Genomic DNA, 57,671 nt, shown 5'->3' with positions numbered 1-57,671 from the left:
CGGTTGATCATGGCGCGCTCGGCCGCGCGGGCATTGTCGACGACGTTGCCCGAAAAGGTCGCGACAGCGGTGTACGAGTTCGTCACAGGCCCGCTTCTGGACAGTCCGCGTCGGGTGGGCAAACCGCTCGATCCCCCGCTGGCGCTGGCCTACAGTGCCCGCCGGGGCACGTACCGGGTGCTGTATCTGATCAACGATAAAAACCGCACGGTGGAAGTCACCGCGATCTCGCACCGCGCCGACGCTTATCGCACCTGAGACATTAACCCTGAATGCACCGATGGACTGATTCGCTGAAGTCGGAATGCGTTGTGCGGTAACGGGTGGGGTGTGGACGTGGTTGGTCACCCGATCTCGGCTATCGGGTTGTTCCACTGAGCCTTTCGTGTTGCGGGCGGGCAGGGACGCTCTGGTTGGGTCAGGATATGGGCATTTCGCCCGAGAACATGCTGTCGAACAATGTGACCCATGCCCTCTCCCACGGCCACTTCTCAGGGAGGTGCAGGGTGAGCCTGCGTGCGGAGCAGGCGATGCGAGTCGGGACCGAGATCAGGGTTCCCCCGATTGTGCCGGTCGTTGCCTTGGCCAGCGACTTCTCGCCGGTCAGTGTCGTTGCGGCGCGGGTGAGATTGAACGCCATCACCGCGCACACCAGCCAGGCAGCGTTGGCGCAGAAATGTCCCGACGGCATGTGGGCGAGGGCGGAGTTCTCAGATCGGCGTGGACTTGATCGATGATCGCATGCCGGCGTTGGACCTGGTCGGCTGCGACGGTGTCGAGGTCGTCCAGGTCGGTGGTGGCGGATGAAGGCGTGGAACCGCCACACATCGAACAATTCCCCCTGACCTTGATCTTTTTCGGTCGCAGGTCCAGGATCCGTCGCACGACGAGCCTGCCGGAACGTGGTGCGCTTTCTTCTGGGATGCGAACGCGGTGAACGGTATCTCGGCGACTTCTGCCACCGAGAGCCACTGCTGGGTGTTGGTATCGTAGACGGCGTTGGTGTAGCGGATCGGTCTCCAGGCATCGGCCGGGATCGAGCTGATCGCGGTTTTGATCACCGAATTGAGTCTGGTGGTGATCGAGACATCTGCGCCGCCGCGCAGCGCAGCACCGATCGTCGGATATCCGAAGAAGGCGGAATCAGCGCACCAGAGACTTCGACAGCACCGGGCCGGTATCGAGAACGGTTGTCGCCGCACGCAGGTGGTCGACGGTGGTGAGGGTGGCCCGGCATCGCGGAGCAGGTGCAGGCACAGGTCGATGCCAGCCGCCACACCTGCACTGGTCATCATCTGCCCCTCGTCGACGAACAGCACGTCGGGATCGACGTCGATCAAGGGGTATCGGTCTACCAGCTCGGCGGCGCTGCTCCAGTGCGCGGTGGCCCGACGTCCATCGAGCAGACCCATGGCGGCAAGCGCGGACGCTCCACCGAGCAGATGGCGTCGAACACGTTCAGCGACTCGTGCCAGGGCAGCTCTGCTTCGCTGAACCGGGCGACGAGCACGTCGCCCACACCCTGCTCCCGAAACCCGCATCCTCGTCATCGAGCGCGCGGGGAGCGTTTGAGGAGTCCACCGCATCCATCGACGATTCGGCACGCATGGGTTTTGTCCTCCGTCGGCACTGGGGGCCGATGGCAACGGGCTACATGGGTTGCGCCGCGATCCACCAGTTCAGGCTGCCGTCGAAAACCCTTCCGGTGCCGCCAGCCTGGATCGGGTCTCCCGGCCAGTAGCCGGGACTACTGCACGGGTGTGCGCCGGGGGCCAGCCCCGACGGGCTTCGACCCATCAGGTGACTCGTGCGGGTGGGCGCACTCCGCGGATGACCAATGCGAGAGCCGCGACGGCGAGTGCAGCGGAGAGGACGGGTAGTTCGGCCGCGCTGAGTGGTCCGAGTGCTGCCGCCCCGGCCGCTGATCCGATGGCGATGCCGAGGGAGAACCCCACGACGTAGACGGCTGACGCGGTGTCGCCGTGATCGGGAGCGATACGAAGCACGGTGTCCTGCAGCACTGCCGGAGCCGCACTGAACGAGGCCGCCCACAACAACACTAGAACGACGGCGACCACCGCAGCGCCTCCCATGAGTGCCGGGCCGAGGCCCGCCAGCGATACCGCGAACACAACGAACAGGACGACACCGGTGCCGCGGTTGAACCGGTCGATGTAGCGTCCAACCAGGCGCACCCCTACCAGGCCGGCGACGCCATAAGCGGCAAGCAGCACCGCATAGCGACTGCCGGTGATACCAACTGGTTCGACCAGCAACGCGAAGTACGTGTAGCTGACGTAGTGCGCGATGGCGACCATCGCCGTGATGCCGCAGATGGCCCCGAGCCGTCGCCACGGCAAGGCTTGCGCGGACGAACGCGATGCGACGCTCCCAGAGGGGCGACCCGGCAGCCGCGGCAGAACCCTACGGATGAGGACCGCGACAACACCCGCAGAAATCGCCAGCACCGCCGCTGCGGCGCGCCATCCGAAAGCCTGACTCAGGGCCGCCGACACCGGGCTGCCGATGACCAGACCCGCCGCGGAGCCGACAAATACTGCGGCAGTCGCCCGGCCCTTCGCACCGTCCGGTGCCAGTGATGCAGCGGCGACCGGCACGACCGCCCACACGTAACCGTGGGCGACGGCCGCGACGACCCTGCTCAGCATGGCGGCCTCGAACGTGGGCGCTGCCGCCAACGCCACCTGCGACACCGCAAGCAGGATCATCGAACCCACCAACACGGTCCGTCGGTCCCTGCCAGACAGCCAGACCACCACCGGGATCGCAGCCAGTCCAGCCGCTATGGCGTACCCGGACAAAAGCAGGCCTGCGGTCGACTGGCGAAGGTCGAGCCCCGCGGCGATCTCGGGCAACGCGCCGACCGGAAACATCTCGGCCGTCAGGTAGACGAACAGTGCCAGACCCAGTACCAGCAGGCGTCCGCGCAGCTTCCGGTCCCACCCGGTGGCGACACTCACAGTTCGTGGCGGGCCAGGAACGAAGCCACGTCCTCGATCCAGCGGACGGTCTCGTCGGGGGTGAAGATGTGTCCGGCGTTGGGGTACTCGAGTACCTCGGCACCGGCGATGCCCGCGCCGAGCGCCCGGGTGGTGCTGGGCAGGACGATGCGGTCCTGACCCGCCACGACCACCAACGTCGGCACGCTCACCTGCGACAGCAGGTGTTCGACGTCGACCGACGCGGCGAGGACCGCCTGCTCGGCTCCACCCTCCGGGTAGTTCTCGAGTGCTTGCGCCAGTGCCACGGCTCGTAGCTCAGGTGTCAGGGCTGTCAGCACGTCTGGGGATGCTGCGTTGATCATCAGGTTCGCGAGACCGTCCCACTCCTCCAACTCCGCAAGCCGGCGCCATAGCGCCAAGAACCCGTCGGACTGTGCGTCGGACTTCGCGAGCCCGACGGTCAGAACCAGACCGGTCACCCGTTCAGGGTGGCGAACTGCAGCCGTCACGGCGACGGCGGTGCCGAGAGACAGCCCCAGCACCGGGAATCTCTCGTGCCCGGCGCGGACCATTGCCTCGACCACAGCGTCGGCCAGCTCCTCGAGGTTCAGCGGTGCCGTGGCCATCGGGCTGCCACCGGAGCCCGGATAGTTCATCCCGATCAGCGTTCGGTCGGACTTCGATGCCTCCATCAGTGGGGCGAAGTTGAGGTTGACTCCCCCGCCGGCACCATGGGCCAGAGCCAGGGGTGGGCCGTCGCCCTCGCGGACGACATGAGCGGCATCGAGCAGGGCAGAAACATCGGGTGAAGGAATCATTCTTCGACGCTAGGCATTGACGTTGGTGTGAAGGTCAAGCCCTAGCCCGAGAAAAGGTCGATCTGATGCTCATCGGAGAACTCGCCAGGCGGTGCGGTGTGTCGACGCGGTCCCTGCGTTATTACGAGGAACAAGCCCTCCTACGGTCCAACCGCGACACCAACGGATACCGGCATTACGACGAGTCCGCCGAGCTGATCGTTTACCAAATCCGCGGCCTGCTCGACGCGGGGTTCGGCACCGACGCCATCGCGATGATCCTTCCGTGCGCCACCGGCCCCACACCACACATCGAGATGTGTCCCCAGGTCGCCGCCGAGATGCGCCGCACCCTGACCAACATCGAACACGACCTCGGCAACCTGCAACAACGACGAGACTCGGTACGCACCCTGCTAGGGGCCTGACCTCGCCGGTTTCCTCTGACCCGCCACGTCGCCGCCCTCGAAGAACCCGCCGCGCTGATCGATAACCTCAGCGAAACAGCGATCCAGTGCCTCGTGGTGGGCCTATGCTCATAGCTGGGGCCATCTCCCCATTCCCGAGGCTGGCGGGGTCGGTCCCCCGCCGCGGCATACTCCCGCCGGACCCCCGACAAGGTGGCAGCGACCAGTTCATGCGCGGACGGCGACAGAGGCCCGGACCTGCGGTGCTGATAGTTGATCGCCGCGAGTCAGGTACCGAAGGTAGCGACGGCGTAGGCCCGCTCCCTCGATTCGGTGCGGGTGTCGGCTGCGTCGACGAGGTACGCGGCGACGGTGACCGGGTGCGCCGGCACCGTCACGTGACCATTCGTCTCGCACCAACTGGTGAAGCGTCTCAACGCGGCTGCGTAGGTCTTTCGCGTTCCTTCAGACCGGGAGGACTGCACGGCGCTCGCGGTCCGCTTCGCGACGGCGGCCGGGATTTCCGGCTCGACAGCCACCGACCCGGCAGTCTCAGCGATGCCCACGGCAGTGCTCACCGCGGGTGTTCGGCTGGGTCGGAAGTCCATACGGCAGCCTAGCGCAGGTCGCCGACACTTTCGCAGCCCAAAACTGTGCTGAACTGGCGTTTCACCAAAGATGGTGCGGAACATTTCAATTCACGTCCCTGCGTCCTACACGACTGTTTGAGAGTTTCAGAGGTTAATAACTCTGCAGCAACAGATTCGCGAACTTACGCGTATCTGACGAAACTCGTTCAGGCGTGATCGAACCAGAATTCATTGCGACACTAGGGCCCTTCAGGGCGCGCAACCGAACGCTCGACGCGACGGGCGAGACGCCGCCTATGCGAGAGCTGGTAGGCGATCACGTTCCTCGACCGCATACTTTTGGTTAAACGCGGCGGTCGTTTTATCGACGCCGCAATGTTTAGCGGTCGTCATCTGCAGGTCGAACCATTCGGCGAGATGGGCACTAACCATTGACGAATCAACACCTAGCTCGGTGGCGACATCATTGTAGGACCATTCAGGATGCTGAAGGTACACAAGCACTGTCGCCCAGATGACCGGGTCCAGTCCCCCGCTTTGCTGCTCTGTGGACGTGGTTGCCGCGGTGTCGGACACACCCGAACTCGGCTGTAGTTGCTGAACGTCGGACTCAACCACCGCCGCCTCCCACTTTCGCGGCGCACGCAGAATGACCGCAAGCACCTCGGTCATTCCGAGTAGGAAGACCGGTGCCACAGTGGCGATTCCGGCTGCAATGATAGCTGGTACCGCATTGGGGGTTAACGTTGCGTGATACCCATTGCCGAGAATCGATGCACCGGCCGCGACTACGAGGACAGTCAGCACGAATCTGCGGCCTCGAACTGTTCCTGCGTCCGAGTGATGGGACAAAGCGAGCGCGATCACCGTCGTGGCGACGATTGCACCGTCGAGAACGACGGGCAGTACCCATCCTCGCCTTGGCTCGGTTCCGGCCATGATCGCCAGCTCTCGAAGCGCGGCGAAGGACAACCAGAACGAGGATGCGGCGATTCCCACAGTGAGAGCAATGCCGGTCATTAGCGCGGCGAATAGTACCTGCGGATGGACCGTCAGCGCAGGCGGTGAGCCGACTGCACCGCTCTGATCGCTGCGAATGTCCATTTAAGACTCTTTCTGTGGTCGACTTTGAGCCTCTGAGGGACGCATCGGATCAACCCTGTCACTCGAGTTGCGGCGTTCGCGGCGAGCCGGTCCAGATGTTGTCGCCGAGGAACCTCCGTGCCTAGCTATAAGTACACTCCGGCTCAATCCAGACAGCTCAGCTGACGCGCAGGTATAGACGTAACGCCTGTTCGACAAGGGCACTTCTACTACCGGCACCCCAGTCGGTAGCTAGCTGGTCCAGGACCGCGACGTCAGAGTTGATGACACCGCCGAGCGGAACCCGAGATTGGGGCGCATTGTGTCGCCGGCGTGTGGGCCTTCCTGCCTCCGCCCTCTTGAATAGTCCCCCGCTCACGCGCGGAACAGCACTCGTCCAATGCTCCTTCAATTCGCCTGCATGCTCCTCGACGGCGTCGAGCACGACCTGCCCGTATGAGCGTGCCTTCGTCGGATCTACGCTCCGCTCTTCGAGCGTGAGCGACCTCAGGGCACGGTAGATTTCGTGCGGCAGTGCCACTTCGGGTGGCGCTACACGGTTTATGCTCGTCGCCAAGTCCCGTTTTGCGCCTTTACGTCGCGCGTCTGCACGACGCGACGAGCTCGGACTGTCGCCAATCTGGCTTGGTGCAGAGACGGTTTGGGCGGATTCTTTGACTGTCTCAGGGTCATCTTCGGTTGCGGTGACTGGCGAACGAGGCTGCTCTGCATGGGGCGCCCTGTCCGCGTCGGTCTCCTGAGCGGCCTCCATTACAGCACTGTCCCTGTCAGGACTACTGTCCTCAATACCTGCTGGAGCGTGAATAGGCGGCGATGTCCGTCCACTATCGGCACGAGGCACAGTATTTCCGCCCGCAGCTGCAGCATCTCGAACTAGGTTGAGCGGCGGGAGCAGGTCGTCCAGATCGTTGAGTGCGTTCGGATCGAATGCGGCACGGCGCTTCTTGGTGCTCACGCGACACCGCCTGCGACTCGATCACGTTCGGCGTTGGCGACGCGGTTGAGAATTTCGCGAGTCAAGGCCTGGTAGTCCGATGCAAGCCCGGATGCGTCCCTGGACCATAGTCGGTCGCTGGGCTTGCCTTTCTGACGCAATCTTTGCAGACGGCTCTTTTGATCCGATTCTGCGACTTCGACGAGTTCTAACGGGGTGAGATGGCGCGTCCGAAGATCGACCGCTGCGGCACGGTCAGATCGAATGAACGTCTCGAACGGGTCGGCGCCGCTGCCTTCAAGAAGATCATGCACTTGATCAAACACCTCACGATTTCGCGCTGTGGCACGAGGATTTGTGTCAAAGAGGACTACACCGAGTAGCTGGATCAGAGATCCCGCTTGCCGCGCTCGCAGATAGCGCATCGCTAGGAGTTCGACACCAGACAAGCTGGCATCGTCATCTTTGGTAGGTACGACGAGGTATCGAGCGGTCCCCAGCAGCGCCTCTAAGAGTGGGGCGTCGCCAGGGCCGGAGTCAAACAGGACCAGGTCGTAGTGCTCGACATCGTTCAAGTCATCCAGCGTTTGAGTCAGGTTGCGTCGCAGATCGATCCCTGTCTGCGACGCTGTGGCCGCCACGGACGCAACAACCGCGAGCGCCGGTCCGCCCGGAATTACATCGAGGTTTGGACGAACATCCCGAACAGGCGTCAGCGCGTGCGCGAATTGCAACGCCATACTGAGGCCGCGCCCGCCGTCGCCTTCGACCCCGAGATCGGACGAGGTGACGTTAGCTTGCTGGTCCGCATCCACGACGAGTACTCGCCGTCCTGCGGCGGCGACCATCCCCGCCACAGCTGACACGATCGAGCTCTTACCAACGCCGCCCTTCTGATTGGCGACCAGCACTGTCCGAGAAGTTCCGGTTGTCGTCACCCGTATGAAAGTACCGGATACGTGCCAGGAGTATGTCCCGCGACACGCACGTTGATGCAACCTTTCAAACCGTCTTTCTCAAGGCTGCGCTACCCGCTATGCGACCGGCTACCAACATTGCCTCACCACCAGCCGCTTACCGGCTCACAATTACGGCTGTTCGAAGACCTCTGTGCACTGCCTCTTAAATCGCGTTTGCTACAGCCTATGAAACAGCGATATGCAAAGCCTCCTGGACGGCAGAGTGTGTTGCGTAACATATTGCGTTGTGCCAGGCGACTAGAGCAGCTGGGCTAAGTGCTTGATAGGCCGCCTTATGTCTGGCTTTATACCTGGCCATAACAAGCACTTTCCGATGAGCGTAAACCAGACCCTTCTAGTAACTTGATAACCGACCTGGCATATAACAAGTCGATCGGCCACAGCGATGCACATATGTCGTTACTTTTAGAGGGGCTTATGCAGGCACGCAGTCACGTCCAGTCCAAATGCTGCCACTTCGGGCGGCTTGCAGTGCGGGGACATATCTTTTGCATCGTGCATTTGCAAGACCGATAACAAAGTCTGCTACCTGCCCATGCTTAAGCCCATACGCATGGGTGTACGTATGGGCTTAAGCATGGGCAGTCGCAAGTACACGCATCTTTCCGCTGTTCAGAGGCTCTTCTTTGAAGTCTAGCTAAAGCAGAAAAGCATCGAGCCAGGGGAGCCGCTTCGCCTTCGCAGGCAAACTCAAATCTCAGGCAACGGGGCGAGGAGGCATGTCGGGGACCACCGGAATATTCACACCGCAGTCACTTATCGCAACACTGGTAATCATCGGCAGCGGTGCGGCACGACTGCGCCACTGATAGTCGATTCGGACTGCATGTCGGCGCGCTACATCAACACATTCGCCGATACAATCAAAACTTGAGGAACCTGTTTGAAGCGGATTTAGCATCCACGCCAGGACTTAAGCTAAGCCCTGCCGAAGCTAGATAGCGCCTGCAAACCCCCGTTGCTGGGTTGCCGCCGCGCGGACAGTCCTCAGCGCTGATCGACTGCTGGTTTGCACGGTCGAAGCTGCTCAAGACTCATTGCTCTTTCTGTGCGCGCGTCGTGCTGCTCTCAACACCAGTTGCGCCCATTTCCGCTCCCGGATAAAGCTATTACCGCGGGATCGGCCGTGGAGTATCTCCTTTTTGAAGGCCTATAGAAAGTGACGATTCGTCCCGGCTCCGTTCTCGATCGAGCTGCAGACGGGATGAGGATGCATGAGCTCGCCGCGTGGGGGGCCTGGCATATCGGAATCTGCTACCTCCAGGTATGCCTTCACACGCCTCGCGATAGTGCCCGATGTCCGGCTTTACGTATGGCCTGCTGTATGGCCATACGTATGGGCTTATTTGATCGAGACACCCCGGTTATTGAGGCTTGCTCACGAACCATCGATTGACAATCCCGGGTTATTTCTAACCAAAACCAGCGTTCGGCTCGCAGGCAATTCACTGAGGCTATATTCGTCACTGTGACAGTTCAGCTGCCCGAGGGGGAAACGACCTGATCTCCAAGAATCTTGCGGTTGCCCCAATTGGGGCGGCCTACCCAGCCCGCGATGGTATGGGGGGAGCACCTTTTGGGCGCTGATGAGGCCGATCTACGTCAACCACGCCGACTCCGGAAAACGAAACACCAGAAACAGACTAAGCGGGCCCCATCATTGCAACAATGATCTTGCCGCAGAACCGAACGAACCGTCACATCGGACGGACAGCGCTAGGCGTCGTCTGATAGGAACTCGCCGATGACTCGACAGAGAAGACCCGATTCGCGACTCCTGACGGGTTGAATCCAGAAGCGCTCTTAAAGCCGACTGAGCAGCGTCATGTCGCCGGCCGCGTCGATGTCGTGCGGCCAGTTTAGGATGCCGTGAGCACGAACAAGCTTCGATGTAGCTCGTAAATTGCCTGTTCTCGGCTGGTTCAGGCTGGGTCGTCGAGGCCTGGGCCCTCAGTTCAGGACGCTGACATTTTGGTGGGAACTGTGAAGTGACACCGAACTTGTCCAAAAGGACAGGTAGTTGTCCACCGCGATGAGCGTGAAATGCCGGTCCGGTGTGCCAACTAGCCTGTCCAATGATCGAGATTTGTCGGTTTTCGCGCACGTTGTGCCATTGAAGTTGTCCAACGCGCAGGACTGGCCGATCAGGTGTGCCTTCGCGTGCTGTATTGGCCAGCGGTCGTCAATGACGAGTCGCGCGACCTTCAGACGGTGGCGCGCGGTGAGGGCAGCATTCGGATGTGACATGTCTGAGCTCCTGGACAAGGCGAAGGGCCGGCCATCGTGCGTGGCCGGCCCTTCGAGAACGAATGTAGGGGGTAAGGGTCGTGAAGCTCAGTCCACCGGGGAGACCCGGATGAGGTTGCCGTCGGGGTCCGTGATCACGAACGTGCGGCCGAAGACAGCGTCGTGCGGCTCCTCCACGACATGGACTCCCTTCGAGACCCAACTCGTGAAGACCTCGTCCACTGCGGACGCTGCTCCCGGCACCATCAGCCCGACTTCGCTCGTGCGAGGAGTGCTCGGGACCGCGTGTTCGCGGCCCCCCGTCCACAACGCGAACAGGACGCCGGGGGCTACCTCGAAAGCCACGTAGTGGGGACTGGTGAAGGTCGGTTCGATCTCGAACAGGTCGCTGTAGAAGGCCGTAGCGGCCTCGGAGTCGCGGACGTAGATCAGGAACAGGTTGGGGGCGGGCATAGAGCGCTCCTCAGATGTTGGATTCTCGGTACCGCTCCAGTTGATCGCTTAATCGCGACAGAACCTGTCACCTTTCTCTGAGAATATTGGTCAGCATGAAGGCTTCGAGGCTGTTGCACCTCTTGCTGCTCCTGCAGACACGTCAGCGCATCACCACCACCGAGCTCGCCGAGCGTCTGGAGGTGTCCCGGCGGACTGTGCTGCGGGATGTCGAGGCGCTCTCGGCAGCGGGTGTGCCTGTTTATGCCGAACGTGGGCGCAGCGGTGGGATCGTTCTGCTCCCCGGTGCGCGGCTCAACGCATCCCATCTGGAACCACCAGAGCTGGAGGTCCTCTCCGTGGCTGGTTTGGACAGCACCCAACTCGAGCGCTTGGGTCTGTCGGCAGTGCAGGAGTCGGCCGCGCGCAAGATCGCCGCCCGCCAGGCCGCAGCAGCTGAGTCGCCGAGCCTGCTGCGACTGGCGGACCTAGTGCTGGTGGACAGCAACGCGTGGCTTGCTGACTCAAAACCAGCGGTGGACGTATCGGATCTCGCCTCGGCCCTACGACACCGACGCCGGCTGCGAATCCAGTACCGGCACAGCGCTGAGAAACAGGCCTCGGCGCGGGTGGTCGACCCCTACGGGGTTGTGGCGAAATCAGGCCGCTGGTATCTCGTTGCCGACGACCAGGGGACCGGTCGGCTGTTCGCTCTGGAACGACTCTCGGCCTACGAACAACTCGACGCGCCAGCTGTTCTCAGACCGGATGAGACCCTCCGCACCAGGTGGGCTGCGTTGAAGGAACGCACCGAGAAGCCAGGCCGCGTGAGTGTGACCGTCCGTCTGCGAGAAAATGGCCTCGACCTGGCACGGCGCATCCTCGGCACCCGCATCCACGATGTCTCCGACCCGGAAAACGGCTGGTGCACCATCGTCGTCCGCTACCCCGAAATCGAGTCAGTGCGCCAGCTCCTCCAGTTCGGCAACCACATCGAGATACTCACCCCAGAGGCAGCACGCACACGCATCAGCCAGCTTGCCAAGGACCTGGCTGAAAGACACTCGACCCCAGCCTCGTGACTGCTGAGCGGACGTCCCAACGAGCGCAGTCGATCTCTCGGTCAAGGGGGCTCCGGTCGCGTGGGGCGGCGGCGCGACTCCGCACTTGAACTGCTTGACCAGCGGAGCAGGCGTTGGACAAACCCTGGGCACGATTGGACAGAAAGGCTGTCAATTGGACAACCAGCGTGTCACTTCACAGGAACTCTCAAGATGGAGACCCTAAACGGTGTCAATCGCATCTGTATCCAGTCACCCACGAATTTGTGGATGTTACGCACGTAAATTGCATTTTCCGCAGCGTTGGTCGCGTTTTGCCAGTTCAGCACAGTTTTACTCTGCAGACGTGTCGGTGACCTGCGCTAGGCTGCTGATATGGACTTCCGACCAGACCGTGCACCTGCGGTGAGCACTGTCGCGGGCACCCCCGTGGGCGGCAGATCGTTGGCGGTCGAGCCGGAGATCCCGCCCGCCGTCGCGAAGCGGATCGCGGCCGCCGTGCAATCCTCCCGCTCCGACGGAACGCGCAAGACCTACGCGGCCGCGTGGCGACGCTTCACCAACTGGTGCGAGACGAATGGTCACGTGACGTTGCCTGCGCACCCGATCACTGTCGCCGCGTACCTCGTCGACGCCGCCGACACCCGACACGAAACAGGAGAGCGGGCTTACGCCGTCGCCACCTTCGGCACCTGGATCGCAGCGATCAACCACCATCACCGCACCACCGGGCATCTATCTCCGTCGGCGCACGAACTCGTTGCCGCAACCTTGTCTGGGATCCGGCGGGAGTACGCCGCCGCGGGGGACCGACTGCGCCAACCGCGGGATCCGCTGCTGGTCGAGGACATCAAACTTCTAGTCGAGACGGCACGGCAGCGGTGCCGGGGCTAGGCCGACGAGGTCCTCGAACGCCGCGACTCCGCGATCCTGCTCCTCGGATTCGCCGGGGCCTTCCGCCGCAGCGAGTTATCGGAGCTCGCGTGTGGGGACGTCACCGTGCATCGCCACGACGGCCTCCACATTCGGCTGCGGAAATCGAAGACCGACCAAGAGGGCAGGGGAGCGGTGAAAGCTCTGCCGTGCACCGACTCTCACGACACCTGCCCACCCTGCGCGTACGTCCGTTGGGTCCAGGTCGTCGCGGCCTTCGACGCAGGTGGCCGTCCGTCCGTGATCCGCCTACTCCGGAAGCGAGAACCGTTCGACGCTCACGTGTGTCGTGGGGGAGTGCCACGCAGCGCCGCTCGCGCGCCGCTGTTCCGGGCCATCGCCAAGAACGGCAACCTGGGAGCGACCGCGTTGTCCGGGGCAGCGATCCACCAGACCATCCGACGCCGCGCCGAACAAGCAGGCTACGACCCTGCCGCTCTCACCAAGCTCGGTGGGCACTCGCTCCGCGCCGGATTCGTCACCCAAGGCACCCGCAACGGCGCCGACGGATCCGCCATCGCCCGCCAGACCGGTCACGCCAGCCTCGACTCCGTCGAGGTGTACCGCCGCGAGCACGCGCCTCTTGTAGGGAATGCCGTCACCGATATCGGGTTGTAGGGACCGAATTGAGCGGAATTGCGTTGCCCGATGGCGCTGGTACGAAGCGAGGACGGTCTCGTATACGGCGACAATTATTACAGTCTTATAAAAAACCGAGGCCGGGTTCTCAATGACGCCGGTAACGATTCGACCAGACCAGATGGTTCAATAATCTCGCACGGTGCACATGGGAGCAGTGCCTTCGCTCCAGAACCTGAGGGGAGGCGGCCATGCGCCTGACCAGAATTAAAATCTCGAATTACAGTCGGATCCAGGACCTCAACCTCGAGGTGCGAAGGCATGCGGTCATAGTCGGCGCAAACGATGTGGGGAAGTCGTCGATATTGCGCATGTTGAACCTCCTGCTGGGAACTAGTACTGCAGCGATCTACCAGGCCCTCAAGCTAAGCGATCTGCGAGACGTTGAACAGCCACTAGTGGTCAATGCCTGGTGGTCGGAGTTCACAGACAAAAACCGTCGTCCCTTCCCCTCGGAGATCAGCATCGCTGACGATCAGGTCAGCGAGTACCTCTGGGTCCAGATGATCGTCGAGCCAGACCTTGAAGACGACCAGACGGTGACGATTCGGCGGTGGTTTCCGGAAAGCGGGCATGGGAGGGGGCCAAGCCGCGAACAGCTCGAGGTGTTTGGTTGGCGTTACCTCAAGGCGACGCGTGGGGCGTCGCTGATGGAGGGTGCCCACAGCCCAGTCCGGACGCTCCTCGCGGCCGCCGACCTCGGAACGAACGAAGAAGCTTTGAAGGGCCTGTTAGAACAGTTCAATGAGAAGATTGCTGGCAACGAGTCCGTCGCCGATCTACTCGGACGCGTAGCTGACCATCTCAGTCGTTCGATGCCACGCGCACTCGCCAAAGAAGACTTCTCGGTTCGGACGGTGACCGACCCGTCCAGTGACGTATTGCAGGATGTCACGATGTTCCTCAACCGAGGCGGCACCCATGTTCCGTTGGTGGAGCAGTCCGACGGCGTCCGCCAGCTCATGTCGATGACGCTTTTTGACCTCGCCGAGGGAACGGCCAACATCCTCGCAATAGACGAGCCAGAGATCCATCTGCACCCGACAAGCCAGCGGACAGCAGCGGACCTACTGAGCGGCGGCGGAAATCAGAAGATCATCGTTACCCACTCGCCATACATCCTGCACCGCTTCGAGCCCGCAGAGGTCATCGCAGTCGACCGGGATGGCAAGTGCCACCAGGTGGGAAAGGCGGAGCTGTCGAAGGTTGACAAGGTGAGAGCGCACTGGTGGTCGCCGCGGCTTCTGGAGGCGCTGACGGCTCGCTTCGTAGTAGTCGTCGAGGGTGCTGCCGATCGAGTAATTGTTGAATCGGTGGCCCAGCATTTGGGCGTCGACTTCGATCGCCTTGGTGCGGTGGTTATCGAACTGGATGGCGCCGAAAAGTTCAAAAACGTTTTTCCACTCCTCGGACCCGACGGTTTCGGGCCCACGCTGCTAGGACTAGTCGACGAAGCCGAGAGCGGCTCCTGGGTGGGCGCTTTCGGCGGCAGGCCCCGCGACGTCATCGACAAAAAGGTATTCGTCTCGGCAGCCGATCTTGAGGACGAGTACACCGCCGCGCTCGGCGGCCCAGCCGCGGCGAACGCACTCATCGATGGAAAGTTCTGTCACCACCAAGCACTACTGCAGTCCACCGGCGTCGAGACAATCGAGAAAATCGAGGCCACAGCAGTAGCGAAATTTTGCAGAAGCAGAGGCAAAGTGGACGCTGCAACCTGCATCGCTGAAGCCATGACACCGAACACAGCGAAAAAAATCGGCAGCGTGGCGCGTCTCGTGGGTGTTCTACGCGAACTGAGCAGCCAGTGAGTGGGTTTTCGCTCAGTAAGGAACAGCTCGATGCGGCCACGTCATCCAAAAACCATTTACTAATCATTGCCCCGCCGGGTTGCGGAAAGACAGAGGTTCTGGCTCACCGTGCCGCTCACCAGATCGGCCACCTTGAGCGAAATCAGCGAGTGTTAGCACTGACCTTCACCAAGCGGGCTCGTTCGAACCTCGAAGAGCGGCTTCGGTCAGTTCTCGGCCATACGAAGGCACGCCGCCAGATCGTGGTTCACAATTTGCACGGTTTCGCGACGCAGGTTGTCCTCGGACATGGCAGGACGATCGGCCTCGACATGAACGAATTGGTATTTCCGAAAACGAGTACCATGCGGCGGGCCATGGAAGCAGCGGGTCGCGGGTCCGCTATGTATGAGGCCGAGCGAGTCCTGAGCGAAATCAAACGGGCACCGCTCTCGGACGCCGAGGTGTTGACAGCCATTCGGCAGCGAGGTCCCACGCAGGCACTCGAACTTGCGGAGAGAGTCGAAAGATCGCGGCAGGAGACTAACCAGCTGCACTACGACGACCTACTTCGACACGCGCAGCGCCTGCTCCGCATTCCCGCAATCGCGCGGCTTTATCAGGCGCACTTCAACGCCGTTTTGATCGACGAGTTTCAAGACCTTTCAATGCAACAACTAGATCTCGCCCTACTGAGCTGCACGTCAAGACGTACTTTTGCCGGAGATCCTCTCCAGGGCATCTACTCGTGGGCAGGGGCCGCGCCGGCCGAGGTTGAGGCGGAAGTTCAAAGAACTTGCGGTCAGCCATTTAGGTTGCGCGAATCTTACCGTTCTTCGCCGAAAGTGCTCGATGTGGTCAACGCCGTGAGCGAGCAGGTCAATCCAGGTTCCAGTCTGGTGTCCGCGCAACCGCAGCTGTGGCCAGGCGGCGGATACTCCGCGGCTCTCGTGCTCCCGGACGGCGCGGCAGAGGCGGAAGTACTGCGGCGCGTCGCAAGATCGATTTTGGAACGGGCCCCCGAGGCATCCATCGGAATCATTACCCGGGCGGGATGGCGCCGCAAGAACATTGACGCGGTATTCGCCGAGGAGACAGCATTCCCTGTCCGTCGTTGGGACCTTGCGATCGATGACCCCGAAATAGTGGCGCTGATCCAGTCCACCGTTGCGACCCTGCCGCACGGGTCAAGCATCGGTGACGCCCGACTGGCGGTGCTCAAGTCCCTGGACCCTGCCGACGTCGACGCACGTGAGCTGGTCGATGACGCTTTCGACACTCTGGAACAGGGCGAGGCCGCTTCGGCGAAGGTCGCCGTAAGATCAATCAAAGCGTCCGATCCCAAACAATCGGTAGGTCCCGGCGTCCACCTGCTCAACGCGCACACTGGTAAAGGCCAGCAGTTCGATTGGGTGTTCGTAGTCGGCTTGGAGGAAGGGCATCTGCCAGGCAGGCGAAACAGTGCGGGAGACGCGCTAGCAGAGGAGCAGCGTGTCCTGCTAGTCATGCTCTCCAGGGCTCGTCACGGCCTAGTCGTCACAGGGACACGAATGACCGACGGTGCCTACGGGCCGTACCAAGCCACGCCGAGCAGGTGGTGGTCCGGGCTCGGGGTACAGCACTCTTCCACTGCATCGGATATTGAAGCTCACCTCGACGCAGATCTGGCAGCCGCGGCTCCGAAGACGTAGCGGCTGCCGATTATTAAAAGCACTGGCGAGCCGGCTTCCCTCCGCTCTTAAAGTGGCGAGTCTTGCGCATCGATCAACGGAATCCCGACAAAGTTCCGGATGAAGAGAGTTCCGTCGGCGCGCGTCGCCATCGGCAAGCCTCGCCTTGCGGTCAGATGTAGGTTGACCATCCTTGTTGCATGGCATCGAGGAGTGAGCTTCGTCGGCCGGGGTTTGGGGTCCATGCCGACGGCGAACCTGGGATGTTCATCCACCGCGGCAGCTCCTCGGCGCGCGGTCCAGGCCATCTGAGACTGAGCTCGCCTACTCGTTTGGCGCCAATATGCTCTGCAATGTCTCTTCCGAGTAGGAAAGCCGCGCCTAGGGATTCGTCCATTTCGAACTTGTCAAGGACCTCGTGTCCATCGTTGTACAAGCGTTCGGTGACCTTACTGGAATTGGTGTACCAGAAAAGCACCGTGGCGATGTCGCCAGCATCCTTGTATTCGTATCGCATGCTTCTATCGAGCCAGGCGGCGAGCTTGAGCGCGCAATACCCTGGGACTGCGGGGATCTTGATTGGTCCGACGGAGGGCAGGGGGAGTGTGTGAGCCCCATCGAAAACCTCCCGGAAAGCCCAAACACTGAGGTCTCGGTCAGGCGGGTCGGGTACCACCCCAATCGGGTCCTCGATGCCGCCGAACGGAACAAGGTCCGTAGGGACACCATCCACTTCATACCTGATTCCCGTGTCACCAAGCTTGGGGAGACCATCAACGATTTCTGCGTACGTTCCCCAGCCCGCAATCGCGAACGCAATGTCCAGGTCTTCCGTGGCTCGCAGCAAGAACTGATGGCCCAAGGAATCGTGAAGCAGGTTTCGGCTATGGGCACCGAGAAGCATCAGATCGGCCGGGCGCAAGTGATCGGTTTGGGCTAGCAGCTGTGCACTGACGCGGTCGACTATCTCAAGCAGCTGGGGGTCACACTTTTCCGGGTTGAACATGCTGGTCTCTCCATGTTGCAGCTACTTGGGCCAGCCTCGGGTCGTTGGCTGCGAGCAAGTCAGCGTAGACGAGCGGCCAAGGCGCGTTGGAAGGCCCCCCAGCTCCTCGGTGTTTATCCTTTTGACCATTCTCCGGATCTCGCCAAAACTGTTGCAGAACAGTGACATTAGGCGGTCTTTCAGGGTCGTTTCGCCATCTGTTGTCGAACGCCATTTTGCGGTCGTAGTGGTCCAAGTACACGGTCAGGGTGGCTGGGCGGTAAATCCCGACGCCACCTGCGGACTCACTACTGAGGTACGCCTCTTGAGGCGGCCGAAGGTCGATGACCGTCGGGTCGTCTGAGTGGAAGGTGGCGATTACGAGCTTTCTCCGCAGACCTCGCGAGTACTCCGCTGCCCATGGCTCGAGTAGATCTAGCGTCTGGTGATGGCGTAGGGGAGAACCTCTGTAAATCAATCCCGCATCATCAAGCAGCGCGAGGACGTTGTGAGCCTGGCCCAACGACACGCCTGCAACTGTTGCCACGTCTTGAACTCTTGCCATTGCAAGATGTGGCCACGACAGGAGTGCGAAGATTACCTGCGAGCGACGGGGACTGAAAAGGTTCTTTGGCGCAACTCGAAGTTGGGACTCGCTAGCGGGACGAAGAGCAACGCCTCGCTCTCTATCTCGAACGCTAGCTCGTCTACCCCGGATGTCGATGTAGACGTCGCCGAATTCGAGGTAGGTGTTGCCTAGACCGTCCACGTACTGGATTCGTAGGTCGCGTAATGAAGTTGCGCTCCGTTCAGTGATCCTCTCACCGATGGCCAGCACAGGCGTCTGTTCGTCGTACAGTCGTAGGTTAGAAAGTCCCGAGTAAGTCAACGACGGAGCGTAGACGACTCGATACCTCTGTAGGTTTTCGTTTCGGACCAGCATGACGATAGCGTCAAACCCCTGGTCGGGGGCGTCGGTCCAGCTGAGGCTGTTAATCGAGATCCCAACATCGGACAGGCTGTACAGGGTTTCCTCGAGCCAGTTTCGTTCTAGTGAGTTCACTTCGGCTGCCAATCGTAAATTTTCAGCTTCTTATGCTTTTCATTCTAAATGAAAAGCTGATAGAACTGAAAGTTCAGCGAAAACTTATCCGAGGTACTCGAAGAAGCAACGCAAAATCGTCCAAGAGCTGCGGTCCCGCTTGCCGTCGAACTTCGACGAATATAGGCGTGACGTCATGGGTGGCAGCGCTAGCAGTGTCGGCACGGCCACTAGCGCTGTCGCGGCATCCGGTGTTCCGGTCAGATGTCGGTCGTCCACCGTAGGCTTCTGCCAGCACGAAGGCACGTTCGAATGCACCATTCTTGGCCCGGCTCTAAGCCACCGTCCACCGTTCCAAAGACGCCACGCAGGAGCCTCCCGATGAAGATCAAGACCCTCTACGTCCGGTTCTACAAGTCGTTCAACTACGACTACCTCCGCAAAAGCCATCCGAAGGCCGTACCGGACGAGTGGGACCGACTGCCAGAGTCTGGGTTGTTCTACCCGTTCGTGCGCGTCCCCATGGAGCCAGGGATCACTACGGTGGTCGGCGCGAACGAGTCCGGGAAGAGCCAGCTGCTCGGCGCCATCAAGTGTCTGCTGACCGGCGAGGACATCGAGCGCCGCGACTTCTGCCGCTACTCACAGTTCTTCACCGTCGGAGGCGAGATGAAGAAACCAGAGTTCGGCGGCGAATTCACCGACCTCAGCGAGGAGCAGGTTGCCGCGGTCCGGTCGATCGCGACCCTAGGTGAGTCTGTCTTGGTCGAAACGTTCCATTTTTTTCGCATGAACACCGGTCCCGTCGTGTACGCGAAGAACGGGACCGACTGGACTGAGGTAAAGGTCAAAGCCGCCGACATCAGATCTTTGGGCCTACCGACCTTCTTCCTGATTGACGCGAACACGCCACTGCCCGACAGCGTCCCGCTGGCCTACCTAACCGCGACAGACAAGGCGAAGAAGGCAAGGCCACGCAAGAATATGCTGCGCTGGATCGAGAACATGATCACGAATCCCGATTGGTTCGGCAGCAAGGAGACAATCGATAAGGCGACACCGCAACTCATCGAGGACTACACGGCCTTCAATACTGTCGACGAGGTCGACGACAAGCATCTAATGAAGCGCCTCGAACTGGCCGAGAAACTGCTAGTTCAGGTCGCAGGCATCGGCAAAGACGCGTTCGAACAACTGAAGACCGCCGTGAAGAACCACGACGGCTACGCCAACGGCATCGTCAAAAAGATGAACGAGGACCTGGCAAAAGCGCTGAACTTCCCGAAGTGGTGGTCCCAGGACTCCGAGTTCTCACTGACGTTAACTCTGCGCGACTTCGACCTAGTCTTCACGGTCCGAGACCGCACCGGCAGCGAGTACGCGTTCAGCGAGCGCAGTGGTGGGATGAGCTATTTCCTGTCCTACTTCGTTCAGTACCTCTCACATGCCCCGACTGGGGCGCAGGAGATCCTGCTGATGGACGAGCCGGACGCGTACCTATCGATGCTCGGCCAGCAGGACCTGTTGCGGATCTTCGCATCATTTGCCGAACCAACGAACAAGTCGGTGAAGCCAATTCAGGTTGTGTACGTGACGCACTCACCGTTTCTCATCGACAAAAACCACAGCGAACGGATCCGCGTCCTTGAGAAAGGGGATGGCGAAGAAGGCACCCGCCTGGTCGCAAACGCGGGCCGCAATCACTACGAGCCTCTCCGTTCAGCCTTTGGCGCCTTCGTTGCCGAAACGACCTTCATCAGCAACTGCAACCTAATGCTCGAAGGTCAGGCCGACCAGGTGCTGCTCGCTGGGATCAGTTCACTGGCCCGTCGCGCCGAGAGCACTGGAGCCACGCTGAACTTGAACAGCTTGTCCCTAGTTCCATCTGGATCGGCTGAGCACATCCCATACATGGTCTACCTCGCCCGAGGCCGCGACGTCGACACCCCGGCTGTAGTGGTCCTGCTGGACGGCGACGACGAGGCTGACGGCATCCGCCAAGAACTGAAGAAGGGCTACCGTGACAAGAAATACGTAGACGATGAATTCGTGATCCAGTCCAGCGACCTCGATATCAACGATGTGTCGGTGGCATCCGACTCGATCCGCGAGATCGAGGACCTCATCCCGATCGACCTAGTCCTCATGGCGATACGACGCTACGCCGCCGAGGTCCTGTCACCCGAAGAGGCCGCCGAAGTTGCCGCGGCCGTCACGACCGTGCCCGTTGCGGCAGGCCAAAAAGTCTTCAAAGCAGCGGAAGCCGCGTGCAAAAAAGCAGGAACCAAATTGCGGCTCGACAAAGTCGGGTTCGCACGGGCTGTCCTGCACTGCCTAGAACACGAAGCAGACCAAAACCTGCAGGCGCTCACCACAGCGAATTTCGAGCAGTTGTTCGCTCGCATCGACAGAGCGCAACGCCAGGCCGTCCGCGTGAATGGTCGTGAGCGCGTCCGCAGGACGCTAACCCGTCACAAGGACGCGTTCCTGCGAGATCACCAAACGTCAGCCCTGCGGCGCGATGTAGAGGGTCTCTTGGAAGACATTGAGCACCAGCTGACAGAAGTCACCGACGAGACCGAGCGAGTCCGCACGGACATACGTCTGATCCGCAGGGACTTCGACCTAGCCTCGGAGCCCGGCGCGGTTGTCGGCAACTACGACGACTTCAAAGAGCGGCTCGAAGCGCTCCCCTATGGCGGAGTGCAGGCGGTCCAGGCCCGCTGACCGGCTGAGCCTTCACGGCCGACTCCCCGAGGTGTATTTGTCATCTAGTAGAGCCTCGTGACGGAAGAGTAGTCCAGGCGGCACTGCAGACCGACTGTCCGACGAATGCTGATTCGCCGCCGGCAGTCAGCAAAGCCAACGACGCGTCAACATGTCTTGACGGTGCGGAAACTGTCGTTTCAGAAACTTGACTGGTGGCGAGGCGGACGGTGCAGCATTGGCAAAGCACAGCCAGCGGTAAAGCGCGGGTAACCCGCTGCTTGCCGTTTGCGCGGTGAGGCTTCAGAAGGTCAGCACGCTCTTGCCTCGTACGTGTCTTTGCAGGATCGCCTCGTAGGCTTCGGCGGCATCGGCGAAGGTGTGGGTCGAGCTCACCTCCCACGTGAGGTCGCCGGCGGCGATGCCGGCGGCGACCCTGGCGACACTGGTGGGGTCTCGCCTTCTCCAGCGTTGATGAATGCGCCCCAGGCCACCGCCTCGGCTGCCGCGGCAATGTCGGCGTCCGCCGCGACGATGACCGGATCCTTTCCGCCGCATTCGACGACCACCGGGGTGAGAGACTCGGCGCACGTCGCCATGATTTTCGAGCCGGTTCTCGTCGACCCCGTGAAGGCGATCTTGCCCACGCCCGTTCGGCACAGCGCGGCATCGGTCTCGCCGTATCCGGTCACCAGCGACAGGATGCCCAGCGGCAGAGACGGATTGGCCTCGTGGAAGTGCCTTTCGGGACCACGAACACATTGTTGGGTCCGAGTACCACGTCCCTGTCGCGGATTTGAATTGTCAGCTGGCCTCGGGGTTCTCGCGATCCTTTATGCTGCAACATATCTCAGCAATTCTGGCAAACCAGCATAATCGATGCTGCCGTATTCTCCCCTCTGTGCAGCAGCGAATCGGGTTCAGTACGACGGGGGAGAGGCACTCACTTGCTGGTCATGTAGACGGCGAGGGCCGTGCCTGCCCTGGTCGCTCAGATGACGGCCAGCGCCTCGATCTCCGCACGGAACTTGGGGTTGATGAGCGCGCCCACCTGGAACAGCGAGGACGCAGGCGGTTTGTTGGTATCGACGAACTCGTCGCGAACGGTGCGGTAGACGGCAGCGTCACCGATGTCGGTGAGGAACACGGTCAGCTTGACCACATCTTTCATTTCCGCACCCGCAGCAACGAGCGCGATGGAGACGTTGGTGAACACCTGCCGCATCTGCGCCTCGACGTCATCGCCCACGAACTCACCGGCGGCGTTCAGCGGCACCTGCCCGGACACAATTACCTGACGTCCGGAGAACGCAACGGCGTGACTGAGTCCCGGCAGTGTGGGCAGACCCTCGGGCTGTGTGAAGTGTTCCTGCATGGTTTTCTCCCTTACTTATTTCGGTGGTGTCGTGCGTCGGTTGTTGTCGACGTACACGGCGAATAGGTCTCGAGCGCACACTCATGCTGTTATCCAGCCGTGAAGCAGCAAATAATTACCAGTACTGGGTGATCAAATTTTGATATCGGTTACGTCCTGGGTTTCCGCCCAGATGGCCAGCATGGCAACCGCGTCCGCACTCGGATCGCCGGCGGGTGCTGTGTACACAGTGAGGGTCAACCCGGGATCTGACGCCAATTCCATTGACTCATAGTCAAGATCGAGTCGCCCGACGGCGGCATGACGCAGACGCTTGCGGCCACTGCGGTGCACCCTCACGTCGTGCGACGCCCAGCATTGCCGGAAGAATTCACTCTGTGTGCTGAGCTCACCGATCAGGTCACTCAATGCTTCATCGTGCGGATTGCGACCGAGCTCGCGGCGCAGCATCGTGGCAGTTTCTCGCGCCGCGCTCTGCCAGTCGACGAATACGTCGCTGGAGTGGGGGTGGAGGAAAACGAAGCGAGTCAGATTGACGGGCCTGCGCGGGTCCGCGAGCGCGGGAGCGAACAGAACACGGGCCAGGTGGTTCATCGCGACGACGTCGTGGCGTCCATTGCGGATCAACGCAGGCGAGCCAGTAATGGAGTCAAGCACCTGGTGCACCGCCGGGCGCACCGGCGGCGACATGTCGCGTCGGCGACGTACCGGCCCGGCGGTCCGCGCGAGAGTGAACAAGTGCTCGCGCTCAACCTCGCCGAGCTGTAACGCGCGGGCCAGCGCGTCGAGCACGCTGTCCGAGGTGCCGGAAAGGTTGCCGCGTTCCAGCCGGATGTAGTAGGCGACCGAAATGCCGGCGAGCATCGCGACCTCTTCGCGACGCAGCCCCTTCACCCGCCGGTTGTCACCGTATGCGGGCAGGCCAGCCTGATCGGGGAAGATGCGTTCACGCCGACTTTTGAGAAATTCGCGAACCCCCGTCCGTTGCTCGATCTGTCCCATGTACCTGCTGCCGCCGTCACCGCGGCCGCCGTACTGGCCCTCGCCGGGTGCGGCGGGTCGAGCGATCCGGATCCGATACCCGAAGGCACCGACGCCCACGTGCAGATCGACCCACTCGACCCGGCCGGCCTCGACGCCCCCGGTGCTGCGACGACAGCGATGAACGCGATCCTGTCCTGGCAGCCCGCCGTCGACGCCAGCAAAGCCGACGCGCTCGCCCGCGCCCGGCCCTGGATCACCACACCGCTGATCGACACCCTCGACGCGCCCAGAGCACCACCGAGCTACGTCCGGACAGGGAGTGGGACGCCTGGGCTCGCTCGAAAGACACCCTCACCGCCACCTGCTGGCCCGTCGAGGGTGCCACCGCCCCGCCCGCCGGAATGAGGACGGTCATCGTTGACCTCGAGTGCCGACAACGAGTCCTCCACGCCGACGGGACCTCGACACAGCGGCCCGTCGAACCGTGGCGGGCAACCGTCATCACCACCCTGAACGGATGGAAACTGTGCCACTTCCGCTACCACAGATGAGGCGTGGGGCAGTACTGCTCTGCGCTTGTCAGGGGCCGGGCCGAAGGGTGCACGTGGGGCGGACGCACACACGTAGCCGAAAAAAGCGAAGGCACTGTTCACATCAGCCAGACGCGGTCAAAGGGCTGGGGTATCCCGGCGACAGCTGGAGAGTCTCGAACTACCGCCTCGCTGGCACCAACCACTGAGCGGCTTCAGCGCAGGACCGAGGAGCGAGGAGGAACAGTGCAGCTGGGCTCACGCTGTCGTCACACAGCCCGAAGACAATCTCCCGTACGCCACCCGTGGTCAGGAGCTGGCGACTGGGTGTCTCGCGGACAATCATGCAGTCTCGATCACCACGATCACTGGCTCGCTGCGAGGAAAGAGCGAAACATGCACCGCGATAATCGCTTTCAAAAGAAAGTCAGCTGGGCCTCGTCCAGGAGATGGCGACCGGCCCGTGCCCTGCGCCCTCGGACCACCGGCGTGTGCAGTGATTTTGGGGGTGATGGGGGAGAGGGGTCGACCATCCCGAGGCCGGCACCTGCGCGTCGCACCAATTCCGCTCGAACCCGAGACCGCTCGAAGGCGCGAGCTCGGCCGATCGCCGAATCGCGGTCGTTCCATTCCGATTCCCAGAAAGCAGACCCTGCTGTCGGTGCATCCAGCGCCCGGTCGGTCAACCGATCGAGAAGTTGATCGAGCCTGTCGATCAGAACCTCGGCGAGGTCATCGAGCACACGATCGGGCACCGGAACTACGCCAACGGAATCGTTCTCACTCACACACGACACCTTAGAGCTGGGCACTGACGCAATTCCGCCGCACGCGCCGTGCCCTTGAGACTGTCGGGTGGCCTTTCCCACTCCGACTGAGGCTCAGCGCAGGTCAGTGGGCGGCGTTGTACGCCTCTTCGATGCCGGCCGGAAATACGGCCCCGCTCGATGATTTCATAGCCCTGATCGAACGCCCACTGCCGTACAGCGCGTGTCCAATCTACATAACGGTATTCGCAATACCTGAAATTAGAAATTCGAGACCCAGCTCGAACCTACCGTCACTATCTTCGTCCAGTAACGCGTCTAAACTACTTGAGATAGAGGGGAAATCTGCAGCAGGTAAAGCTTCCAGGTACTTACGCACAGGACCAGCCCACTCGTCCATGTGACGACTGCGCATCTGCCATCCCTCATATACATCAGCGTTAGTGTATAACGTTATCCGGTGCAATCCCCAGCTGGCGACTTGCGGCGAAACACCAGCGCCGAGCAGTGCTGTAAGCAACCGCTCGGTTGTTGCAATACCTATTCTCGTCGGCGGAAAGGCCGCAAAATTAACTACCGCAACGTCGCCGTGCGCCGACAATTTAGACTGTAAACGCATAAAATAGCGCTTTACATCCAACTGCCAATCTCCCGTTAACTCGGGCAAACCCACTTCACTCTCGAGAACATGTTCCAAGACTAGATTCAATATGTCCTGCCGGTTTTGAACGTGAACATACAGCGCTGATGGTGCCACACCCAGCTTGTGGGCAATGCCTCGCATCGTCAAGGCGTCAGACCCCTCAACGTCGATAATTGCGATGGCCGCACGCACGATTCTAGTGACGGTTAGTGGCTCCCGCGGCGCTTGCGTTGACTTACGCTGCTTGCCCCAGGGAGGCATCGGAACATCTGATCCTTCCATCTTTCGAGTCACAATCCTCACCATAGCGTTCTCCAGGACTCGATACGCCGAACCGGACGGTGTACTGTCTGGAGACCATCGTTCAGTTCGCGAACGCTGTTCACTACGAACTGCGCCAGGGAAAGGTACCCCAATGAGTGGAGCCAAGTCGACCACGGACGAGGTCCAACAACCAAGTGACGGGAAGCAGCAGCAGGGCAAACAGGAAGTCCGACAGTACAAATGGGCCTGGTGCGCTGTCGCGGTGATCCTCGTCGGCGAAATTCTTGACCTACTCGACGCCTTGGTCACAACCACAGCAGGCCCCAAGATCATGGCCGACTTAGGCACATCGAACTCGTTTATCCAGTGGCTAGGCGCAGGCTACACCATTGCGATGGCCGCGGGACTCCTGATCGGCGGACGCCTGGGAGACATCTACGGTCGACGCCGACTTTTCTTGGTCGGAATGACCGGCTTCACCATCGCCAGCCTGCTGTCCGCTACCGCCATGTCTCCTGACGTTCTTATCGCTTGCCGAGTCCTGCAGGGCCTTCTCGGTGCACTGATGGTGCCTCAAGCACTGGGAATGATCCGGGAAATGTTCCCAGTCGAGAAGGTCGGAATCGCCCTCGGCCTGACCGGCCCGGTGATGGCCAGCGCTGGAGTCGCTGGCCCAATCTTCGCTGGCTGGCTTGTAGACGCTGACTACTTCGGATGGGGATGGCGAATGATCTTTGCCGTCAATGTACCGGTGGGAGTCGCTGCGCTGTCGCTCGGATTCGTACTTCTTCCCAAATCACGACCAGACCGCACCTTGCGGATTGATATAGGCGGGGCAGCCCTGGCCGCCCTCGCTATGGCAGCGATAGTGTTCCCTCTCGTACAAGGACGGGAACTCGGTTGGCCCTGGTGGATTTGGATAATGCTGGTCTGCGGACCCTTGCTACTACTCCTCTTCGCTCGTAGCCAAAGTCGCCGTGCACGCGCTGGACACAGCCCGCTAGTCGAACCATCTCTGTTTGGCAAGAAGCCTTTTCTTGCCGGGCTCAGTTTCGGCGCGCTCTTCTTCTCAGTGATGATGGGCGGAACCCTGCTTTTGTCGATGTACCTGCAGTTAGGGCTCGGCCTGAGCCCGCTACGGTCCGGTGTAACCCTCAGCACCCAGGCGATTGGCATGGTTGTGGGCTTCGGACTGTCTCAGGCGCTCGGCATGCGCCGATCTACAATGTACTGGGGTCTTACTGTGACAGCCACTGGCATTCTCGGAACGCTGGCCGCGATCTGGCTTCAGGAGGAACCTGTTACGGCCTGGTGGCTCTCGCTTCCGATTACTCTTGTCGGAGTAGGCTCGGGACTTGTAATTGCACCGTTCTTCGGAATTGTCCTATCAGGCGTAGACGACTACGAGACCGGATCCGCATCGGGTGCACTGACATCCGCTCAGCAAGTCGGTAACTCACTCGGTGTTGCCATACTCGGATCAGTCTTCTTTTCCTTCGCCGGAGCTGAACTAACTCCTGCAGGTAGCGCTCACGCAGCAGAGCTCGCTCTGTTCTGTGCCCTCGCCCTTGTCGCGGCGGCAGCAATCGTGGCAACGCAGCTCCCACGAAGAGACACTTCCGGCGACGGAGAAACTCTAGAAACGCAATAAACAGTTGGGGTCAAAGGTCGACCACACCCACTTCTCACCTAGATTTGAACCTTACAAGACAATCTCAGAACACTGCATACATACGCTACCAGCAGACGTCCTAAGACCTGAGGGAAATGGGGATCAAATCTTGTCAATACCAGACTTTCCAATCGAACGAAAATGCCCATTCACCGTACCGGTGGACTATACGAAGATCGAGTCCGGAATCGGCCGGGTCCGCATGTCGGATGGCCGGCTTGCGTGGCTAGTCACGTCTGGACGGTTAGCGCGACTCGTCCTTGCAGATCGTAGGTTTAGTTCCGAGAAACTTCGACCAGGTTTTCCTGAGCTGTCTCCTCGGGGATTAAAAGCTTTGAGCTATTTTTCTCCTTTCCTGGTAAATATGGATGGAGATGAACACGCAGCCGCAAGGCGACGATTGATTGGCGAGTTTTCGATACGAAAAATGACGGCATTTCGCCCAATCATCTCGTCTATTGTCCGCGAGGCAATGAACGATCTACTTGATCAGGATCCGCCTGCCGATTTCGTCGAACACTTCTCCAACGCCATTCCCAACCAGATTCTCAGCAAGCTGACAGGAATACCGGAGACCGACTTGATTCAAGTAGAGCGGAATACGCAGGAGATGCTCCACGGAACCGATACCGAGGAAGAACAACGCATCGCATCCGACCGCCTACACGCCCATCTAAGCGATGTGGTCGCCGCCAAAGCAAAAGCGCCATCCGACGACCTTCTCAGCCGGCTGATATCGGATTCCACCGATAGAAAAGGTGCAGTGGATTCCTTCGAAATCGCCAGCGTAATCCAGTTGCTTCAGGTTGCTGGGCACGCATCGAGTTCAGCGATGATCTCACTCTCCCTAATTACCCTCAGCGAGCACCCAGAACAGTTCGAAGCTTTGCGGCGAAATCCGAGATTGATACCCAGCGCTGTTGAAGAGCTGCTTCGCTTCCTATCAATTACCGACACCGGGCCGCTGCGACTTGCGGTCGATGACGTGGAGCTGGATGGATACGTGATCAAGTCGGGCGAAGGTATGGTAATTCCAACCCTACCTGCCAACCGGGATGGAGCGTACTACGACGAACCAGACACGTTCGATATAGCCAGGAAGCCAGCGCACCGTCATATAGCATTTGGATTCGGTGCCCATCAATGCCTGGGCCAAAATCTTGTCCGTATCGAACTTGAAGAGGTCCTCAGCAGCATCATCCATCAGTCTCCGTCACTTCGTCTGTACGACAGCCTCGACGAAATATCCTTCCGGTACTTTGGCCAATTCTTTGGGCCTGCTGAGCTACGTGTTACATGGGATCGGTAACGGATGACTACCAGCGCGTCCGTTTCTCGACTCACGCCTAGCGATTTAGTGATGCGGGCGTCGGGAAAGAACCCGCCTATTCAAATCCTCTGGGGCACGACAGATCGAGTACCTCCCAGGCAGATAGCGTCATTTTGCTCAGCACTCAACAACGGCCCTCTCCGACGTGCGGTCGCACAACCGTCACTTACCTCCGCCACCCCATACTGGACGGAAGGCGTCGAGTTCGTGCCGAGCCGCACCCCCGAACAGCCGATCGCGAGGGATCAACTCGGCCGGTGGGCCGACGATGTCTGCACCCAGAAACTTGACACCGATTCAGGTCGGGGTTGGCGACTGGACTCGATCGACCTCGCTGGCGGAGGGTCTGCCATTTCACTTACAGCCTCCCACGCCCTGACCGATGGACAGGGCCTCCTCGCTGCCATCCTCCTTGCCACGCAGGACGTACACACTGCTCCACCAAAGAAGCCGACCCAAATCGGTGACTTGTGGTGCGCGGCTCAAAATCTGATTTCGTCACCGGCACCGCTGTCGACGCATCAGGTGGCCCTGACAACCAGCACTAGCGACGATGCAAGTCGCCACAGCTTTTCGCGTGCTGCAGTGTCAGTGGACAGAGAAGAATTACTGCGGGCTGCAAAAGCACATGCCGGGTCTTTGTCCAGCCTTCTCGTTTCGGTGACCGCTAACGTATTGGCCGCATCACGCCCATCCCAGCACGCGGTACGTGATTTCACGGTAGCAATACCAGTCAGCCTGAGGAGTATCCGGGATTACACATCGGCCAACTTGATAGGTATGGCACAAATAGAGCTATCAATTGGCAGCGTAGGAAGGATCACAAATCTAAATCCGGTCCAGAATCGAATAACGAACGCGCTTCACCACAAGTCTGCCCGTGCTCACCTCACGGGATATCCTCCCAGCGATCTAGCGTTCTCGAACCTAGGGATTATGCCTGCCTCTTGCGCCGAAGCGTTCGGTCCGGTCGAATCCGTGCTCTTTCGCACCGTAACAGCCGCGCCAGCTCCCCAAGGTCGAATCAATTGCTTCTTGATGTCGCACAATCAGACCTCGACCATAGCCTTGCAAGCTGCAAACGCAGATCTGAACATCGAAACCATTCGGACCGAACTAGGCCGCTGGTCCGTCGGGACAACCTTCGACTGGTGGTGAGACAGAAAGGTCTGTACACTGTTCAGTGACTGAACAGTGTTCACACGAGCGAGGGGACTGACATGGACGCGGACGTAGTCATAGTTGGAGCTGGACCCACCGGGCTGCTAACCGCATACGAGGTAGCCCTCGGCGGTGCGAGTGTCATTATCATCGACAAATTGCCTGCGAGGACTGGGCAGAGCCGCGCGCTGAACCTGCACCCCCGCACGGCCGAGGTGCTGGAGCTACGAGGAATACTCGATGCCGCCCAAAAACAAGCACGGGCGAAGATAGGCACCACACACTTTGCACACATGCCAGTGGATGTCGCACTAGACGGTTGGTCGTCCCGCTACCCTTACCAAGTTGGTATTCCGCAAGCCGAGGTTGAGAACCTTCTTGAAAAACATCTCGAGAATAATGGCGTCACAATTCGGTGGGCTACCGAAGTTGTCGACATCGTCCAAGATCCAGACTCGATTAGTATCACCACGAACCAAGGAGTGCTGACCAGCAAGTACCTTGTTGCGGCCGATGGCGGGCGCAGCACAATCCGGAAACTACTTGATGTTGACTTCCCAGGACTGGATGCGCGATGGTTCGGCACCGTGGCCGACGTCACGCTAAGCGGTCTCGGTAATTCGATAAACCCACAGTGGGACAGCAAGGGCACACCGGTAATGCGCCAGGACACATCATTTGCCAATATCTTTCCGATTGGCGTAGATGGTGATATGACGTTTCGTATTTTCTACAGCGTACATGGGCAGAAGATTGGCGATCCTCGCGCACCAGTTCCCGCGGAAGAGGTTGTGCAGGTCATTCACGATTTCTACGGCACCGATGTCGAGATTGAAGATGTAATCTGGGGATCGCGCTTCAGCGACGCGTCACGGCTCGTCGATCGGTATAAGATAGGCCGCGTTTTCCTAGCGGGCGACGCCGCCCATATTCATCTACCCCTGGGCGGACAGGGTCTAAATACTGGCCTCCAGGACGCCTTCAACCTTGGTTGGAAACTAGCATCAGTACTGATGGGCAGAGCTTCGGACACCCTGCTCGACACGTATCACACCGAGCGTCATCCAGTGGGTGCGGCAGTCATGCGGAACACGCGTGCTCAAGTCGCACTAGGCCAGAAGGGCTCTGAACACGAGGCTCTACGCGACCTGTTTGCCGATCTAATGCGAATTCCTCAGGTGAACAGGTACCTCGGGGGCGCGATATCTGGACTTTCCGTCGGCTATCACGACGATCCCGATAGCGCCAGCGGGACCAGGCTCGTGGATTTCAAACTCGATGACGAACACTGGGCCAGTTCGCTATTCGTAACAGGGCACTTTGTGCTGTTGACTCACGCGAACGACCTCCGGATCAGTACTCCCTACCATACCGTTGTTCGCGTTGTCGGCGAGGAAGGCGAACTCAGCTCAGACGCCGTTCTGGTACGGCCGGACGGGTACATTGCATGGACCTCAGCCGATGGCGACCTTGACAAGGCCTTGCTTCGATTAGGGCTCCACGTGCCACAGGCCGTAACCGCGTCCTGAAAGCTTCTTAATGTAATCTCACCCGTTCGACCGAAAGGCTGACGTGTCAGTTCTAGTAACAGGTGCATCCGGAAAAGTCGGCACACAGATCGTCGACATCTTGCACAGCCGAAACGTCCGCACTGTAGCCGCGTCTCGCCAGCCGGATCAGCTTGCACTGCCCGAGGGCGTGGAGAGCACCCGTATAGATCTATCTGAAGATGCCAGCAGCTACGACGGAGTATTCGACGGTATAGATTCCGCATTCGTCTTCCCGAACTTCTCGGGGTTGGAGGGTTTCCTCGAGGCCGCCCGCCGCAGCTCTGTCCGACGGTTGATCTTGCTATCTTCAGCGGCCGTGCTCGCACAGAGTTCTGACACAAACCCCATTGCGCAGATGCATCGAAAACTTGAGTCCGAAGTCGAAGATTCAGGTATCGACTTTGCAATTATCCGTCCAGATGGGTTTGCAACAAATGCTTTGCGCTGGTCTGACCCAATCCAAAGATCCGGCCGCGCATCCATCGCCTATGCACAAGCAACCTCAGTGCCAGTGCATCCGCACGATGTTGCGGCCGTCGCGGTGTCGCTACTATTGGACACCAACGTCTGCGATGCATTTCGCGTCACCGGCCCACACGCACTTACTCAACGAGATCAGATCGACACGATAAGCCGGATAGTAGGTACACCTATCGAGGTAGAAGACCTCGTCGACGACGACGCACGACGCCAAGTGGAGGCCGAGTACGGTACTTCAGTCCCCGGCCTAGTCGACTCGATCCTGAACGGTCTCCGATCGACTATCGATAACCCGCCTACGGCCAGCACCGATGTGGAAACATTAACCGGTACTGCACCAATAAGCTTCGCCGACTGGGTTCACGAAGCTAGATCGGCCTTCCAGGCGAACCCCATCAATCCAGGTTTGGTGCCATGAGCTTCAGTCTCGCCTACCATATTCCATTTTTCGCAGTATCCGCTGCTCCTGACACGCTCTTCAATGCGATCGTCTCCCAAGTTGAGACCGCCGAAAGGTCAGGCTTCGATCTTGTCACCATGATGGATCACTTCGAGCAACCAAACTTCATTGGGCAATCAGGCTCTTCACTGGACCAGGGGTATACGACTCTTGAACCATACGTTACCTTAGCCGCACTTGCTACGAGGACGAAGTCGATCAAAGTAGCCACCATGGTAACCAGCAATACATTCCGGCACCCAGCGTTGTTGGCCAAGATGATCACTAGCCTCGACGTCGTCAGTGGGGGACGCGCGATCCTGGGACTCGGGGCGGGCTGGTATCAGCCGGAGCACGACTCGTATGGGATCGAGTTCGGCACAGTCAGCGAGCGATTCGACCGATTGAGCGAAGCGCTCCAGATTGTCGTTCCAATGCTCCGCGGGGACAGACCAACAGTTCGTGGCGAGTGGTATCAGACCACCGCGGCCGCGAACGAGCCCAGAATTCGGAACAACTTGCCATTGCTATTGGGCGGCTCGGGCGAAAAAAAGCTCTTCGGGTTGGCCGCAAAATATGCCGACCACGTCAATATCATCTGCAATCCAAGCGACCTACCAAGAAAACTGGATGCGTTGCGAAAACGCTGCGACGAAGCAGATCGTGACTACGACAAATTACACAAGAGCTTTGCTGTGCCTCTGATTATCGACACCGATGGGGATCGCGCCAGGACCGTCCAGCGTGAGTTTTTCGCCCTTCGAGGAATAGATATCGACGAGGTGGAATCAGAAAAACGGAAAGAGCTTACTGAACGACAGTTTGTGGGATCACCCGAGGAGGTCACTGAGCGGCTGAACAAGGAGGTGGTCAGCCAAGGAATCAACCGATTCGCTATCAACATGATCACCAACGGTGCCCTGCCCTCCGTCGACTTGATCGAGGCCGCAGGTCTACACCTGAGCAAACTGGTCCCAAAGCATTAGCCACATAATCGTAGCTCGGCCAGCCTTCGCAGATAAGGGGCAAACTGCAGCACCCACCGCAATAGAAGAATCACCTGAACTGCATTGATCCAACTAAGCAGTTCTGTCAAAAGTTACGCCTAGTGATTGGTGATGTCGTGAGTGAAATTAGTTTGGTACCCGAATGTGGAGAAAGCACTGGAGACTACCCGGGCTCAACCACCTCGGGCTCGTGGATACGCCACAGCAGGATCCTGCTCGCTCAAGACGAGTCCGAGGACAGGACAAAATTTTCACTCGATCTTTCCAGGTGCGGCAACACGGTAATTACGGCCGCCACATTGGAGGAGGCCTTGGATGCAACGGAGCACGCTGACGCCATAATCCTGGACATGAAATTTACCGATGCACACAGCCTACATGTTTGCACTGAGATTCGAAGTCGAACGCGAATACCGATCTTGTTGACTACAAGTAGCGCTTCCGAGATGGATTGCATTTTGGGACTGCAGGCAGGTGCCGATGACTACTTGGTCAGACCGATAAGCACGCTCGAAGTAATGGCCCGGATATCGGCTCGGATCCGGCGTGCGCAGGATACGCACACCCGAGATATTGAAAATACAATTACTCACGATAGTCTGACAATCGACTTAAGTGGACGGCAGATTCATGTTGCGGATCAAGAGATAAAGCTGACGAGGAAGGAATTCGACATACTGCGGTTGTTAGCATCGAATCCAACGCATGTTTTGACCCGTGAAACTCTTCTACGAGAAGTGTGGGGTGTTACATGGTCTCAACGTACTCTCGACACACATGTCAGTGCCGTGCGAGGCAAGCTCGGAAGCCCAGACTGGATAATTACAGTTCGTGGAATTGGCTTCAAAATGGGTGAACCACGACGGATTCCTCTACCTGCGCACGCATAGTTCCGATGACATACCATCTCGGACAGAGTGTGATGGCGGCCGAGATTGACCAGATTCCCCTGGGCGATTTTATATAGTCACCGCTCTCTACTTGACCGCTCCCATACAAGGGTCCTATCAATCGTCGACCCATCATCCTCAGTCCGATGCGCACTGACAGTCAGGACCATGCCGTCGACGTTCATCTCTCTGCGCTGCGTCTGACCTATCCAATCTGCGCGCGAGCATACGTCTATATGGTTCAAAACAACGCTCCCGTCTACCTCCCACCGCCCTGAATATCCCATGAACCCAAGTGCAGGATGGAGCATGCTTACGGAGACGAATCCGTCGTAGGTATAGATCAGAAGGCCGGTCGCCTCTTCAACCGCGCCCACTTCGGCATCGAGTTCCTTTTGAGACGACTCAAGAAATTTCCTTAAATGCCACACCCCGATGAAGCGGTTCTCCGATGTGCTCAAGCTTTCAGGCATACGGCGTCTCGGTTTCTATCCTCTTCGCAATAGAGTCCGCTGGCCTAGCCCACGTTTCAGGATCGTAGCGACGGATGTACGATTCGAGGTCATCACAAATTTTAATAAACCGCGAGTCGGAGTCACGCCAAGCTTGATTTATCACCTCGGTGCCCGCTGCTTGCTCAAAGTCTTGAAGATGGAAATAGACGTCATTGTAGTGCCAGAGTTGCCGCCGGCGTGTGCCCATTTTTTCGGGAAAGTCAGTCGTGTCCAGTTCAGCAAACAACTCAGCAATACGGCTCGCATCGCCTGGCGTCATCCTGTTCACGACCATAGTCGTGTGCCAAAGCCCAGATCTGATTGCGCTTGCAGTTTCAGTTTCCTCCTTACCGTTCCATAGGTAGAAACGTTCCGCGATTCCGAAGCCAACGTCATCTGCGGCGTCCTTATCCGAATCAACAACGGAAATCGTTAAGTCGTGGTACGAAAATTTTTGCCTGCGAAAGGCCGTTGAATCGGCCCTGCAATCGTCGCCTGCGTCTTTCAGGATTCTCACATTACATTTCATTAGAACTCCTCTCCCGAGCAAACCTGACCGAAAGTAGCGTACCCCCTACTGCGGATGGAGATGGTGTGATAATCGTGAGATTTTGGCAAGTATTGCGTTAAGTATTTGCCGGGCTATTTGACAATTCTACGACCGTTATCGAACGTACAGCCAGGCCTGCGGCACCAGCTCATAGGCCCGCAACGTCTTTGGCCCTATTACCACCTGAGCAGATCTCTCGCACCGAAGCTCCTATCCGGCGACTGCATAAACTTGACAAATATTTGACGTACTAAAAATTGCGCTTGGCACTTGCGCATGCGCACAATGATTCAGACAGAAACCGCTTCCTCCAATTCAGCCTTCCAGCGAGCCTCCACTAACGAGCCAACTGGAGCCGATCATTGCTGAAAGTCCCCAGAACTGTCGGGCGTTTCCATCCGTGTACATAGGACCGTCAGGGTGCGGTGGCGGCCAGCCGCATGCAAGCTTGTCGATCAGATCTCACCGTGGCCCGTACGAGAATCTTCCGATTCACCCACACGCAAGGAGAATCTTTTGAGTAGGCGAAGAGTTGTAATAACCGGAATAGGAGTCATGGCACCCGGCGGCGTTGGCGTGTCAGCATTTTGGGACTTGTTGTCCTCTGGCCGGACTACAACTCGACGCATCTCGTTCTTCGATCCGAGCCCATTTCGTTCGCAAGTTGCGGCAGAAATTGACTTCTCAGCGGAGGATCTCGGGCTAACGCCCCGTGAAATAAGACGAATGGACCGTGCAGCGCAACTTGCAGTGCTCACTGCGCGTCAAGCACTTGCGGACAGTGGACTGGACACCTCACTAATAGACCCCTTCCGAGTCGGCGTCGCAGTGGGAAGCGCGGTCGGTGCCACGATGCGGCTGGACCAGGAATACCGAATACAAACTGATTCAGGAACGCTCGATGCCGCGGACCACCGATATGCTGATCCCTTCTTCTACGACTATTTCGTACCAAGCTCCTTCGCGGCCGAGGTCGCGGAGACAGTCGGCGCGCGTGGGCCATCAACGGTGGTATCTGCCGGGTGCACCTCGGGCTTGGACTCGGTCGGCTACGCAGTCGAACTTATCCGCGAGGGATCCGCGGACATCATGGTCAGTGGAGCTTCAGATGCGCCGATATCTCCAATCACAATGGCATGCTTTGACGCAATCAAAGCAACTACACCCCAACGCGAGGACCCGGCCACCGCGTCCCGTCCCTTCGATGACACACGTAGTGGGTTCGTGCTTGGAGAAGGCGCTGCGATGTTCATTTTGGAGAGCTACGACTCCGCATTGCGACGGGGAGCACACATCTACGCCGAAATATCGGGATACGCCACACGCAGTAACGCCTTCCATATGACTGGTCTGCGCCCAGACGGGCTGGAGATGGCGGAAGCGATCACACGAGCGCTCGACGACGCGAACGTGAACCCAGAGGACATCGACTACATCAACGCTCATGGCTCGGGCACCAAACAGAATGACAGGCACGAAACCGCTGCCTTCAAGCGAAGCCTCGGTGATCACGCATACGCAGTACCGGTCAGTTCGATCAAGTCCATGGTGGGGCACTCTCTCGGAGCAATCGGATCGATCGAGATCGCGGCGACCGTCTTAGCTATGGCGCACAATGTTGCACCTCCGACGGCCAATCTGCACACGGCAGATCCACTATGCGACCTGGACTACGTTCCGATCACCGCCCGTGACCACACCATCAATTGCGCCTTGACCGTTGGTAGTGGCTTCGGCGGTTTCCAGAGTGCGATGTTGCTGACTGAGGCTGGAGGTACCGGGTAAAATGGTTAAAACAGTAATTTCGGGAATCGGAGTATTGGCCCCAACCGGCGTTGGCACCAAGGAATACTGGGACGCTACTAGGGTCGGAAAGAGCGGATTGGGTCCGATTTCCTCGATCGACGCTACGCAGTACCCGGTCAATGTGGCCGGCGAAATTCGCGACTTCACTCCCGAAGCGCTGCTTCCCAGCCGACTAAAGCCTCAGACCGACCGCGTCACGCGGCTATCCTTGGTCGCTTCGGACTGGGCTGTAGCGGACGCACAGTTGAATCTTGCAGAATTGGACCGCTTCTCCGTCGGCGTGTCGACGGCAAGTACGGCCGGTGGGTTCGGCTTCGCTGAACGCGAACTGAGGAATTTATGGCGGAACGGTAGCCAACATGTCAGCGCTTATCAGTCATTCGCATGGTTCTACGCAGTAAATACAGGTCAGATTTCGATTCGGCACGGGTTGAAGGGACCCAGCGGGGTTCTAGTATCCGATGCTGCAGGTGGGATCGACGCCCTTGCACAGGCACGGAGACAGATTCGCAAGGGCACCGATGTAATGCTCTCTGGAGCCATCGACTCCACTCTGTGCGCCTGGGGTCTAGTTGGGCAGTATTCAAGTGGCCGACTCAGTGAGGCGGCTGATCCCGACTCCGCCTATCTTCCGTTCGACCACCGCGCGACCGGACACGTGCCGGGCGAAGGGGGAGCCTTGTTTGTTCTGGAGTCGGAACAGAATGCGGTGTCACGCGGGGCCGAAATCTACGGTGTCTTGGCAGGATACGGTTCGAGTTTCGACCACTCCGGTAGTGCCAGATCCGATGGTCTTATCCATGCGATCCAGACCGCGCTGGCTGATGCCCATGTCGCGGCGTCAGACGTCGATGTAGTTTTTGCCGATGCTGCAGGGGTAGTCGAACTCGACAGAGCGGAAGCCGACGCGATTGGGAGCGTCTTCGGACGCAATAAAATCGCGGTTACTGCACCAAAGACAGCAACTGGGCGGCTCTATTCAGGCGGCGGACCACTCGATATCGCAACGGCGTTACTCTCGATGTCGAATAACGTGATTCCGCCGACCATCAATGTTGAGGTTGATGAAGCCTACGAAATGGACCTGGTCTGCCATCCGCGTGACGTGCAAATAAACACAGCGCTTGTCATATCGAGGGGCTATCGAGGGTTCAATTCTGCAGCTATTTTGACCAAAATTGATACAACCCACCACTAATAAGGAGATGCAATGGAACCGCAAGATTTTTCGATCGCCGACCTCAGGCGAATTCTGACGGAATGCGCCGGCGTCGACGAGACCGTCAACCTAGATGACGATATTTTGGCCGTCGAGTTCGACCAGCTTGGATATGACTCGCTGGCAATACTGGAGACAGCGAGTCGTGTCGAGCGTGAATACGGCGTCTCGCTGGATGAAACTGCACTGCAAGCCGCCTCCACACCTGAGGGGTTCATCGCGCTTGTCCGGTCTCTGGAGCCCGCTTCTCTTAACGAAAGGACCGCGATATGAATTTCGCGGACAAAGTCGTTTTGATTACTGGTGGTACGAGCGGAATAGGTTTGGCAACTGCCGAGCTTTTTGGCCGACAGGGTGCCAGTGTCTATATCGGCGCTCGATCGACCACGAACGTCACTGAGCAAGTAAAAAGGTACCAACAGCTGGACTTTTCGATCGACGGTGCGGAAGTCGACGTTCGAGATTCCGGTTCCGTTTCCAATTTTGTTTCCTCCGCTGTCACGACGTTCGGCCCAGTGGACATTCTTGTCAATAGCGCGGGTATCAGCGGGGGAGGGGTGACGGCAGATCTCAGCGAAGAAGTTTGGAGCAACGTAGTTGACACCAATCTGAATGGGACATTCCGGCTCACTCACGCGGTGCTGAACAACGGGGGAATGCGGTCGAAGCCCTGGGGACGCATCATCAACATAGCGTCCACAGCCGGCAAACAGGGTGTCGTGCTCGGTGCCCCTTACTCGGCGTCGAAACACGGCGTTGTGGGATTTACCAAGGCTCTAGGAAACGAGCTTGCACCAACCGGGATTACCGTGAATGCAGTGTGCCCTGGATATGTGGAAACCCCTATGGCGCAACAAGTCCGGCGCAACTACGCGGCGTTGTACGATATCAGCGAAGAGGCTGTGCTGGCCAAGTTCAACAGCAAGATTCCCATGGGGCGTTACGCAACCCCGGACGAGGTGGCCGGACTGGTCGGGTACCTCGCAACCGACTCTGCATCGTCGATCACAGCACAAGCCCTCAACGTCTGTGGCGGACTAGGAAATTTCTAGCCACGACGCACCTTGATACTGAAAGGACTTTCCAATGTCAGATCAAATTACCCATCGAAACGTGGAGCACAGCATCGAGGTCGATGCTGAAGCCGAGGCAGTCTACGAGTTGATTGAAGACGTTAACAAATGGCCGCAGATATTTCCGCCTACTATTCACGCCCAACGCCTATCGAGGTCCGGGAATATTGAGTTCATCGAGATATGGGCGACTGCGGTCGGCGAGGTTAGGCATTGGACCTCGCAACGGCAAATCGACTCCGCCGGATTGCGAATTAGTTTTCGACAGATGCCCAGACATGACTCAGGCGTCAATATGGGCGGAAGTTGGGTAATAAAACCATTGTCGACCGGACGGTCACTTGTCACTTTATTGCACGACTACTCGACGGCGGACTCATCGAACCTGGCTTGGCTGGACCAGTCGGTAGACGAGAACTCCAAATCTGAATTGTCTTCACTGAAGAAAAATGTCGAGCAAAATATTGCCAGATCAGACTGCTTGTTTTCGTTTGAGGATTCGGTAGATGTGACTGGCGATGCCAGCAGTCTATTTGATTTCATATACGATGCGGGTTCATGGCCTGAACGGCTTCCTCACGTAGCAGCCGTGAAGCTAGACGAGCCTAGTGAGGGAGTGCAATCACTAGAGATGGAAACTCGGAGCCACGACGGATCGGTGCATACGACGAAATCGTATCGCGTGCAAGTCAATGGACGAATTGCGTATAAACAATACACATTGCCAGCATTACTGGAGCTTCATACGGGAGTTTGGAGTTTTACCGAAAAAGACGGATTCGTTGAAGCCAAATCACAGCATACAGTTATTCTGAACAAAGATGCAATTCAGTCTACACTGGGCAAATCTGCGAATATTTATTCTGCAAAGGATTACGTACGAAAGGCGCTCGGCACGAATAGTCTAGCGACCCTGAACCTCGCCAAACAGCACGTCGAAACCTTCAGCTCTATTGAGGGTGCGTCCTAGATACTGACAAGAGTTTCGGCTCCGCCGTCTTCCTTTTCGATTTTTGCGCAATATCACGAGAGTATGGTCCCCATGGAAAATCGCATCAGTCCAGGCGAGGTGACCTGGAGTAGACGATTCCGCATTTGGTTGCTTTCTACCCAAGAGAATGACCTTACGGCTGTAGTACCGGGTGTATCGCATGACGGGGTCGACACCAATGTCTAGAGTCGAACGCGTAGATCTGTCAAGTGGAGATATCCGCCTCACAGGGCTGTTCGCGTCACCGACCACTTCGCCTCGGGCGACTATCGTGGCGGTACATGGCCTAGGTATGACAGCGAGATATTTTGATTACCGCGCACTGGCCGGCCAGTCTTTTTTGGAGTTTGCATCGGAATCAGGGTATAACGTTGTTTCGGTCAATCGACCAGGTTATGGTGGCTCATCCAGTTTTTCCGATGGCATGTCGACTATTGAAATGCAGGCGGATGCCTTGGCCTCCTGTGTCAACTCATTTTTGGAGCACCGAGACGTCGGAGCTGGCGTGATTATGATGGCCCACTCTTTCGGTTGCAAAGTGGCTCTTTCGCTTTCCTCTCGGAGTTTATTAAGAGACTTGATCGGCATCGAGCTATCGAGCTGCGGATACAGATACGAACCCGGTGTGCGGCTCGATTTCTCGTCTCACTATCGAAACTGGGGCCCTCTGAGGCTGTACCCACCTGGCACGTTTCTCACTCTGAAAGATATTCTAGCCACACCCCCAGAACAGGAAATCGCCGAGGCCGCAAGGTGGACTCAGATATTTCCTACTTTAGCGAAAAACATTCGTGTGCCGATTAGGTTGACTTTCGGCGAATACGAGGGTTGGTGGCGACACGACAAAGATGCGTTGCTGGAGATTCAGGAGCTTCTGGATTCATCGCCGATGGTTGCGGTTGAACAACACCCGGATGCCGGGCACAACATTGGCCTTGGGATCTCGGCTCACGAATACCACCTCAAAGCCTTGAACTTCTTTGATACTCTTTCTTAGTTATAGATGAACATTGTTGATCAACCATTATCAGTGGCCGAATATGGTCGGGTCAGGTTCGTGGGCAACATTGAAATGCCCCAAGTAGCGATTCGGTCAGCCATCCTTAATAAGGGGGCGGAGAATCGCAGCGGGTAGTGCCGGGGGGCGTCACAACCATTCAGTTCAACAAGGAGTCCCAGTTGTTCAAGCGGATTGCAGTAGTCAACCGAGGCGAGGCAGCAGTACGGCTGATCCGAGCCGTCCGAGAGCTCAACGCCGAACACGATTACGGCATCCGCACCGTAGCGCTGCACACCGAGGCGGAGAAGCGGGCGATGTTCGTCCGGCAGGCCGACGAGGCAGTCACGTTGGGTAAGCCGGCGACCGGCTCGGCGTATCTCGACTACGGCGTCCTCGAGGCGGCGCTGGTGGAGTCGGGTGCCGACGCAGTGTGGGTCGGCTGGGGCTTCGTCGCCGAGGACCCCACGTTCGCAGACCTCGTCGCTCGTTTGAACATCACGTTCATCGGCCCGTCCGCCGACGCGATGCGTCTGCTCGGCGACAAGGTCGAGGCCAAGCTCCTCGCCGAGAAGGTCGGCGTCCCCGTCGCCCCGTGGTCCGGTGGCCCCGTCGAAACCCGCGCGGACGCCCGCCGTCACGCCGCAGCGATTGGCTACCCCCTGATCATCAAAGCCCGCTCCGGCGGCGGTGGCCGCGGAATCCGCAAGGTCTGGCGCGAAGACGAGCTCGAAGTCTCCCTCGAACGCACCCAGGGCGAAGCCGAGCGCTCGTTCGGCGATCCCGTCGTCTTCCTCGAACGGCTCGTCACCGACGCCCGCCACGTCGAGGTCCAGGTCATCGCCGACAGCCACGGCAACGTCTGGGCACCGGGTGTGCGCGACTGCTCGATCCAGCGCCGCAACCAGAAGGTCATCGAAGAGTCCAGCTCACCGCTGCTGACCCAGGAACAGGCCGACCATCTGCGCACCGCCTCCGCCGAGCTCGTCAAGGCGGCCGGCTACCAGGGCGCGGGCACCGTCGAATACCTGTACCAACCCGAGCAGAAGATATTCACCTTCCTTGAGGTCAACACCCGACTTCAGGTCGAGCACCCCATCACCGAGTACACCACCGGCATCGACCTGGTGAAGATGCAGATTCTCGTCGCCGACGGTCAGGCACTGCCCGGCGAGTGCCCCACCGAGTTCGGTCACGCCGTCGAGGCCCGCCTCAACGCCGAGGACGCCGACAACGGCTTCGCCCCCGCCCCCGGAACCGTGAAGCTGCTCAAGTTCCCCCTCGGCACCGGCATCCGCGTCGACACCGGCATCGCACAGGGCGACGTCATCCCGCCCGATTACGACTCGATGGTCGCCAAGGTCATCGCCTGGGGCCGCGACCGCAGCGAGGCGCTCGCGCGCTTGCGCAACGCCCTGAGAGAGACCACCGTCGTCATCGACGGCGGCACCACCACCAAGTCCTTCCTACTGAGCCTGCTCGACCGCGAGGAAGTCATCTCGGCCTCCGCTGACACCGGCTGGCTCGACCGCACCGAGGCCGGCTCGCAGGTGGGCCCGACGGCCGTCGCCGACATCGCCATCATCGCCGCCGCCATCGATGCCTACGACGCCGAGGAAGGCCGCGAGCGCGCCGCATTCCTCAGCTCCGCCCGCGGCGGCCGTCCCCGCGCCACCCACGCCATCGGCCGCACCGTCGAGCTGAACTACCAGGGCCGGGCCTACCAGCTCGAGGTAGGCCAGACCGGTACACACCGATACAGCATCGAAAGTGACGGACTGCGGGGCGACGGCGTCGGCGAGCTGCAGGTCGACGTCGAACGCCTGGGCACCTACGAGTGCCGCCTGGTCATCGGTGACCGCCGCTACCAGGTCGTCACCGTCGCCGGAGCCGCGCACTTCCTCGTCGAGGTCGACGGCATCAGCCACCAGATCTCCCAGGACGAGGCCGGACTGGTCCGTGCGCCCGCTCCCGCGGTCGTCGTCGCCGTGCCGGTCGCCGTCGGTGACGAGGTCGAGGCAGGCCAGACCCTCGTCGTCCTCGAATCGATGAAGATGGAAACCGCCGTCCGATCCCCGTACGCGGGCACCGTGCGCGAGGTACTCGCCTCGGTCAACGGACAAGTCGACGCCGGAGCAGCCCTACTGCGAGTCGACCAAGCCGGCGAACAGAAGGTCTCCGAACAAGCACCGCGTGTGCAGTTCCGCGGCATCGACGACGCCGCGCAGCGCTCACCGCAGCGCCGCGCCCTCGACCGCCTCGACGAGCTCGCCGCTCTCATCACCGGCTTCGACGTCAGCGGAGCTCGCGCTCGAAACCTGTTGTCCACCTACGAAACTCTCCGTGCAGACGTACCGCGAAACGATTCCGAACTGGTCAGCGCCGAACTGTCACTGCTGGGTACCTTCGCCGACATCTGCGAGCTCTCTCGAAACCGCCCGACCATGGACGAGGAGACGGGCGACGAACGCGTCCACTCCCCCCGCGAGCACCTCCACTCGTTCATGCAGTCCCTCGACGCGGACGTGCAGGGCCTTCCGGAATCGTTCCGCGCCAAGCTCGCTCGCGCGCTCACCCATTACGACGCCGCCATCGACGAGGGCCGCACACCCGAGCTCGAAGAGGCCGTCTACCGCGTCTTCCTCGCACTGCAGCGCATGGAGAACCAGGTACCGGTCATCGCAGCCCTGCTCGGCCACTGGCTCAGCGACAGCTCGCAGCAACCCGACGCCACCCAGGCCATGGCCGAGGTACTCGAACGACTCATCGGTGCCACCCAGGCCCGGTACCCCGTCATCGGCGACGTCGCCCGCAACCTGCGTTTCCGGTTGTTCGACGAACCGCAGATCCGCACTGCACGCGAAAAGATCTACGACGGCGTCCGCGGCAGCCTGCAATACCTCGCCGAGAATGCCGACGCCCCCGACTACTCGGCCCGCATGCAGGAGATCGGCAACGTCGAAGAGCCTCTGTTTGATCTGCTCGGTGACGATGTCGATCCAAGAGTGATGCTGGAAGCGATCACCCTTCAGTACTACGGAATTCACCAGTTCGAGAACGTCGAAGCATTCAATTGTGACAGTCATCGATTTGTCACAGGAGCGTTCGTGCTCAATAGCGTGCGCGTGAACGTCATTGCTACGAGCACCGACCGGTCCACGGTGCACTCCGCTCTGGCGACAATGGACGGGATCGTCGAGCACACATCTGAGATCCAAGTTGCCGACGTCTATCTGTTCTGGCCTGAATCTCCGACCGACGGCGACGAGCTCAGTGCGGAGCTGCAGAAGATCTTCGAACGGTCGCCCTCGCGAGCATTGCGTCGAGTCACGTTCACAGTTTTCGGATCTGGAACCCCACGCCAAATCACGTTCAGGCCAAACGGCGATGGAGGCGTGCTGCTGGAGGACACCATCATCCGGGACATGCATCCGCTGACCGGTCAGCGACTCGACCTGTGGCGACTGAAGAATTTCGACGGCGTTCGCCTGCCCGCCAGCGCAGGTACCTACCTGTTCCACCTGACATCGAAGACCAACCCGTCCGACGAGCGTCTGGTTGCCCTGGCCGAGATCCGCGGCGTAACAACACAGTTGGACGACGCCGGTAATATCGTCGCGGTTCCCGAAATCGAGCGCACCGTCGCCGCCTGCCTCGGTGGCATCCGCCGGGCCCAGGCCGGACGCGGCAAGAAGCGCCTCGACGCCAACCGCGTGGTGCTCTACGTCTGGCCGGTACTGAACGTGCCCGCCGACCGGATCGCCACCATCGCCCGGCACATCGCGCCGCTGACGATCGGTGCAGGCCTCGAGGAAATCACCCTCATCGCCCGACTGGCCGAAACACCCGGTGCGACACCACGCGAGGTCGCGTTGCGGCTGTCGTACCGATCCGGTGCCGGCATCGTCGCGAAGGTGACCCCGCCGCCGACGGAGCCGATGCGCCCGCTCGACGAATACACCCAGAAGGTGCAACGCTCGCAGGCCCGCGGCACCGTGTATCCGTACGAGCTGATTCCGCTGCTGAGCAGCAACGGCGGAACGTTCACCGAATACGACTTCGATGCCGACGGCGTGCTCGCACCGGTCGATCGTCCGTACGGCCGCAACTCCGCGGGCGTCATCGTCGGTGTGGCCACCACGCCGACCGCCAAGTACCCCGAGGGCATCACTCGCGTCGCACTGTTCGGTGACCCGACCAAGGCCCTGGGCACAGTAGCCGAAGCGGAGTGCTCGCGGATCGTTGCCGCCATCGACCTTGCCGAGCAGATCGGCGCCCCCGTCGAATGGTTTGCATTGTCCTCCGGTGCAACGATTTCCATGGAATCGGGCACCGAGAACATGGACTGGGTTTCGCGCGGACTGCGTCGCATCATCACCTTCACCCAGGCCGGCGGTGAGATCAACATCGTCGTCGCGGGCATCAACGTCGGCGCGCAGCCGTACTGGAACGCAGAAGCGACGATGCTCACCCACACCAAGGGAATCCTGGTGATGACCCCCGACAGTGCGATGGTGCTCACCGGAAAGCAGTCCCTGGACTACTCGGGCGGTGTCTCGGCCGAGGACAACTTCGGTATCGGCGGTTACGACCGCGTCATGGGCCCCAACGGTCAGGCGCAGTACTGGGCACCGAACCTGCGGGCCGCGTGCGACATCCTCTTCGCGCACTACGATCACGCGTATGCCGCACCGGGAGAACGCTTCCCACGCCGCGCCGCCACCGCGGACCCGACCGAGCGTGACGTGCGAACCTACCCGCACGTGCACCCGTCGAGCGACTTCACCACCGTCGGCGACATCTTCTCCTCGGTCACCAACCCGGACCGCAAGAAGCCCTTCGACATTCGCACCGTGATGCGCGCCGTGGTGGACCAGGACCACTCGGTGCTCGAGCGCTGGGTCGACATGGCCGACGCCGATACCTCCGTGGTGTTCGACGCTCACCTCTCCGGCATCCCGGTCAGCGTCATCGGTATCGAATCGCGGGCCATCCCGCGCAAGGGTTGGTTCCCCTCCGACGGACCGGATCAGTGGACCTCGGGAACTTTGTTCCCGAACTCGTCGAAGAAGACCGCCCGGGCCATCAACGCCGCCAGCGGTAGCCGGCCGATCGTGGTGCTGGCCAACCTGTCCGGCTTCGACGGATCACCGGAATCGCTGCGCAACATCCAGCTCGAATATGGTGCCGAGATCGGCCGCGCCATCGTCAACTTCGACGGACCGGTGGTGTTCTGCGTGGTCTCGCGCTACCACGGCGGCGCGTTCGTGGTGTTCTCCGGAGCGCTCAACGACAACATGGAAGTACTCGCAGTCGAGGGCTCCTTCGCCTCCGTACTGGGCGGCGCCCCGGCAGCGGCAGTGGTGTTCACCCGCGACGTCAACGGCCGCACCGCAGCCGATCCGGAGGTCAAGGAACTCGAAGCTCGACTGAACTCCGCCACCGGCGACGCCACCCGCTCGTCGCTACGGGTCGAACTCACCACCGTGCGAGCGAACGCCCGCAACGCCAAACTCGGTGAAGTGGCAGCCGAATTCGAGGCGATCCACAACATCCAGCGTGCGCAGAGCGTCGGGTCGGTGCACCACATCGTTCCCGCCGCCGAACTGCGCCCGCAGCTCGTTGCCGCCGTCGAACGCGGAATGGCGCGGTCTCTGGCTATATCCCCTGTACAGGAGACCACCCCGGATGAAGCTCATGTCGGACTCGTCGGTCCAATCGGAGTACCGGTAGCGACTAGATAGCATCCACCGGTCTCAGTATCGCGGTCGCTCCATTCCGATTCCCACATCGCTGATCCCGGTGTCGGCGCACTACAGTGCTGCGATAGCGGTGGCCTCACAGTCATGTCTTGCCGCTCAAAGGTGAACCCCGACAGTAACTTCCGCCTAGAGAGACAGTTGTCAGCGCGTCAGTGAGCGGTATTGAACGCCTCTTCGATGGCGGCCGGTATGCGGCCGCGTTCGCTGATCTCGTAGCCCTCGTCGGCCGCCCACTGCCGAATCGCGCGTGTCTGCGCTGGATCACGCGTGGCCGGTGTCCCGGTCTTCGCCGTCGCGCCGGCGGGGGAGGGCTTACGCTTGCGGCCACCGACCCGAGTCGAATGCTCGATGTAGTAGTCAAGCTTCCTGTGAAACTCGGTGGCGTTCTTCGCCTTCAGGTCGATCACGTACTCGACACCGTTGACCGCGAATTCGATCGTTTCGCCGGATTCGTCGTCGATGACCGACCCGTCGATATCGTCCACCAATTGGGTTGTCACTCGTTTGGCCACAGCCGGAAAACCTTTCGATCACACACAATGTCACGAACTCGATAGGTGCCCAGCCTAGCCAACGAACGAGCTGCCGAGCTGCAAACCCCCTGTCACCGGCGGAGGGGCTCGCAGCAATGTCCGTTCGGTTTTTGGAAGCACACGTTGAGCAGTCAATAGAAGCGGCGATAAAATCGTCCAGTCCGAAGCTGCTCATACATGCGCTACTCGCCGGAGGGATTCCAATGTCCGGACCTGCAACACCATCGACCGGCAACTACTGGCTCGTGGAGGAGCTACTGAGAATCAAGAACGAGTACGTTCATGACCCTAGCACTACAGCAGTAGTTCGGCTTGGGGGTCGTCTGACCTGCGACGATAGTGACACCGTTGGGCGGTGGCTTGATATTTTCGCCGCCAGGTCGACCACGAGAGTATGTGGTCGATGCCCGCAAGGGCTCCGAGGACGATGGCGTCGAAGAGTCTCCGTAATTCGTTGACCGTCAATGCGATCAGATCATCGTGCGCCGGTGTTCGCTCGCGCTCGGCGGCGGTGGTGACCGCAAGGAACGCCGTCGCCGCCATCGCCAACGTGACCCACCGATGCCATGATGTCCACCGCCGCACCTGGTGCTTGTCGAGACCCGCCTGTCCCTTCGCCGCCTGGAACGACTCTTCGATCCTCCACCGCCATCCGGCGACCCGGACGAGTTCGGTCAACGTCACCGGTGTCGGGGAAAAGCACCGGTAGTACGCCATCTCGCCGGTGGTGTCGTTGCGTCGCAGCAGCATCGAGGAGAACCCGCAGTCGTTGTCGGGCAGCGGGATCCACGCCCAGGAGTACCAGCGCGGCCCTTTGCATCCGGCACCGGCGGACCGTATTTGCCAACTGTCCTCCTCGATCCGGTCGACGAGTGTGTCTATACGTACCGATCCGGTACCGGTGGGCACCCGGTGGGAACAGGCGATTGCCATCACGTATCCCACCCGGCGGGTCTCGAGTTCGGCCCGCAGACCTGGGTCGGCACCGTACACTTCATCACCGGTCACCCACGATGCCTGAGTCCCTGCGTCGAGTGCAACGGTGATCATCGATTGTGCCAGAGCAGGTTTGGTGGCGAACACTCGCTTGTCGGCGGGGACACCGGCCGCGTCGCATCGGTTCGGGTCCTGCGTCCACGACGCCGGGAGATACAACGCCCGGTCGATCAGGGCGTGACCACGCCGACCGGCGTACGTGAGGTACACCGCGACCTGTGCGTTCTCGATCCGCCCGGCGGTTCCGGTGTACTGGCGTTGCACCCCGACAGTCGAGGTGCCCTTCTTCAGATCACCGGTTTCGTCGACAATGAGGACCCCGGCGGGGTCGCCGAACGCCTCCACGACGTAGTCGCGGAGATCATCGCGCACCAGATCGCCGTCACACTTCGATCGGGAACGCATGTGCTGCAATCCGTCCGGAGTACTGTCTCCGCGGCTCTCGGCGATGGTCCAACAGTTCTTGCGGTCGAGCCCGGACAGCAGTCCGAGCATCAGCGCGCTGGCGTGCCGCAGGGGTTCGTACCGGGAGAATCTCGGAGCGATGCGGTCGACCAGCGCGCCGAACTCGTCCCACCACCGATCAGGATCTACTCTGTGTTCCGCGGCCAGCGCGGAGTTCACTTTTGTCTTCACACCCAAAATGATCACGCGCTGGCCGCCCTGAGCAGCGCAAACACGCCGACAAGATCGATCAGAAGCGAACTACTGCTGTAGTACTAGAGACGATTGGCATACCGTGAACGACCTCGTGGAGATGGGCTACCGACGTGAGGCCCTGGTCGATCTTTTCGGAAAACCAATTCCAGGACGCGATGATCGGATGGACCGCCTCATCGGTATCAAAGATCGAGCAGACCCAGTTGGCTCCTGCCTACGAGCTGCTCGAGTCGGCTTTCGGCGCGTTCAACGACGCGGCCGACACCATGACCTCTCGCGTGATGTACAGCTCGTTCGATTCATAGCGTGTCCGAGCATCCGCTGCATGTCGGGCGGTGGGCCCACATCGCGCTAACATTCTTGCACGAGCTGTATGATCGGAATACGCTGTCCACCAGTGCTTTCAAGACATTGCTGGTAACCCTGCATATCGGAACTGGGCGTATTGCTCTACGCCCCGACGCGGGGCATGCGCGGGCAGCCGCTGTCAAGGTTCCCTGAGGGTCCCGGTCCATCGGGACTGCCCTCCTTGCCGTCACTCTGTACGCATCACCGACGAATTACTTATTGGTGCGTTCCATCACCGAAGATTCACCGCCGCTGGCGCTTCCCTCCTCACCAATGGGTTGAGGAGGCTGGTCTACGGTGTTCGCGTCCGGTTTGGAGTCCCGCGAGAACTCCTCGCGGGTCATTGGTTCCGGTCCGTCGATCGAGGGTTCCTCGAGATAGTCGATTGCCGGTTCCTCCATGACTTCTCGCAGATCGGGGGGAGTGTTCTCGCTCGTCGACATCGCTGGTCCTTCCTTTTCGTTCGGTTGCCCTGCAGTCGGTCCGCCAGTGAGCACCAAGATGACTGCGCAGGCGACAGTCACTACGCCCAGTGCCCCGCCAGCGACTGCGTGTCGTCGCATTCGACCTCCTCGAAGAGCGGTTACCGCGTGATCCGAGGGTACTTGTGAGGATCTGACATTTGGCACGATCGGTGGCAACGTCCCACAGGCAGCACCGATGTAGAACGCGTCATTGTCGATTCCCTGTTCGACCCGTAGGAGGCCCTGGGATTACAGCCAGCGCGGACGGCTGTCTGGAAAGCCAACGGTAGGAACGCGGCACCAGTGCGGTTAGACGGCAGCACCATCGTCGATGTAGCACGATAAACCAGACCGCTGGTCAGCGTCACCAGCAGTGCAGAGCACGATCGAGCGGCGGTGCTCCGCTGATCACAAGCCCCGCGACCACTGGGCTGACAGACTGACTCGGTGCGCCACCACGATTTGTCGAAGCGATTGATGAGTGCCACGTGGTCTCCCTCACCGGGGGTTCGGGTGGTGCACTCGGATTTGCCTGAGCCATGGACGTCGGCGCTGTCTCGATTGGGCCGCGACCTTCGTGTGCGCCAGTACGGCAACGGTATTGAACACGTCGATTGGGAGATCGACTACGACCCGGAGATCGACGGAGTGTTCCTGCTGAGCGCGGTGTCGGTTGCCGGCGTCGATCCGGGTGAGTTCGGTGGTACCTGGATCGGTACCCGCGTCGACTCGGCCGAAGAATTCGCGCTGTGGGCGATGGCCGATTCGGTCCAGGACGTTGTGGCCGACCTCGGTACCGCATGGCCGTGGGGTGACGGCGGTGGATTCATGAGCGCCCGACTCGTCGACGGTGTCGCAATGTGGAAGGACAGGAACGGTTGCACGATGCGCATCGGAGACCTGGCCGGCATCGTCTGACCAGCCCCGGGTCAACGACCCCCACGCAGCAGCCGCCGCCGTCGCGGCCGGAGACATCGACGCTACCTTCCGTACAGTGACGAACTCGGCCACACTTCCGCGGGACGTACACATGACCCACGTGCTCGACTCGCCGACGCAACTGCTCGTCGGCCCTCGTCATCCACTGGCAAAAGCAAAAACGCTCACACCACGACAGTTGAGAGGACACCGGATCTGGGTGCCGGGCATTACGCCTCGCAGCGAGTGGCAGCTGTTCTACGAAGAACTGGCCGAGGAGTTCGACCTCCACATCGACGCAGCAGGACCTCACTTCGGAGACGAGGTACTCCTCGACACCCTCGCCGAATCCGCAGAGATTGCTACCCTCGTCGGCTCACGAGATCGATACATCTGGCCGACGAAACACGATCTGCGCCGAATCCCCATCAGCAAACCAACCCTGGTCTACCCGGTCTCACTGATTCAAAGAACGCCGCCGCACCCTGAACTCGCAGCGGTCATCCAGCATTTCATGGCGCTCGAAGCAGCCGCCACGCCGAGCTGGCGTCCTTCCTGGACAAGCGGTGTCGGTGCCGACCGCTAGATTTGGGGATGGCCCGGTATGGCCGAGCCGGACCACATCGCAGGAGGTGTTCGATGGAGCCCGTAACCCTGATTGTCGCGGCGATCGCACTCGGCGCGTCGGACGGCGCGCGCGAGACCACGAAGCAGGTAATCGGTGACGCCTACACGGCCGTGAAGGGCTGGATCACGGACCGGTACAGCTCGGTGACCGCGGAGGTCGAGGGGCTGGAGCGGGAGCCAGATGAAGAACTCCGCCGCGCACTCCTCGCGAAGAAACTGGATCAGGCGGGTGCCGGCGACGACGTTGAACTGCTAGGGCTCGCGCAAGCGCTCCTGGTAGCCGTCGAGGATCAGGCTCCCGAGTTGCCTGCCACCGTCGGCGTAGTGATCCGCCGCGCATCGGTTGGCGGCGACATCGAGGTCGAAGACGTGGCTGTCGATGGCGGGAGTGGAGTTGTCGCCGAGGACATCGCAGCTGCAGGCGATCTGCGGATCGGCCGAGTCGCAGCGCGTGCTCATCGGGAGCCGCCAAACCCTACCCAGGCGCGGGAGCAATAGACGGTTCGTCTGCTTCCGCGCACAGCTTCACTTCGACCCAGCGCAACGTCATCGCTGGCCGGGATAACAACACATACTATTCGGTCGGCGCGACGGAGGCGGGAAACAGCGGTGGCCGTATCCGCGCAGTAACGGCGTCCATCAAGCCGCTGCCAATCGGTCAGGGGCTATGGACCGTCACCGTGAACAATGCAAGTTCCGGTCCGATCACGGACCTCGAAGTCGATGTGTATGCCGTTGATGGGGACGGCAACCGCCTGGAGGATGCGTGTCACCCGGCCAAGGAGAAGATCTCAGTGCAGGGGCTCTTGTCTGACGGGATGAGCGGAACACTGGATGCCATTGGCTCCCAGGCTAACTCGATGTACCCCCGGGGGATGTTCGGTGTGCCGGCAAACCTCGGTTCCTACGGAGAGATGTTGTCGGGTCAAATGATGAATGCTCCAAGCCTCTCCGCGCTTCTTCAGAACGCGCATCAGCAGATGGTCGACAAATACCCGCAAGTGATCTCACGTGACCAGTCAGTTGAGGTGGCCTACAGCGTTTCCGGAGCGGCCGATGTGCGGGTCGATCTCCAGTTCGCCGACGACATGGGCGACCTATGGCGTCGACGGCACGGTCAGCAACCCGAACCGGTGATGGAGGGTGAGTAGGTCGAACATGAAGTGGGCGGTGAATCGAACGACGCCGGTGAACGCGCCCGGCCACGTCTGTCGATAACGAAACTTATCGGTAATGCGACGTATCTAACGGTGACCAATTGGCCTTAAACAGCATGACCGTGCCGCTCGCCAACGACTTATCGATCGATACCGTTGTCGACAAGTTCGTCAACCGCATCCTCCCGTGAACCGAAAATATCGGCTCCACACTGCAACTCGCCCTCACCGGGGTCGATTCGAACTGGTCGCACGCCACCTAAACGCTGATTCCGAAGCTCTGTCCAGTTCCGTGACCAGCTCGTCGCTGATGAGACGTCAGTTCAGTTGGGATACACGCGCTAGGCCGCACTTCGCTGCGCCGATGAGGGCATCCACCGATACGGGTTGAGGAGACTCACCGTCCGAGAGCGGCCCTCGACGAGTAACAACGCGTGATCGAACACTGCCGACAAGCCCGACCGTGCCCCAAACAGAACAGACCGTCCCCGGCGCTCTTTCAATGTATAGCGCACAGGGGGTCTTGCGGCAAGACCCCCGTCGTAATGCAAAATGGCTCGGCCCAACAGATCCTATTGCGGCACTACAGGAATGGATCCGACATGTCGATATATGACGGGGCAAGCGCATGCGATCTGGATGAACGGAACAAGAGAATTGGAGCTGGTATGCAGGTCGTGTTGGCCACATACGGAACTAGGGGAGATGTCGAGCCGATGGTGGCGCTGGCAGCTGACCTCCGGGAACAGGGAATTGACGTGCGGCTGTGCGCACCGCCCGATGAAGAGCTGCGCGAGGTCGTCGGGCGCGCCGGTGTGCCCGTGCTGTACTTCCACCGGCCGTACCGCGATTTCGAGCAAGGGCTCGCGTCGGAGCAGCGTGTGCTCGGCGTCGACGGATTTGTGAACGCGCACATTTCCGCGACGCACCCGGTACTGGAGGCGGCGGTCGCGGAAGGCTGTGACGTCCTGTTGGCCACCGGAATGCTCCACTTCGTCGCTGGGTCGGTCGCGAAGAAAGCTAAGGTCCCGCACCGTTTCGTTGTCTTTACCGACTGGGTTCTCCAGCCACGGCCGCACCACCCACTGATCGTCCCGGCGCTGAATGCTTACCGCGGCGCCCTGGGCCTTCCACCCGTGCAGGACCCGCGGCACTACCTATTCACCGAGCACCCATGGGTCGCCGCCGAGCCGCTGCTGAGCGCGAATGCCGAGGTGCCGGGTCTCGAGATCGTCCGCACCTCGGCCTGGACGCTCAATGATCAGCGCCCGCTGGCACCAGAGCTCGAAGACTTTCTCGACAAGGGGTCCCCACCGATAGTCGTGGGCTTCGGCAGTATGCAGGTGCCTCCCGGGTTCGCCCAGCTCGCCCTCACGACCGCGCGCGATCAGGGCAGGCGGCTGGTCCTGCTATCCGGCTGGTCCGGTCTGGCCATCGACGAACGTGGCGACGACGCACTTGTGGCCGGTGAGGTGAACCAGCAGGCGTTGTTCGCCCGTGCGGCCGCGGTGGTCCACCACGGTGGTGCGGGCACCACCCTCACCGCACTGCGCGCCGGCACCCCGCAAGTGGTCATCGGGCAAGCTGCCGATCAGTCCGGGAACGGCAAACGTGTCGCTGAATTGGGCATTGGTGTAGCGCTGAAGAGTCCTGCGCCGACCGAACGAGACCTGTCAGCAGCGCTTGAGCAAGTTCTCGATGTCGACATTCAGAGGACGGCACGCGCCCGCGTAGGCCAGGTTGTCACGGATGGAACCGCGCGCGCCGCCGAACTGCTGGAGACCGCGGCAGGCTCAGGCGCAGCGCAGTCGACTGCGTAGGCGCACTCGGCCTGGCGCCGGTGCGCGGTACGACAGCGCCGGGGACACCGGCACTGCCGACCTCGCCGTCGTCGGCCCCATGGTGCGCACCGCCAACGACCTCACACTCCTGTTCGACATCATGCTGGGCCCGGATCCCTTGACGCTCGGAGTGGCGCACGATGTGTCTCTGTCGATGGCCCGCCACGACAAGATCCGGGACTTCCGGGTGTTGATCCTTGATGGGCATCTGCTCCTAGGGACGAGTGCAGCGGTCGAAGCAGGAGTCGATCGGGTGGGGGCCTCGCTCGCCGCCAGTGGCGCGCCTTGGTGCTGTACCTGCTTGAGACGAGACCATTGATCTTGTCAGGTTCTGCTTGACGCATGCGTGGGTTCATGTCAGGATATTCCTGACACAAGGAGGTTGTAATGGAGTACCTGGACATGGTCGAAGGTGTTGACATCACATCGGGAGTGCGGGCGGTCGTCACCGGGGCAGCTATAGAAGCCGGACGATTTGCAGATGCCGTCGTGGGTACCGGTCCTCTTCCCGGCACCCCGGAGTGGGAGTCGGAGCAGGCCACATCCATTCCGGCGGACCGGACTCTGGCCTGGCATCTCCTCAGCTTGCGCGTGCAGCATGCCGCCGGCCTCGATGGCATCGAAACGGTCATCATCCTGCGGGTGACCGGGGCAACGTGGGCGGTCATCGGTCGGATGGTGGGCATGTCGCGCCAATCCGCACACGAGCGTTGGAGTGCGCGCGCGACCGCCGTTCTCGACCCCGTAGGGGCTGGAATGCCCGCGATTGTCGCCGACGACTGAGGTGAGGAGGACGATCGAGATTGTCCTGGAGGCTGCGCGCGCACGACCCCGTCGGGTCAACTGTTCGCGTGGCGGTGGCAGTACTCGAGGCTGAGCCGATTTCTCATCGGAAGTAGCGCCACAGCCTCGGAGCTGCCGCCGCCAACCCCACCGCCAGGAGAAGAACAAGCATTTGACCCACTCGGCCAGCAGTGACACCCGGTTCGGTGACATGTGGCGGATAGTTCACTATTCCATTGGCTACGGCGTCGAGCGCCAAGACCCCGATCCCGATCGCGATTCCCACACGCCACTGTAAGGCAATCAGCAACGCTGCCAATGGATCCAGAACCACCAGAGCTACGAAAAAGACAGGAATCGCTGTAGGTGCACACGGGTACGGATCAGAACCGCCACCGACAATCTGGACCGCATGTACCACGGCTCCATATGCGAAAACCAGGAAGAATAAGCCAGTCAGCACCCGGACATCACGCGGCTGAGCAGCACTCACGACCCGAGCGTATCCCCCAACGGACGTCATCTCCCACGTGCACGGTGAGCCCGACCGGGTGGTGACCGGGCGGTGGTGGCTTCTTGTGGTCCTGTATGACTTGCATCGTGAGCGAGTTGCCCCGAGTCCGCGACCAGCTTCTCGCGTTGGAACCGATACTCCATCGGCTCCCGACCGGATCCGATCGCGCGGCCATCGACGCCCTCCTCGAACATGACTATTTCGAGGTCGGAGCGTCCGGTTCCGTCTATACCCGCACTCTGGTCATCGACGTTGTCGAAAAGCGCTACCGAGATGGCGAGAACCCCATGGACGCCGCCTGGTCCATCGACAACTTTCATGCCTCGACCCTTGCCGAACACCTGTATCTGGTGACGTACCGCCTGTCGCAGTCAGGTCGCGTCTCCCAGAGGGCAACTGTTTGGCGACGGCACGATTCGGGATGGAAAGCCGTGTATCACCAAGGAACCCTGTCCAGACACTGAACGGGCGTGGACCAGGTCACCGGCACCGCGCTCGGAGGCGGCGATTGCGCTGCAGGCACCTGGCGGTGCGGCGTGGGTGTCTTTGTCGGACAGATTAACTCAAACTTCGAGACGGATTACTGCTTCGGTTAATGTCTTGCTTTACCAACGTGTAGCGGGTCCAGTCGGCACCGGCACGCTCCGCGTGCTGCATAGCCGTTGTGGCGCTGATTCCGAGTGCATCGGCGAGCACTTGTGGTGGTGCTTGGCGGACGAGTTGTTTCCAGGTGCTGTTGCGAACGGCACGGTTCGGGATGCCGGCGTGGCGGAGTGCGTCGATGACGGTCTGCCGGTTGAGGTGCTCGCCAGGCATCGTGCCGGGGAACAACCACCTCGAGGTCGCATTGCCGGCGGTACTGGTGTTGGGTCTGTTCGTCAAATGATGGCGCAGGAGGTGCGAGATGGGTTCCGGTAGGTCGACCCAGGTATCGGCCAGCCTGACGCTGACAGCACTGTCTATGGCTCGGACGTCGTCGATGGTCAGGGCCACGATGCGTGTGATCGATTGTCCGTAGAGGGTAAGTAGGCATCCTGCGATGCGGTGGACGGCGGGGAGGTCGTCGTGCAGCAACAAGGCGCGGATGATGTGCAGGCGCTCGTCTTCACCGACCAGCTCGTATGTGCCCGTTGTGTGGCGGGGAATCGATAGCTGGGGTGTGAGCTTGTTCGAGCGTGCCCAGTAGAGGAATCGTTCCGCGTGTTGGCGGGTGGAAGGGCCGGATGCGTACCAGGCGTCGACGTCGTGCTGGCTGCAGTCGGCTAGCGTAGTTCCACGCTCGTTCAGCCAGTTGAGGAACGAAATCGCTACTGTCGTGGATTGTTTCGCTCGCAGGAATGGTCCGGTACTTACCGGACCTGTCTCAGCGTGTTCGCGTAGTTTGCGGAGGTGGTGCCACCGGCCGAACCGTTCGATGATCTTCCTCGAGTCGTCGTCGACGGTGGTTGTGAGTTTGTCGCGGAGCCATTGTTCGTAGGTGGCGAGCAGTCGGTCCCGCGGGGGCAGGGCTGAGTGTTCGACCATCAATGCTCGGAGGTACTCCACGGTGCGTGTGCGGGGCAGGGC

General features: G+C 60.2%; 50 protein-coding genes and 5 pseudogenes. 32 read left to right on the top strand and 23 right to left on the bottom strand.

Going from position 1 to position 57,671, the window contains the following annotated elements:
* Positions 1-9: 9 nt before the first annotated feature.
* On the top strand, positions 10-258 hold the full coding sequence (locus QMK32_RS19865) for a type II toxin-antitoxin system RelE family toxin (protein ID WP_502943717.1): 249 nt from the start codon (positions 10-12) through the stop codon (positions 256-258).
* Between the two features lie 160 nt (positions 259-418).
* On the opposite strand, the pseudogene QMK32_RS19860 reads toward QMK32_RS19865, so the two are convergent.
* The 3 genes and pseudogenes from QMK32_RS19860 to QMK32_RS19845 all read right to left on the bottom strand — a co-directional run.
* Positions 419-1,157 (bottom strand): annotated as a pseudogene (locus QMK32_RS19860) (transposase); the annotation flags it as partial.
* Between the two features lie 639 nt (positions 1,158-1,796).
* Complete coding sequence (locus QMK32_RS19850; RefSeq protein WP_283476953.1) at positions 1,797-2,981, bottom strand: MFS transporter; 1,185 nt, start codon at positions 2,979-2,981, stop codon at positions 1,797-1,799.
* Entirely contained in the window at positions 2,978-3,781 is an 804-nt protein-coding gene (locus tag QMK32_RS19845) for an alpha/beta fold hydrolase (protein WP_283476951.1), read from the bottom strand. Before QMK32_RS19845 ends, QMK32_RS19850 begins: the two co-directional genes overlap by 4 nt.
* 65 nt (positions 3,782-3,846) lie before the next feature.
* Here QMK32_RS19845 and QMK32_RS19840 point away from each other — a divergent pair, with 65 nt between their 5' ends.
* Positions 3,847-4,188: a MerR family transcriptional regulator gene (locus QMK32_RS19840; protein ID WP_283476950.1), complete on the top strand. Its 342-nt coding sequence runs from the start codon at positions 3,847-3,849 to the stop codon at positions 4,186-4,188.
* A 266-nt stretch (positions 4,189-4,454) separates the two neighbouring features.
* On the opposite strand, the gene QMK32_RS19835 is transcribed toward QMK32_RS19840, so the two are convergent.
* The 5 genes from QMK32_RS19835 to QMK32_RS19815 form a co-directional block, all read right to left on the bottom strand.
* Positions 4,455-4,775 carry a hypothetical protein gene (locus QMK32_RS19835; RefSeq protein WP_283476949.1) on the bottom strand — a complete coding sequence of 107 codons (321 nt, stop codon included), beginning with the start codon at positions 4,773-4,775 and terminating at the stop codon, positions 4,455-4,457.
* A 276-nt stretch (positions 4,776-5,051) separates the two neighbouring features.
* Positions 5,052-5,861: a DUF2637 domain-containing protein gene (locus QMK32_RS19830; RefSeq protein ID WP_283476948.1), complete on the bottom strand. Its 810-nt coding sequence runs from the start codon at positions 5,859-5,861 to the stop codon at positions 5,052-5,054.
* Between the two features lie 157 nt (positions 5,862-6,018).
* Positions 6,019-6,381, bottom strand: a complete 363-nt coding sequence (locus QMK32_RS19825; RefSeq protein WP_283476945.1) for a hypothetical protein — start codon at positions 6,379-6,381, stop codon at positions 6,019-6,021.
* Between the two features lie 431 nt (positions 6,382-6,812).
* The gene (locus tag QMK32_RS19820; protein WP_283476944.1) at positions 6,813-7,733 is read right to left on the bottom strand and encodes a ParA family protein; all 921 of its coding nucleotides are present in this window, start codon (positions 7,731-7,733) and stop codon (positions 6,813-6,815) included.
* A 2,376-nt stretch (positions 7,734-10,109) separates the two neighbouring features.
* Entirely contained in the window at positions 10,110-10,475 is a 366-nt protein-coding gene (locus tag QMK32_RS19815) for a VOC family protein (RefSeq protein WP_283476942.1), read from the bottom strand.
* A gap of 95 nt (positions 10,476-10,570) precedes the next feature.
* On the opposite strand from QMK32_RS19815, the gene QMK32_RS19810 reads away from it, so the two are divergent.
* From QMK32_RS19810 to QMK32_RS19785, 6 genes and pseudogenes are all read left to right on the top strand, one after another.
* A complete protein-coding gene (locus tag QMK32_RS19810; protein ID WP_283476941.1) occupies positions 10,571-11,536 on the top strand; it encodes a helix-turn-helix transcriptional regulator in 966 nt (321 codons plus the stop codon).
* Between the two features lie 354 nt (positions 11,537-11,890).
* Positions 11,891-13,066, top strand: a pseudogene (locus QMK32_RS19805) (site-specific integrase).
* Positions 13,067-13,278: 212 nt separating this feature from the next.
* Positions 13,279-14,898 carry an ATP-dependent nuclease gene (locus QMK32_RS19800; RefSeq protein WP_283476939.1) on the top strand — a complete coding sequence of 540 codons (1,620 nt, stop codon included), beginning with the start codon at positions 13,279-13,281 and terminating at the stop codon, positions 14,896-14,898.
* Positions 14,895-15,635 (top strand): annotated as a pseudogene (locus tag QMK32_RS19795) (UvrD-helicase domain-containing protein); the annotation flags it as partial. The gene QMK32_RS19800 and the pseudogene QMK32_RS19795, both read left to right, overlap by 4 nt.
* Positions 15,636-15,731: 96 nt before the next feature.
* Positions 15,732-16,568: a 3'-5' exonuclease gene (locus tag QMK32_RS19790; protein WP_283477027.1), complete on the top strand. Its 837-nt coding sequence runs from the start codon at positions 15,732-15,734 to the stop codon at positions 16,566-16,568.
* A 397-nt stretch (positions 16,569-16,965) separates the two neighbouring features.
* Positions 16,966-17,487, top strand: a complete 522-nt coding sequence (locus QMK32_RS19785) for a hypothetical protein (RefSeq protein ID WP_283476937.1) — start codon at positions 16,966-16,968, stop codon at positions 17,485-17,487.
* 43 nt (positions 17,488-17,530) lie between these two features.
* Here the strand turns inward: QMK32_RS19785 and QMK32_RS19780 are convergent, their stop codons facing one another.
* Positions 17,531-18,607 (bottom strand): type IV toxin-antitoxin system AbiEi family antitoxin, encoded by a 1,077-nt coding sequence (locus tag QMK32_RS19780; protein ID WP_283476934.1) that lies wholly within the window; start codon positions 18,605-18,607, stop codon positions 17,531-17,533.
* Positions 18,608-19,381: 774 nt separating this feature from the next.
* Between QMK32_RS19780 and QMK32_RS19775 the strand changes: the two genes are divergently transcribed.
* Positions 19,382-21,301 (top strand): ATP-dependent nuclease, encoded by a 1,920-nt coding sequence (locus QMK32_RS19775; RefSeq protein WP_349307582.1) that lies wholly within the window; start codon positions 19,382-19,384, stop codon positions 21,299-21,301.
* A 282-nt stretch (positions 21,302-21,583) separates the two neighbouring features.
* On the opposite strand, the gene QMK32_RS25435 is transcribed toward QMK32_RS19775, so the two are convergent.
* The 4 genes and pseudogenes from QMK32_RS25435 to QMK32_RS19760 form a co-directional block, all read right to left on the bottom strand.
* Positions 21,584-21,838 carry a zinc-binding dehydrogenase gene (locus QMK32_RS25435; protein WP_502943708.1) on the bottom strand — a complete coding sequence of 85 codons (255 nt, stop codon included), beginning with the start codon at positions 21,836-21,838 and terminating at the stop codon, positions 21,584-21,586.
* A pseudogene (locus tag QMK32_RS25430) lies at positions 21,742-21,984 on the bottom strand (aldehyde dehydrogenase family protein); the annotation flags it as partial. The pseudogene QMK32_RS25430 and the gene QMK32_RS25435, both read right to left, overlap by 97 nt.
* A 287-nt stretch (positions 21,985-22,271) precedes the next feature.
* The gene (locus tag QMK32_RS19765) at positions 22,272-22,655 is read right to left on the bottom strand and encodes a RidA family protein (RefSeq protein WP_283476933.1); all 384 of its coding nucleotides are present in this window, start codon (positions 22,653-22,655) and stop codon (positions 22,272-22,274) included.
* A 132-nt stretch (positions 22,656-22,787) separates the two neighbouring features.
* Positions 22,788-23,657: a helix-turn-helix domain-containing protein gene (locus tag QMK32_RS19760; RefSeq protein WP_283476931.1), complete on the bottom strand. Its 870-nt coding sequence runs from the start codon at positions 23,655-23,657 to the stop codon at positions 22,788-22,790.
* Between QMK32_RS19760 and QMK32_RS19755 the strand changes: the two genes are divergently transcribed.
* The gene (locus tag QMK32_RS19755) at positions 23,640-24,044 is read left to right on the top strand and encodes a hypothetical protein (RefSeq protein WP_283476929.1); all 405 of its coding nucleotides are present in this window, start codon (positions 23,640-23,642) and stop codon (positions 24,042-24,044) included. The genes QMK32_RS19760 and QMK32_RS19755 overlap by 18 nt on opposite strands.
* A 541-nt stretch (positions 24,045-24,585) precedes the next feature.
* On the opposite strand, the gene QMK32_RS19750 is transcribed toward QMK32_RS19755, so the two are convergent.
* From QMK32_RS19750 to QMK32_RS19745, 3 genes are read right to left on the bottom strand one after another with little or no spacing between them, the layout of a single operon-like run.
* Positions 24,586-24,957 carry a hypothetical protein gene (locus tag QMK32_RS19750; RefSeq protein WP_283476926.1) on the bottom strand — a complete coding sequence of 124 codons (372 nt, stop codon included), beginning with the start codon at positions 24,955-24,957 and terminating at the stop codon, positions 24,586-24,588.
* Positions 24,954-25,205, bottom strand: coding sequence for an Lsr2 family DNA-binding protein (locus QMK32_RS25425; RefSeq protein ID WP_502943716.1), 252 nt, complete (start codon positions 25,203-25,205; stop codon positions 24,954-24,956). The genes QMK32_RS19750 and QMK32_RS25425 overlap by 4 nt, the downstream gene beginning before the upstream one ends.
* Positions 25,169-25,873, bottom strand: coding sequence for a TetR/AcrR family transcriptional regulator (locus QMK32_RS19745; protein ID WP_283476925.1), 705 nt, complete (start codon positions 25,871-25,873; stop codon positions 25,169-25,171). The genes QMK32_RS25425 and QMK32_RS19745 overlap by 37 nt, the downstream gene beginning before the upstream one ends.
* Before the next feature lie 121 nt (positions 25,874-25,994).
* Here QMK32_RS19745 and QMK32_RS19740 point away from each other — a divergent pair, with 121 nt between their 5' ends.
* The 6 genes from QMK32_RS19740 to QMK32_RS25420 all read left to right on the top strand — a co-directional run bounded on the left by QMK32_RS19740 (position 25,995) and on the right by QMK32_RS25420 (position 34,372).
* A complete protein-coding gene (locus QMK32_RS19740; RefSeq protein ID WP_283476923.1) occupies positions 25,995-27,494 on the top strand; it encodes an MFS transporter in 1,500 nt (499 codons plus the stop codon).
* 355 nt (positions 27,495-27,849) lie between these two features.
* On the top strand, positions 27,850-28,824 hold the full coding sequence (locus QMK32_RS19735) for a cytochrome P450 (RefSeq protein WP_283476922.1): 975 nt from the start codon (positions 27,850-27,852) through the stop codon (positions 28,822-28,824).
* A 1,241-nt stretch (positions 28,825-30,065) separates the two neighbouring features.
* A complete protein-coding gene (locus QMK32_RS19730) occupies positions 30,066-31,535 on the top strand; it encodes an FAD-dependent monooxygenase (protein ID WP_283476921.1) in 1,470 nt (489 codons plus the stop codon).
* Positions 31,536-31,578: 43 nt separating this feature from the next.
* The gene (locus tag QMK32_RS19725; RefSeq protein WP_283476920.1) at positions 31,579-32,454 is read left to right on the top strand and encodes an NAD(P)H-binding protein; all 876 of its coding nucleotides are present in this window, start codon (positions 31,579-31,581) and stop codon (positions 32,452-32,454) included.
* Complete coding sequence (locus tag QMK32_RS19720; RefSeq protein ID WP_283476918.1) at positions 32,451-33,461, top strand: TIGR03560 family F420-dependent LLM class oxidoreductase; 1,011 nt, start codon at positions 32,451-32,453, stop codon at positions 33,459-33,461. The genes QMK32_RS19725 and QMK32_RS19720 overlap by 4 nt, the downstream gene beginning before the upstream one ends.
* Before the next feature lie 122 nt (positions 33,462-33,583).
* Positions 33,584-34,372: a response regulator transcription factor gene (locus QMK32_RS25420; RefSeq protein WP_502943707.1), complete on the top strand. Its 789-nt coding sequence runs from the start codon at positions 33,584-33,586 to the stop codon at positions 34,370-34,372.
* Between the two features lie 77 nt (positions 34,373-34,449).
* On the opposite strand, the gene QMK32_RS19715 is transcribed toward QMK32_RS25420, so the two are convergent.
* Entirely contained in the window at positions 34,450-34,833 is a 384-nt protein-coding gene (locus QMK32_RS19715) for a lipocalin-like domain-containing protein (RefSeq protein WP_283476917.1), read from the bottom strand.
* A 4-nt stretch (positions 34,834-34,837) separates the two neighbouring features.
* Entirely contained in the window at positions 34,838-35,383 is a 546-nt protein-coding gene (locus QMK32_RS19710) for a TcmI family type II polyketide cyclase (protein WP_283476915.1), read from the bottom strand.
* A gap of 549 nt (positions 35,384-35,932) precedes the next feature.
* Here QMK32_RS19710 and QMK32_RS19705 point away from each other — a divergent pair.
* The 7 genes and pseudogenes from QMK32_RS19705 to QMK32_RS19675 form a co-directional block, all read left to right on the top strand.
* Entirely contained in the window at positions 35,933-37,201 is a 1,269-nt protein-coding gene (locus QMK32_RS19705) for a beta-ketoacyl-[acyl-carrier-protein] synthase family protein (protein ID WP_283476914.1), read from the top strand.
* 1 nt (position 37,202) lies between these two features.
* Complete coding sequence (locus tag QMK32_RS19700) at positions 37,203-38,420, top strand: ketosynthase chain-length factor (protein ID WP_283476913.1); 1,218 nt, start codon at positions 37,203-37,205, stop codon at positions 38,418-38,420.
* 12 nt (positions 38,421-38,432) lie between these two features.
* The gene (locus QMK32_RS19695; protein ID WP_283476912.1) at positions 38,433-38,714 is read left to right on the top strand and encodes an acyl carrier protein; all 282 of its coding nucleotides are present in this window, start codon (positions 38,433-38,435) and stop codon (positions 38,712-38,714) included.
* Complete coding sequence (locus QMK32_RS19690; RefSeq protein ID WP_283476910.1) at positions 38,711-39,493, top strand: SDR family NAD(P)-dependent oxidoreductase; 783 nt, start codon at positions 38,711-38,713, stop codon at positions 39,491-39,493. The genes QMK32_RS19695 and QMK32_RS19690 overlap by 4 nt, the downstream gene beginning before the upstream one ends.
* Before the next feature lie 34 nt (positions 39,494-39,527).
* Complete coding sequence (locus QMK32_RS19685; protein ID WP_283476909.1) at positions 39,528-40,484, top strand: aromatase/cyclase; 957 nt, start codon at positions 39,528-39,530, stop codon at positions 40,482-40,484.
* A 181-nt stretch (positions 40,485-40,665) separates the two neighbouring features.
* Entirely contained in the window at positions 40,666-41,502 is an 837-nt protein-coding gene (locus QMK32_RS19680; RefSeq protein ID WP_349307581.1) for an alpha/beta hydrolase, read from the top strand.
* Between the two features lie 182 nt (positions 41,503-41,684).
* Positions 41,685-47,162: pseudogene (locus QMK32_RS19675) on the top strand (ATP-binding protein); the annotation flags it as partial.
* A gap of 251 nt (positions 47,163-47,413) precedes the next feature.
* Here the strand turns inward: QMK32_RS19675 and QMK32_RS19670 are convergent.
* Together QMK32_RS19670 and QMK32_RS19665 are read right to left on the bottom strand one after the other, a co-directional pair.
* Positions 47,414-47,776, bottom strand: a complete 363-nt coding sequence (locus QMK32_RS19670) for a histone-like nucleoid-structuring protein Lsr2 (protein ID WP_283476907.1) — start codon at positions 47,774-47,776, stop codon at positions 47,414-47,416.
* Between the two features lie 315 nt (positions 47,777-48,091).
* A complete protein-coding gene (locus QMK32_RS19665; protein WP_502943715.1) occupies positions 48,092-49,405 on the bottom strand; it encodes an IS701 family transposase in 1,314 nt (437 codons plus the stop codon).
* Positions 49,406-49,563: 158 nt separating this feature from the next.
* On the opposite strand from QMK32_RS19665, the gene QMK32_RS19660 reads away from it, so the two are divergent.
* The gene (locus QMK32_RS19660; protein ID WP_283476905.1) at positions 49,564-49,758 is read left to right on the top strand and encodes a hypothetical protein; all 195 of its coding nucleotides are present in this window, start codon (positions 49,564-49,566) and stop codon (positions 49,756-49,758) included.
* A gap of 255 nt (positions 49,759-50,013) precedes the next feature.
* Here the strand turns inward: QMK32_RS19660 and QMK32_RS19655 are convergent, their stop codons facing one another.
* Complete coding sequence (locus tag QMK32_RS19655) at positions 50,014-50,364, bottom strand: hypothetical protein (RefSeq protein WP_283476904.1); 351 nt, start codon at positions 50,362-50,364, stop codon at positions 50,014-50,016.
* 348 nt (positions 50,365-50,712) lie between these two features.
* Here QMK32_RS19655 and QMK32_RS19650 point away from each other — a divergent pair, with 348 nt between their 5' ends.
* The 7 genes from QMK32_RS19650 to QMK32_RS19620 all read left to right on the top strand — a co-directional run bounded on the left by QMK32_RS19650 (position 50,713) and on the right by QMK32_RS19620 (position 55,591).
* Positions 50,713-51,183: a hypothetical protein gene (locus tag QMK32_RS19650; RefSeq protein ID WP_283476903.1), complete on the top strand. Its 471-nt coding sequence runs from the start codon at positions 50,713-50,715 to the stop codon at positions 51,181-51,183.
* The gene (locus tag QMK32_RS19645) at positions 51,116-51,769 is read left to right on the top strand and encodes a LysR substrate-binding domain-containing protein (RefSeq protein ID WP_283476902.1); all 654 of its coding nucleotides are present in this window, start codon (positions 51,116-51,118) and stop codon (positions 51,767-51,769) included. The genes QMK32_RS19650 and QMK32_RS19645 overlap by 68 nt, the downstream gene beginning before the upstream one ends.
* Positions 51,770-51,822: 53 nt before the next feature.
* A complete protein-coding gene (locus QMK32_RS19640; protein WP_283476901.1) occupies positions 51,823-52,308 on the top strand; it encodes a Het-E N-terminal domain-containing protein in 486 nt (161 codons plus the stop codon).
* Positions 52,309-52,490: 182 nt separating this feature from the next.
* The gene (locus QMK32_RS19635; protein WP_283476900.1) at positions 52,491-52,961 is read left to right on the top strand and encodes a hypothetical protein; all 471 of its coding nucleotides are present in this window, start codon (positions 52,491-52,493) and stop codon (positions 52,959-52,961) included.
* Between the two features lie 674 nt (positions 52,962-53,635).
* Positions 53,636-54,787: a glycosyltransferase gene (locus QMK32_RS19630; protein ID WP_283476898.1), complete on the top strand. Its 1,152-nt coding sequence runs from the start codon at positions 53,636-53,638 to the stop codon at positions 54,785-54,787.
* Positions 54,717-55,127, top strand: coding sequence for an amidase family protein (locus tag QMK32_RS19625; protein WP_283476896.1), 411 nt, complete (start codon positions 54,717-54,719; stop codon positions 55,125-55,127). Before QMK32_RS19630 ends, QMK32_RS19625 begins: the two co-directional genes overlap by 71 nt.
* Positions 55,128-55,195: 68 nt before the next feature.
* On the top strand, positions 55,196-55,591 hold the full coding sequence (locus tag QMK32_RS19620; RefSeq protein WP_283476894.1) for a hypothetical protein: 396 nt from the start codon (positions 55,196-55,198) through the stop codon (positions 55,589-55,591).
* Positions 55,592-55,694: 103 nt separating this feature from the next.
* On the opposite strand, the gene QMK32_RS19615 is transcribed toward QMK32_RS19620, so the two are convergent.
* Positions 55,695-56,084: a hypothetical protein gene (locus QMK32_RS19615; RefSeq protein ID WP_283476892.1), complete on the bottom strand. Its 390-nt coding sequence runs from the start codon at positions 56,082-56,084 to the stop codon at positions 55,695-55,697.
* A 107-nt stretch (positions 56,085-56,191) separates the two neighbouring features.
* Between QMK32_RS19615 and QMK32_RS19610 the strand changes: the two genes are divergently transcribed.
* Entirely contained in the window at positions 56,192-56,569 is a 378-nt protein-coding gene (locus QMK32_RS19610) for a nuclear transport factor 2 family protein (RefSeq protein WP_283476890.1), read from the top strand.
* Between the two features lie 94 nt (positions 56,570-56,663).
* Here QMK32_RS19610 and QMK32_RS19605 read toward each other — a convergent pair.
* Positions 56,664-57,671: site-specific integrase (locus tag QMK32_RS19605; protein WP_283476889.1), on the bottom strand; the 1,008-nt coding region annotated here is incomplete at its 5' end.

The organism is Rhodococcus sp. H29-C3 (genome assembly GCF_030063405.1).
Lineage (GTDB): Bacteria > Actinomycetota > Actinomycetes > Mycobacteriales > Mycobacteriaceae > Rhodococcoides.
The sequence above is the reverse complement of the archived record's forward strand: the minus strand, read 5'-3'. Positions and strand labels throughout refer to the sequence as shown.

Excerpts from the sequence above, each read along its gene's own strand:
- QMK32_RS19630 (WP_283476898.1), top strand. The coding sequence starts at position 53,636 with ATGCAGGTCGTGTTGGCCACATACGGAACTAGGGGAGATGTCGAGCCG.
- QMK32_RS19720 (WP_283476918.1), top strand. The coding sequence starts at position 32,451 with ATGAGCTTCAGTCTCGCCTACCATATTCCATTTTTCGCAGTATCCGCT.
- QMK32_RS19840 (WP_283476950.1), top strand. The coding sequence starts at position 3,847 with ATGCTCATCGGAGAACTCGCCAGGCGGTGCGGTGTGTCGACGCGGTCC.
- QMK32_RS19620 (WP_283476894.1), top strand. The coding sequence starts at position 55,196 with ATGGAGTACCTGGACATGGTCGAAGGTGTTGACATCACATCGGGAGTG.
- QMK32_RS19695 (WP_283476912.1), top strand. The coding sequence starts at position 38,433 with ATGGAACCGCAAGATTTTTCGATCGCCGACCTCAGGCGAATTCTGACG.
- QMK32_RS19640 (WP_283476901.1), top strand. The coding sequence starts at position 51,823 with ATGGAGCCCGTAACCCTGATTGTCGCGGCGATCGCACTCGGCGCGTCG.
- QMK32_RS19625 (WP_283476896.1), top strand. The coding sequence starts at position 54,717 with ATGGAACCGCGCGCGCCGCCGAACTGCTGGAGACCGCGGCAGGCTCAG.
- QMK32_RS19730 (WP_283476921.1), top strand. The coding sequence starts at position 30,066 with ATGGACGCGGACGTAGTCATAGTTGGAGCTGGACCCACCGGGCTGCTA.
- QMK32_RS19815 (WP_283476942.1), bottom strand. The coding sequence starts at position 10,475 with ATGCCCGCCCCCAACCTGTTCCTGATCTACGTCCGCGACTCCGAGGCC.
- QMK32_RS19760 (WP_283476931.1), bottom strand. The coding sequence starts at position 23,657 with ATGGGACAGATCGAGCAACGGACGGGGGTTCGCGAATTTCTCAAAAGT.
- QMK32_RS19810 (WP_283476941.1), top strand. The coding sequence starts at position 10,571 with ATGAAGGCTTCGAGGCTGTTGCACCTCTTGCTGCTCCTGCAGACACGT.
- QMK32_RS19835 (WP_283476949.1), bottom strand. The coding sequence starts at position 4,775 with ATGGACTTCCGACCCAGCCGAACACCCGCGGTGAGCACTGCCGTGGGC.
- QMK32_RS19765 (WP_283476933.1), bottom strand. The coding sequence starts at position 22,655 with ATGCAGGAACACTTCACACAGCCCGAGGGTCTGCCCACACTGCCGGGA.
- QMK32_RS19830 (WP_283476948.1), bottom strand. The coding sequence starts at position 5,861 with ATGGACATTCGCAGCGATCAGAGCGGTGCAGTCGGCTCACCGCCTGCG.
- QMK32_RS19740 (WP_283476923.1), top strand. The coding sequence starts at position 25,995 with ATGAGTGGAGCCAAGTCGACCACGGACGAGGTCCAACAACCAAGTGAC.
- QMK32_RS19655 (WP_283476904.1), bottom strand. The coding sequence starts at position 50,364 with ATGCGACGACACGCAGTCGCTGGCGGGGCACTGGGCGTAGTGACTGTC.
- QMK32_RS19800 (WP_283476939.1), top strand. The coding sequence starts at position 13,279 with ATGCGCCTGACCAGAATTAAAATCTCGAATTACAGTCGGATCCAGGAC.
- QMK32_RS19680 (WP_349307581.1), top strand. The coding sequence starts at position 40,666 with ATGACGGGGTCGACACCAATGTCTAGAGTCGAACGCGTAGATCTGTCA.
- QMK32_RS25435 (WP_502943708.1), bottom strand. The coding sequence starts at position 21,838 with ATGCGGCGGAAAGGATCCGGTCATCGTCGCGGCGGACGCCGACATTGC.
- QMK32_RS19845 (WP_283476951.1), bottom strand. The coding sequence starts at position 3,781 with ATGATTCCTTCACCCGATGTTTCTGCCCTGCTCGATGCCGCTCATGTC.
- QMK32_RS19865 (WP_502943717.1), top strand. The coding sequence starts at position 10 with ATGGCGCGCTCGGCCGCGCGGGCATTGTCGACGACGTTGCCCGAAAAG.
- QMK32_RS19690 (WP_283476910.1), top strand. The coding sequence starts at position 38,711 with ATGAATTTCGCGGACAAAGTCGTTTTGATTACTGGTGGTACGAGCGGA.
- QMK32_RS19685 (WP_283476909.1), top strand. The coding sequence starts at position 39,528 with ATGTCAGATCAAATTACCCATCGAAACGTGGAGCACAGCATCGAGGTC.
- QMK32_RS19700 (WP_283476913.1), top strand. The coding sequence starts at position 37,203 with ATGGTTAAAACAGTAATTTCGGGAATCGGAGTATTGGCCCCAACCGGC.